General features: G+C 57.0%; 47 protein-coding genes and 2 pseudogenes (1 of these 49 running past the window's edge). 24 read left to right on the top strand and 25 right to left on the bottom strand.

From position 1 onward, the window contains the following. The 4 genes from K7A42_RS04245 to K7A42_RS04230 all read right to left on the bottom strand — a co-directional run. Positions 1-204 carry the 5' end (the start) of a TonB-dependent siderophore receptor gene (locus tag K7A42_RS04245; protein WP_174151546.1) on the bottom strand. It extends 2,226 nt beyond the left edge of the window, so only the first 204 of its 2,430 coding nucleotides appear in the window; its start codon is at positions 202-204; its stop codon lies off the left edge, out of view. Between the two features lie 109 nt (positions 205-313). Continuing rightward, the gene (locus K7A42_RS04240; RefSeq protein ID WP_045534443.1) at positions 314-1,282 is read right to left on the bottom strand and encodes a FecR family protein; all 969 of its coding nucleotides are present in this window, start codon (positions 1,280-1,282) and stop codon (positions 314-316) included. 84 nt (positions 1,283-1,366) lie between these two features. Beyond that, complete coding sequence (locus K7A42_RS04235; RefSeq protein WP_006697272.1) at positions 1,367-1,873, bottom strand: sigma-70 family RNA polymerase sigma factor; 507 nt, start codon at positions 1,871-1,873, stop codon at positions 1,367-1,369. Between the two features lie 194 nt (positions 1,874-2,067). Continuing rightward, positions 2,068-3,216, bottom strand: coding sequence for an ROK family transcriptional regulator (locus K7A42_RS04230; RefSeq protein WP_174151633.1), 1,149 nt, complete (start codon positions 3,214-3,216; stop codon positions 2,068-2,070). A gap of 211 nt (positions 3,217-3,427) precedes the next feature. On the opposite strand from K7A42_RS04230, the gene K7A42_RS04225 reads away from it, so the two are divergent. After that, positions 3,428-4,324 (top strand): glycerophosphodiester phosphodiesterase family protein, encoded by an 897-nt coding sequence (locus tag K7A42_RS04225; RefSeq protein WP_174151545.1) that lies wholly within the window; start codon positions 3,428-3,430, stop codon positions 4,322-4,324. 133 nt (positions 4,325-4,457) lie between these two features. Here K7A42_RS04225 and K7A42_RS04220 read toward each other — a convergent pair whose 3' ends face one another. Continuing rightward, complete coding sequence (locus K7A42_RS04220; protein ID WP_174151544.1) at positions 4,458-5,207, bottom strand: SDR family oxidoreductase; 750 nt, start codon at positions 5,205-5,207, stop codon at positions 4,458-4,460. A 95-nt stretch (positions 5,208-5,302) separates the two neighbouring features. On the opposite strand from K7A42_RS04220, the gene K7A42_RS04215 reads away from it, so the two are divergent. Then, complete coding sequence (locus tag K7A42_RS04215) at positions 5,303-6,253, top strand: AraC family transcriptional regulator (protein ID WP_174151543.1); 951 nt, start codon at positions 5,303-5,305, stop codon at positions 6,251-6,253. 113 nt (positions 6,254-6,366) lie between these two features. Here K7A42_RS04215 and K7A42_RS04210 read toward each other — a convergent pair whose 3' ends face one another. Then, positions 6,367-7,500 (bottom strand): ROK family transcriptional regulator, encoded by a 1,134-nt coding sequence (locus K7A42_RS04210; protein WP_108081245.1) that lies wholly within the window; start codon positions 7,498-7,500, stop codon positions 6,367-6,369. 288 nt (positions 7,501-7,788) lie between these two features. Here K7A42_RS04210 and K7A42_RS04205 point away from each other — a divergent pair, with 288 nt between their 5' ends. The 4 genes from K7A42_RS04205 to K7A42_RS04190 all read left to right on the top strand — a co-directional run bounded on the left by K7A42_RS04205 (position 7,789) and on the right by K7A42_RS04190 (position 12,694). Then, a complete protein-coding gene (locus K7A42_RS04205) occupies positions 7,789-8,781 on the top strand; it encodes an ABC transporter substrate-binding protein (RefSeq protein WP_174151542.1) in 993 nt (330 codons plus the stop codon). A 109-nt stretch (positions 8,782-8,890) separates the two neighbouring features. Next, complete coding sequence (locus tag K7A42_RS04200) at positions 8,891-9,976, top strand: ABC transporter ATP-binding protein (protein WP_174151541.1); 1,086 nt, start codon at positions 8,891-8,893, stop codon at positions 9,974-9,976. Next, the gene (locus tag K7A42_RS04195) at positions 9,973-11,658 is read left to right on the top strand and encodes an ABC transporter permease (RefSeq protein ID WP_006697278.1); all 1,686 of its coding nucleotides are present in this window, start codon (positions 9,973-9,975) and stop codon (positions 11,656-11,658) included. Before K7A42_RS04200 ends, K7A42_RS04195 begins: the two co-directional genes overlap by 4 nt. A gap of 79 nt (positions 11,659-11,737) precedes the next feature. Further along, positions 11,738-12,694 (top strand): hypothetical protein, encoded by a 957-nt coding sequence (locus K7A42_RS04190; protein WP_004438967.1) that lies wholly within the window; start codon positions 11,738-11,740, stop codon positions 12,692-12,694. Between the two features lie 154 nt (positions 12,695-12,848). Here K7A42_RS04190 and K7A42_RS04185 read toward each other — a convergent pair whose 3' ends face one another. The 5 genes from K7A42_RS04185 to K7A42_RS04165 form a co-directional block, all read right to left on the bottom strand. Next, positions 12,849-13,412, bottom strand: coding sequence for a flavin reductase family protein (locus K7A42_RS04185; RefSeq protein ID WP_174151540.1), 564 nt, complete (start codon positions 13,410-13,412; stop codon positions 12,849-12,851). A gap of 11 nt (positions 13,413-13,423) precedes the next feature. Beyond that, positions 13,424-13,759: a ferredoxin FdxA gene (gene fdxA, locus K7A42_RS04180; protein ID WP_004438973.1), complete on the bottom strand. Its 336-nt coding sequence runs from the start codon at positions 13,757-13,759 to the stop codon at positions 13,424-13,426. A 103-nt stretch (positions 13,760-13,862) separates the two neighbouring features. Continuing rightward, the gene (locus K7A42_RS04175; protein ID WP_004438975.1) at positions 13,863-14,462 is read right to left on the bottom strand and encodes a superoxide dismutase; all 600 of its coding nucleotides are present in this window, start codon (positions 14,460-14,462) and stop codon (positions 13,863-13,865) included. A 190-nt stretch (positions 14,463-14,652) separates the two neighbouring features. Next, on the bottom strand, positions 14,653-19,140 hold the full coding sequence (locus K7A42_RS04170; RefSeq protein WP_282454889.1) for a putative Ig domain-containing protein: 4,488 nt from the start codon (positions 19,138-19,140) through the stop codon (positions 14,653-14,655). 172 nt (positions 19,141-19,312) lie between these two features. Next, a complete protein-coding gene (locus tag K7A42_RS04165) occupies positions 19,313-19,882 on the bottom strand; it encodes a TetR/AcrR family transcriptional regulator (RefSeq protein ID WP_174151538.1) in 570 nt (189 codons plus the stop codon). 47 nt (positions 19,883-19,929) lie between these two features. On the opposite strand from K7A42_RS04165, the gene K7A42_RS04160 reads away from it, so the two are divergent. Beyond that, complete coding sequence (locus K7A42_RS04160) at positions 19,930-20,457, top strand: dihydrofolate reductase family protein (RefSeq protein ID WP_112416264.1); 528 nt, start codon at positions 19,930-19,932, stop codon at positions 20,455-20,457. A 40-nt stretch (positions 20,458-20,497) separates the two neighbouring features. Here K7A42_RS04160 and K7A42_RS04155 read toward each other — a convergent pair whose 3' ends face one another. Then, on the bottom strand, positions 20,498-21,565 hold the full coding sequence (locus K7A42_RS04155; RefSeq protein ID WP_174151537.1) for a linear amide C-N hydrolase: 1,068 nt from the start codon (positions 21,563-21,565) through the stop codon (positions 20,498-20,500). Positions 21,566-21,675: 110 nt separating this feature from the next. Here K7A42_RS04155 and K7A42_RS04150 point away from each other — a divergent pair, with 110 nt between their 5' ends. The 4 genes from K7A42_RS04150 to K7A42_RS04135 all read left to right on the top strand — a co-directional run bounded on the left by K7A42_RS04150 (position 21,676) and on the right by K7A42_RS04135 (position 31,815). Beyond that, positions 21,676-22,506, top strand: a complete 831-nt coding sequence (locus tag K7A42_RS04150; protein WP_282454919.1) for a hypothetical protein — start codon at positions 21,676-21,678, stop codon at positions 22,504-22,506. A gap of 378 nt (positions 22,507-22,884) precedes the next feature. Next, positions 22,885-24,795 carry a ShlB/FhaC/HecB family hemolysin secretion/activation protein gene (locus tag K7A42_RS04145; RefSeq protein ID WP_174151536.1) on the top strand — a complete coding sequence of 637 codons (1,911 nt, stop codon included), beginning with the start codon at positions 22,885-22,887 and terminating at the stop codon, positions 24,793-24,795. A gap of 18 nt (positions 24,796-24,813) precedes the next feature. Next, entirely contained in the window at positions 24,814-25,266 is a 453-nt protein-coding gene (locus K7A42_RS04140) for a hypothetical protein (RefSeq protein ID WP_044459930.1), read from the top strand. Positions 25,267-25,302: 36 nt separating this feature from the next. Then, positions 25,303-31,815 (top strand): hemagglutinin repeat-containing protein, encoded by a 6,513-nt coding sequence (locus tag K7A42_RS04135; protein ID WP_234899239.1) that lies wholly within the window; start codon positions 25,303-25,305, stop codon positions 31,813-31,815. Positions 31,816-32,681: 866 nt separating this feature from the next. Here K7A42_RS04135 and K7A42_RS26030 read toward each other — a convergent pair. Next, positions 32,682-32,849, bottom strand: a pseudogene (locus K7A42_RS26030) (IS5/IS1182 family transposase); the annotation flags it as partial. A gap of 210 nt (positions 32,850-33,059) precedes the next feature. Between K7A42_RS26030 and K7A42_RS04130 the strand changes: the two are divergent. The 5 genes from K7A42_RS04130 (at position 33,060) to K7A42_RS04110 (ending at position 34,404) form a co-directional block, all read left to right on the top strand. Further along, a complete protein-coding gene (locus K7A42_RS04130) occupies positions 33,060-33,338 on the top strand; it encodes a hypothetical protein (RefSeq protein WP_223216037.1) in 279 nt (92 codons plus the stop codon). Positions 33,339-33,535: 197 nt separating this feature from the next. Next, positions 33,536-33,700: a transposase gene (locus tag K7A42_RS04125; RefSeq protein WP_234899238.1), complete on the top strand. Its 165-nt coding sequence runs from the start codon at positions 33,536-33,538 to the stop codon at positions 33,698-33,700. 16 nt (positions 33,701-33,716) lie between these two features. Continuing rightward, positions 33,717-34,034 carry a hypothetical protein gene (locus tag K7A42_RS04120; RefSeq protein ID WP_174151535.1) on the top strand — a complete coding sequence of 106 codons (318 nt, stop codon included), beginning with the start codon at positions 33,717-33,719 and terminating at the stop codon, positions 34,032-34,034. Positions 34,035-34,078: 44 nt separating this feature from the next. Further along, positions 34,079-34,204 carry a toxin C-terminal domain-containing protein gene (locus tag K7A42_RS26090; RefSeq protein WP_174151631.1) on the top strand — a complete coding sequence of 42 codons (126 nt, stop codon included), beginning with the start codon at positions 34,079-34,081 and terminating at the stop codon, positions 34,202-34,204. A gap of 2 nt (positions 34,205-34,206) precedes the next feature. Further along, entirely contained in the window at positions 34,207-34,404 is a 198-nt protein-coding gene (locus K7A42_RS04110; RefSeq protein WP_044459931.1) for a hypothetical protein, read from the top strand. Positions 34,405-34,578: 174 nt separating this feature from the next. On the opposite strand, the gene traA is transcribed toward K7A42_RS04110, so the two are convergent. Next, positions 34,579-38,274, bottom strand: a complete 3,696-nt coding sequence (traA, locus tag K7A42_RS04105; protein WP_282454888.1) for a Ti-type conjugative transfer relaxase TraA — start codon at positions 38,272-38,274, stop codon at positions 34,579-34,581. A gap of 345 nt (positions 38,275-38,619) precedes the next feature. Here traA and K7A42_RS04100 point away from each other — a divergent pair, with 345 nt between their 5' ends. From K7A42_RS04100 to K7A42_RS04085, 4 genes are all read left to right on the top strand, one after another. Then, the gene (locus K7A42_RS04100) at positions 38,620-39,534 is read left to right on the top strand and encodes a nucleotidyltransferase and HEPN domain-containing protein (RefSeq protein ID WP_174150533.1); all 915 of its coding nucleotides are present in this window, start codon (positions 38,620-38,622) and stop codon (positions 39,532-39,534) included. A 131-nt stretch (positions 39,535-39,665) separates the two neighbouring features. Continuing rightward, positions 39,666-39,974 (top strand): mobilization protein, encoded by a 309-nt coding sequence (locus K7A42_RS04095; protein ID WP_129565173.1) that lies wholly within the window; start codon positions 39,666-39,668, stop codon positions 39,972-39,974. Continuing rightward, complete coding sequence (locus K7A42_RS04090; RefSeq protein ID WP_174150532.1) at positions 39,971-41,635, top strand: type IV secretory system conjugative DNA transfer family protein; 1,665 nt, start codon at positions 39,971-39,973, stop codon at positions 41,633-41,635. Before K7A42_RS04095 ends, K7A42_RS04090 begins: the two co-directional genes overlap by 4 nt. A 244-nt stretch (positions 41,636-41,879) precedes the next feature. Continuing rightward, positions 41,880-42,830: a bile acid:sodium symporter family protein gene (locus K7A42_RS04085; protein ID WP_174150531.1), complete on the top strand. Its 951-nt coding sequence runs from the start codon at positions 41,880-41,882 to the stop codon at positions 42,828-42,830. Positions 42,831-42,879: 49 nt separating this feature from the next. Here the strand turns inward: K7A42_RS04085 and K7A42_RS04080 are convergent, their stop codons facing one another. Further along, positions 42,880-43,935, bottom strand: coding sequence for an aldo/keto reductase (locus K7A42_RS04080; protein WP_174150530.1), 1,056 nt, complete (start codon positions 43,933-43,935; stop codon positions 42,880-42,882). A gap of 160 nt (positions 43,936-44,095) precedes the next feature. Between K7A42_RS04080 and K7A42_RS04075 the strand changes: the two genes are divergently transcribed. Further along, positions 44,096-45,001, top strand: a complete 906-nt coding sequence (locus K7A42_RS04075; protein WP_174150529.1) for a LysR family transcriptional regulator — start codon at positions 44,096-44,098, stop codon at positions 44,999-45,001. 94 nt (positions 45,002-45,095) lie between these two features. Here the strand turns inward: K7A42_RS04075 and K7A42_RS04070 are convergent, their stop codons facing one another. Genes K7A42_RS04070 through K7A42_RS04045 form a run of 6 tightly spaced genes read right to left on the bottom strand, consistent with a single transcriptional unit; the run spans position 45,096 to position 50,093 of the window. Next, positions 45,096-45,881 (bottom strand): 2-keto-4-pentenoate hydratase, encoded by a 786-nt coding sequence (locus K7A42_RS04070; protein ID WP_174150528.1) that lies wholly within the window; start codon positions 45,879-45,881, stop codon positions 45,096-45,098. 14 nt (positions 45,882-45,895) lie between these two features. After that, positions 45,896-46,753 (bottom strand): fumarylacetoacetate hydrolase family protein, encoded by an 858-nt coding sequence (locus K7A42_RS04065; protein WP_174150527.1) that lies wholly within the window; start codon positions 46,751-46,753, stop codon positions 45,896-45,898. A gap of 9 nt (positions 46,754-46,762) precedes the next feature. Beyond that, positions 46,763-47,449 carry a DUF4286 family protein gene (locus K7A42_RS04060; protein ID WP_174150526.1) on the bottom strand — a complete coding sequence of 229 codons (687 nt, stop codon included), beginning with the start codon at positions 47,447-47,449 and terminating at the stop codon, positions 46,763-46,765. A gap of 8 nt (positions 47,450-47,457) precedes the next feature. Next, a complete protein-coding gene (locus tag K7A42_RS04055) occupies positions 47,458-48,207 on the bottom strand; it encodes an SDR family NAD(P)-dependent oxidoreductase (protein ID WP_174150525.1) in 750 nt (249 codons plus the stop codon). Positions 48,208-48,267: 60 nt separating this feature from the next. Further along, a complete protein-coding gene (locus K7A42_RS04050; protein WP_174150524.1) occupies positions 48,268-49,257 on the bottom strand; it encodes an ABC transporter substrate-binding protein in 990 nt (329 codons plus the stop codon). A gap of 32 nt (positions 49,258-49,289) precedes the next feature. Then, positions 49,290-50,093 carry an ABC transporter permease gene (locus tag K7A42_RS04045; RefSeq protein ID WP_174150523.1) on the bottom strand — a complete coding sequence of 268 codons (804 nt, stop codon included), beginning with the start codon at positions 50,091-50,093 and terminating at the stop codon, positions 49,290-49,292. A 130-nt stretch (positions 50,094-50,223) separates the two neighbouring features. Here K7A42_RS04045 and K7A42_RS04040 point away from each other — a divergent pair, with 130 nt between their 5' ends. Together K7A42_RS04040 and K7A42_RS04035 are read left to right on the top strand one after the other, a co-directional pair. Beyond that, positions 50,224-51,033 carry an ABC transporter ATP-binding protein gene (locus tag K7A42_RS04040; RefSeq protein WP_174150535.1) on the top strand — a complete coding sequence of 270 codons (810 nt, stop codon included), beginning with the start codon at positions 50,224-50,226 and terminating at the stop codon, positions 51,031-51,033. Between the two features lie 113 nt (positions 51,034-51,146). After that, a complete protein-coding gene (locus tag K7A42_RS04035) occupies positions 51,147-51,917 on the top strand; it encodes an IclR family transcriptional regulator (RefSeq protein ID WP_144576398.1) in 771 nt (256 codons plus the stop codon). A gap of 82 nt (positions 51,918-51,999) precedes the next feature. Here the strand turns inward: K7A42_RS04035 and K7A42_RS04030 are convergent, their stop codons facing one another. After that, a complete protein-coding gene (locus tag K7A42_RS04030; RefSeq protein ID WP_174150522.1) occupies positions 52,000-53,763 on the bottom strand; it encodes an ABC transporter ATP-binding protein in 1,764 nt (587 codons plus the stop codon). A 315-nt stretch (positions 53,764-54,078) separates the two neighbouring features. On the opposite strand from K7A42_RS04030, the gene K7A42_RS04025 reads away from it, so the two are divergent. Next, positions 54,079-54,510, top strand: coding sequence for a plasmid pRiA4b ORF-3 family protein (locus tag K7A42_RS04025; protein WP_174150534.1), 432 nt, complete (start codon positions 54,079-54,081; stop codon positions 54,508-54,510). A gap of 56 nt (positions 54,511-54,566) precedes the next feature. Here the strand turns inward: K7A42_RS04025 and K7A42_RS04020 are convergent, their stop codons facing one another. The 3 genes and pseudogenes from K7A42_RS04020 to K7A42_RS04010 all read right to left on the bottom strand — a co-directional run. Further along, the gene (locus tag K7A42_RS04020; protein ID WP_174150521.1) at positions 54,567-55,256 is read right to left on the bottom strand and encodes a cytidylyltransferase domain-containing protein; all 690 of its coding nucleotides are present in this window, start codon (positions 55,254-55,256) and stop codon (positions 54,567-54,569) included. Beyond that, a complete protein-coding gene (locus K7A42_RS04015; protein ID WP_282454887.1) occupies positions 55,246-56,751 on the bottom strand; it encodes a hypothetical protein in 1,506 nt (501 codons plus the stop codon). Before K7A42_RS04015 ends, K7A42_RS04020 begins: the two co-directional genes overlap by 11 nt. 784 nt (positions 56,752-57,535) lie before the next feature. After that, positions 57,536-57,671: pseudogene (locus tag K7A42_RS04010) on the bottom strand (GNAT family N-acetyltransferase); the annotation flags it as partial.

Raw genomic sequence — 57,671 nt, 5'->3', positions numbered from 1 at the left:
ATTGGCCTGGCGGCCGAAGCTGAGAATGGCGTTTTCCAGCGGCCCTGCGGGAATGGAGACGGTGACGGTGGCGGGTGCGCCGCTTGCGGCGGGCGGTGTCTGCGCGCTGGCGGTCGTGGCGCCCGGACCAGCCGAGACGATGCCCCCGATAATCGCCGTCGTCGTCAGCCAGAACCAGCCGCGTGCCTGCTTACCCAAATTCATGTCATTCCCTCTCACTCGTGATCTCATGCCCCCCGCTGAAACGGGTCCTGATTGCATAGAGTGAAAAGGCGGACCGACTCCTGACGTCGGATCTGCGAAAAAAGCTATTTTATCGCGAGCGGACGAAAACCAGCATTCCGGAAAGCCGCGATACCGAAACGGGAAGGCTCTCTTCGAGAATGGTGAGGGCCTGATCTGTGTCCTTGAGATCGAAGATGCCGGAGACGTGCTGCCTCGCCGCCGCCTCATCGAGGATGACGATGCGGCCCCGGCGATATTGCGAGAGAATATCGAGAACCTCGCGTAGCGGCTGGCCGGAGAAGACGAGCTTGCCTTCGCGCCAGGCCATGCTTTTGGCGACATCCTTGCGGGCGCGCATCAGCCGGCCGTCGCCGCCAAGGGTCACGGCCTCTCCGGGCGTGAGTACGGCGATCTCGGCGCCTGTGGTCACCTCCACCCGGCCTTCCTCCACCTGCACCTCCTGCGGCAGCGCGCCATTGCCGGTGCGCACCGAATAATGGGTGCCGAGCGCTTTTGCCGTCAGCGCTCCATCCTCGACGATGAAGGGCCGCTCCGGGTTTTTGGCGACATCGAAATAGGCTTCGCCGCGAAGAAGGGTGATGCGCCGTTCCTTTTGCGAATAATGAACCGAAATCGCGGTATCGGTGTTCAGGCTGATGCGGCTGCCGTCTTCGAGCGAAAGCAGGCGTGTTTCGCCGATTTCGGTGTAAAAATCCGCCTGCCAGCGGTCCTTCAATCCGCTTTTCTCCGCAACCAGCGCTGCAAGCCCGATGAGGCAGAGACCGGCAACACCCGCCAGCATTGCCCGGCGAGGTCCGCGCCGTTTTCGCTGTTCAACCGGCGCAAGCTCTATATCGCCAAGCTCGCCCCAGAGGCTCTGCATGTCCTCATAGGCGCTGGCATGGGCGGCGTCGGCCCGCAGCCAGACATGAAACGCCTCGCGCTCCGCCTCCGTCGCATCTGCCGATTGCATGCGCGCCACCCAAAGCGCGGCCTCTTCGGCCAGACCGTCATCGGTCAAGCCTTTATCCTTCAGACCGTCCGGGCGCTTGTTCATGTCCTGATCTGCCGTTCGTTGCGTGCTGAGATGTGTCCCCTCTCCCGTATAGAGTGAAAAAGGATGCGAACACCTGATGACGGTCTACATTTTTATTTGCGCGCGGACCTGACGGCAGTGCAGCAGCGCCTTGATGATGTGTTTTTCCACCATATTGCGGGAAATGCCGAGACGGGCGGCGATTTCGCCGTTGGAGTGGCCATGCAGGCGGCTGAGCACGAAGACCTGCTGGCAACGCTTGGGCAGGGCCTCGATGGCCCGTGCCATTAAAATAAGGTGCTGCCGCCCGGCGACGATCCGCTCCTGCCCCGGCTCTTCGCAGGCAACGGCAAAACCCGCTTCGTAGGGTGCGAATAATGGCCGCTCTCGCGACTGGCGAATGGCTGTCAGGCGGGCGACGGACCGGGCGATCTGGAAGAGATAGGCCTGTGGATTGTCGATCAGCGTGGCATGAGAAACCTCCAGCGCCCGCAGCACGGTTTCCTGCATGGCGTCGGCAGCGTCTTCCCGGTTCTGCAGGCGCCGGCGGAAAAACCGCATCAGGCGGCTTTCCTCGTCGGCATCGAGAACCTGTAACAGAGCTTTGCTCATCAATCGACCCGGTGGCGTACTGGCTTGACGCATGAAGCAACAGGATATGCTGCGTCATGTCATAAACATGATAGTTGCAATCATATTTATCGCCCTTGGATGCAAGCTGCCAACCAGTAAAAAACCGGGGGCGAAATCAGGCTCACGTTTCCGTTATGATTGTTGCGGGATTACATCAGGCCGCTTGGGCTGAGTTACAGGAAATAGCGCACCCCGAGCGGCAGCAGCGCCGCACCTATGGCGGATGGATCGCCCTTTGTTTCGCTGAGAACCAGCTTGGCCTCCTTCGGTCCGACGCCATAACGGTGTTCGCGCTGGGAAGGCATGTGCGTGCGCTCGATCATCATCTGGCCAAGTGCGCGCGGCAATTGTCCACCGAAGACGATGGCCTGCGGATCGAGAACCGCGATCAGGCTCGCTACTAGCCTGTCCACCTGCGGCATGGTCTCGTTCAGCCATTCCTCAACGCCCGGCCATGTGGGGTCGAACTGCTGATACAGCGGTTCGATCGAGTGAATGTCGACACCGTTTTTCTGCAGGGTGGCGATCAGATATTGCAGGGCCGGCCGTTTGGGCGATTCATCCGGGCTGTATATGCCGCTGAATTCGCCGGCATTGCCATGGAAGCCGTGGAACGGTTGCCCGCCGAGGATCAAGCCGCCGCCGAAGCCGTAATTGAAGGACAGATAGGCGAAGGTCTGACACCAGGAGCCGACACCTCGAAGGCTTTCGCCGATCGCGCCCGTGGTGGCGTTGTTCTCCAGCCAGACAGGCAGTTGGAACCGTTTCTCAAGGATAGGCTTCAGGTCCATCAGCGACCAGTCGCGAAGAGGTTCAGGCGCGTTGAAGGCGCGGTCCTCCGACACGAAAAAGCCGGACATGGAAAAACCGAGACCAAGCAGTCGCTCGCGCGGAATGCCATGTTCCGCCAGCAGCCGTTCGAGCGCCAACGACAAGGCCGCGAGCGTCTCTTCCCGGTCCTCCGGAAGCATCTTCAGCTTTTCCTCGACAATGACATCGCAACGGAAATCGGCGATGCAGATCACCAGGGAGTCGGTGTTGATGGAAATGCCAAGAGAGTAAGCCGCTTCCGGCACGAGTTCGATGGTCGGGCTCGGCTGGCCGCGTGTGCCCTTGATCGGTGCGCCGGTACGCAGAAGCCCACGCTCCAGCAGGCCCTCGATCAGGCGGTGCACGGATTGCTGGGTCAGGTTCGTGTGGCCGGTGATCGACGCGCGGGCAATGGGCCCCTGGCGGCGCACGATATCCAGAATGAGACGCTCGTTTTCGCTGGCAAGCGGCTGGCGGTCGAAACTCTGGGGCTGGGTCTGATCCATGGTCATCGCTCTGGATAATGGCTGTGCGGGGCGGCTGCAATGCGGACCACCGTGGCTGACATAACTTTTCATGGATCCTGTTATAAATAATACACTATGAGTGTATTAAATCCAGACGCTCAACAACCGGTTCGCAGGAGCCGCCTCGGCCGCGGCACTGGGAAAGTCTGACACCGGCAACCAGCGCCGGTAAACACAACGTCTGAAAGTGAAAATCATGCATCAAACCCTTGCCGCCTCTCGAAATACCTCCAGCCCCTGCAATGTCCTTGCGCTCTGCTCGCGCGACAATCCGGCCATTCTGACCATTGCCCATCGCGGTTTCTGGACCGCCACCGCCGAAAATTCGCTGGCTTCCGTCCGTGCCGCGGTTGCAGCGGGGGTAGAGATGATCGAGATCGACACGCAGGCGACGGCCGATGGCCAGCTGGTCGTGATTCACGACGGGACAATCGACCGCACGACGACGGGGAAGGGCGTCGTGAATGCGCTGCCCTTCGAGGTGGTCCGCGCTGCAAGACTGAAGGCCGGTGCGGGTGGCGATGCGGCCGAGGTGACCGATGAATGCGTGCCGACGCTGGAAGAATTGCTGGAAGAGGCGCGCGGCCGGATCGCCGTCAATATCGACACCAAATTCGCCCGCGATCTGCCACTGGTCATGGAAACCGTGCTGCGGCTCGGCATTCAGGATCAGGTGCTAGTGAAGACCGATGTCGACCCGGAAGCCGCCCGTTTCGAGGTGCTGGATGCGCACTGGTTCGGCAAGATCCCACACATGCCGATGTTCCCGGTGCGGAAGGGCAAGTTTGCGGAGGATTTGCGTCGTATCGAGGCGTTGTGTGCGCCGATGATCGAAGTGAAATTCACCGATATAGCCGATCTCGCTGAAGGTCGTGCCGAGATGGAGCGCCAGAACATCCGTCTCTGGATCAACACGCTCGACGTCGCCCATTGCCTTGATTTCAACGACACGCGCGCGCTGGCGGACCCTGAAGCCGTGTGGGGCGCTCTCGCCGGGGCCGGCGTCGGAGCGATCCAGACGGATGAGGTCGAAGCTTTCACCGGCTGGCTAAAGACGGCCCCCGCCGCGACCGGTAGAGCATGGGCAAGATGAGCAAGCGTCTCGAAGCGCCGTCGCCATCGTCCTGGTAAAGTCGATGGCAGATGTGTTGAAACATCTGCCATCTGCATATCAGCCGGCTGAAACGCCGCAACCGAGCAATGTCCGGTCGGGCCGCTATCGGTCGTCAGTTCGCCCGGGACAGCGCAATTGCATCAGGACCTGCGGGAAAACGAAGCTGGCCGGATAGGTCATGGACGGCGCTCCAGATCGCGTCGGCAACATCGCCTTCGCTGGTCGTCATGGCCGGTTTGGCGAAGCCTTCAAGGATTGGTCCTGCAAAATCCATGTAGTCTTTCGGCAGCAGTTGCTCCAGCGGAAGGATGGCGTTTGTCGTGAAGCGGGTGGTCGGGGCATAGCCCGGTTCCACCAGCTTTACCCTGATATTGAAATGACCCAGTTCATGCGCGAGCGAGCCGGAGAAGCCCTGGATTGCCTGCTTGCTGGCAGTGTAGGCGGCGGCGAGCGGGAAAGAGGCGAGCGTGGCGCTGGATGTTACGTTGATGATGGTGCCGGATCTGCGCTTTCGCATCTGCGGGATTATGGCCTGCGTCATCGCCATCACACCGAAACTGTTGGTCTCGAAGATCGTGCGGATTGCCGATATGGGTGTCGCTTCGAAAGCGCCGACCATACCGATGCCGGCATTGTTCACCAGCACATCGACCGGACCTGCCGCATCGATCAGCGCCGCGATGCTTTGTTCGTCCGTCACATCCAGCGGCAGGACGCGCAACCGCGCAGTATCGCCAACGAAGCGGTCGGGATCCGGATGCCGCATGGTGGCAACGACATTCCAGCCACGCGAAAGAAAGAGCTCTGCGGTTGCCTTGCCATAGCCCGATGAGGTGCCGGTGATGAGGATCGTTCTGGTCATCATAATCTCCTTTGTTTGATATGGCCGGAGATAGACGATGTGCTCTGGATGATATATGCTCGTAACACCACAATTTATTATTGATCGTCCAGATAATGGATCCTCTCAGCGATATTATCGATCTTTTGCGGCCGAGCGCGGCCGTTTCGAAGCCGATTTCCGGACGAGGCCGATGGGGCGTGCGTTATCGCGCCTATGACGCCCCGGGCTTTGCCGTCGTGCTGGTCGGTGCGGCATGGCTTATGATCGATGGCCGGGAACCTCTGCGGCTGGCGCGTGGCGATTTCCTGCTTTTGCCGTCAACGCCCGCCTTCTCGCTTTGCAGCGACGGCGACGTCGACTGCATTCCGGTCGAGCCGCAAGATCAGGCGGTGCGGCATGGGCAACAGCATGGGGAACCCGATTTTGTTGCGCTGGGAGGAAGTTTCACGTTCGAGCGGATCAACGCGGCGCTGCTGCTTTCGTTGATGCCCGAGTTGATCCATGTGCCTGCGGGAGAGGGTGGAGCATCCAGGCTGGCGCGTCTGATCGAGTTGCTGGCGGAGGAGTGCGCGCGCGAGGATGTGGGCAAGGATTTGATCATACGGCGCATGCTGGAGGTTTTGCTGGTTGAAGTGCTACGTCGGCCGAACGCCGGTAACGAGGCCATTCCTGCAGGACTGGTGAAGGGAATGCGCTTGCCGGGGCTTGCCCGCGCATTGTCCGCCATGCACGCCGATAGACGTGTGAATTGGACCGTGGCCGAACTGGCTCGCATCGCCGGCATGTCGCGTTCGGCCTTCGCAGCACGATTTAATGAAATGCTAGGCTGCGCGCCGATTGAGTATCTGGCTCGCTGGCGGATGGCGCTGGCCAGGGACGCGCTGATACGCGGGGTGAAGTCCCTCGATGATATCGCGGAGGAGATCGGCTATGAATCCGTCAGTGCATTCAGCACCGCTTTCCGCAGAAGAAGCGGTGTCGCTCCTGGCGTCTTTGCCCGCGCAAATGGCGACAGACGCCGACAGCAGGCAGGATTTTTCCAGCCGTTGCCGGTCATGCGGTAAGGGCCGTCCCGGCTTACCGCGAGGGAGGGGCGGAATAGGCGGGTTCGCTCCACAGTAGGCGCCGCGGATCTTCGGCGGCTCTTATTGGGCAGACGGCTACCGGCTAACAGCGGCTAAGCCCATCCCTTCAGCGCTCTACCTGAATAATAGCTGGGCGTCGTGGCACGGTAGATCGGTATGCTGGCTGCACCGAGATGCGGCAAGTCACTCATCATCGATTTGCGTATTTCGGGGGGCTCCACGAAGAAATCCTCGCCAAGCATTTCCAGCGACCCGATGCGCTCCACGATATGGTCGAGAATCCAATCGGGCAGTGATCCGCCAAAAATGATGGCGCCGGGATCCATCGTGCGGGCGACGGTCAGAGCCAACACCCGCAGCTGGTCCGTTGCCCTTTCAAGCCAGGTAACCACCGCCGGATGGTCGCGATAGCTTTCATCAATATCCCTTAAGCGCCGGACACCCACCCCGTGGGCGGCGAGCGTGTCGCAAAGATCCTGTCCGGAGGGACGAGGATGTGATTTGGGAAACAGGCCACCAAACTCGCCAGCATTTCCGTTCGTGCCGCGATAAAGATGACGCTGCACCACGACGGCGCCGCCGATACCATATGTCAACCAGATCATCGCAAAGTTACGGATACTGCGGCCCGCACCGTAATAAAGCTCTGAGAGAATGACGGTGTTGCCGTCGTTTTCATGAAAGACCGGGAAATCGAAATAGGGTTGGAAGTCCTTTTCGACGTCTATATCGCGCCAGTTCTCGAACTGCCTGATGCGAAACACATGGCCTCGATCGCGCTTGAAGTGGCCCGGAAAGCTGATGCCGCAACCCAGGACATCCTTCTTTCTTATTTTAGCCTTTTCCAGCACTTGGCGGGAAGCCCTTTCAGCCATTTCCATGATGTGTTCGAAACTGTGCCCTTCGAGTTCGGACCGAATTTCCTGCCTGATCGTGCCGTTCAGATCGGCGATACAAACACGCAGATCGTCTGGATTGAAATAGACCCCCAGAGTGAATAGTCCATTCGGGTTTATTTCAATTGCCGTGGAGGGTTTGCCGCGCTTGCCGCCACTGCGAGCTTCCTCCGCCTCGAGGATCAGGCCGGATTCGAGAAGATTTGCGGTCAGGCGTGTTAGGGTCGGTGCAGAAACATCCATCTCGCGTGCCAGCTCGATACGCGACATGCCTCCCTTTCCGCGCAAGATTTCAAGCAGTCGCCGCTCATTGTAGCCGAGGTCGATCAAACCATTCTCCTGCGAGACGTTACGCCGGATGAATAGCGCAAACCAAGCGGTTGTACAGCAAATTTCGATGAGTCAGAGGCATATCGAGCCAGTATGAGGCGAATTGAGTTTCCTTAATTCCCCGTTTTATCAATGAACTAGGGCCTTTAGGAATTTTAGAACCGATCGCCGCTTGACTTATTAATTTACGTAAAGAAAATAAATATCAGACAACGAGCAACGACACCAAAAATAGCAAGAACCTGTCGCAAGTCCTCGTCTGTCAGGGAACAAAAAACGGAGATCCTCATGCGTCAATCATGCACTATTTTCGCGCGCCTTTTTACTGGCGCAGCATTCCTAGCAAGCGCCGCACTCGCCCACGCACAAGGCACTGTCGTGGTGTATTCGGCAGCGCCGCAGCAGCTCATGGACGAGTTGTTGCCAATGTTTGAAAAGAAGACCGGCACCAAGGTGGAGCTTGTTAAAGCTGGATCCGGCGAGCTGATGAACCGCATTAAGGCAGAAAGCGGCAAGGCGGGGGGCGACGTGATCTGGAGCGTTGACGGCACCGTCATCGACTTCTCCGCTGATCTTTTCGAGCCTTACAAGCCTGTCGAAGCGGCCGCGATCAACACAGCTTTTTCGCCGAGTGCGAACTGGGTGCCTTTCACAGCTGTCGTGACAGCCTTCATTGTCAACAAAGAGGCTTTGAAAGGCGCGCCGGTTCCGACGTCCTGGGCCGATCTCGCCAAGCCTGAATATAAGGGCCTGATCTCCTCGGCCCGCGCTGATCAATCTGGTTCAGCATACATCCAGATGGCAACTGTCTTGCAGGACTTCGACAGTGAGGAGAAGGGCTGGGAGATCTATACCGGTATCCTTGGTAACTCTGTCCTATCCACCTCTTCCGGCGCCGTTCCACGTTTTGTCAATGATGGCGAGCAGGCCGTAGGCATTACGCTCGAAGATGCCGCTCTGCGTTACAAGCTAGGCAGCGCTCCGGTCGAGATTGTCTACCCACAAGAAGGCACGGCAATAGCGCCCGATGGTATGGCGCTCGTCAAGGGTGCGCCGAACGCCGAGAACGGCAAGGCTTTCATCGATTTCATCGTGTCCAAGGAAGCGCAGGAAGTCGTGGTGAAAGCCGGCCGTCGGTCGGTACGAACCGATGTTCCGGCAAACGCGGCACTTGTTCCGCTCTCGGATGTTCCTGATGCGAAATACGATTTCAAGTGGGCTGCCGACAACCGATCGCGCCTGATGGAAAAATGGAACGAGATACTTCTCGACGTCCAGTAAGAGCATAGGGCGGCGCATCACGCGCCGTCCCCCTCTACTCGTTCACATCCACATTTTCATTCCGTCCACCGTGGTCGCGCGCCGCGCAGGATATATCTTGGAGCAGCACATGGCCGCCGTTGAGATTAACAGCATCAAGAAAAGCTATCGTAATGTCGTTGCACTTTCCGACATCAGCATCTCAATTCCTTCGGGATCATTTTTCACGCTGCTTGGCCCGAGCGGTTGTGGAAAGACCACCCTTTTGCGCACGATCGCCGGGTTTCACCAACAGGACAGTGGCAGCATCAGCATCGAAAGACAGGCGATTGAGCATGTGCCCGCCCATAAGCGTGATGTCGGGATGGTGTTTCAGGATTATGCAGTTTTTCCGCATATTTCGGTGTTCGATAATATTGCCTTCGGTCTGAAGCAACGTAAGGCATCGTCCGCCGAGATCCGCGAACGAGTCGCCAAGATCCTCGATATCGTGCAGCTTGCTCCGTATGCCAAGCGCATGCCGCACGAGCTTTCCGGCGGCCAGCAGCAGCGTGTGGGCCTCGCGCGCGCACTGGTCATTAATCCCAAAGTGCTTTTGATGGACGAGCCGCTATCCAACCTCGACGCCAAACTGCGCGTGGACCTGCGGCGGGAACTGCGTGAAATCCAGCAGGCCATGAACATCACGACGGTCTATGTTACCCATGATCAGGAAGAGGCGCTCGCCATGTCCGATCTGGTTTGCGTCATGTATGGGGGAGTAATTCAGCAGGCTGCGCCACCCTGGGAAGTCTACAATAATCCCTCTAACCGTTTCGTCGCGTCTTTCGTTGGAGCCAATAACTTCCTGACGCTTGATCGCACGGGCGGGCAGATATTCCTGTCAGGCCACAAGGTTGCACTGCCGCAAGCGGATGCGATTTCACGGGAACGGAAGGTCGTCGCAGCGATCCGCCCCGAGGCGATTTCAGTGGGTCTTTCCGCGATCTCTGCTCAAGACCGCATCGACCTGCCCGTGACCATCCGTCAGGTCAGTTTCACCGGACGTGAAATGAACGTAGCGGCCTTACTCTCCTCGGGTGAAGAGATCGAGGCAATCACCAAGCCGTCACCAGAGATCATCGCCCTTGAGCCGAACCAGAAGACAACCTTTTCCTGGCGGGCGGCCGATACTCAGCTTTTCGGTGAAGGTGTGACGGGGGAGCGCTTGTCATGACGGATATGACCGCCACTTCAACGCCTGGAGGTTTTCGCCTGCGGCTGCCGGGTTTCTGGACAAGTGTCACGGCGCTTGCCGTGATCTTGCTGGCAATTTTCCTGATCCTTCCGATATTCAGTGTGTTTTTCATCAGCTTTTTTGATGCGAAGACCGGTGCGTTCGGGCTCAGCAACTACGCGGAGGTGTTCACGCGCCGGTTTTACACCGTGGCCCTCTGGAACACATTGCTGATCGGCGTCCTGGGCATGCTCGGTGCCTGTCTTCTTGGGATCCCGCTTGCATTTTGCACGTCGCGTTATCGCATCAAGGGACGCACATTCATCGCGACCTTTGCAGTTCTTGTTCTCTGCGCACCGCCTTTCATCGGTGCTTATGCCTGGATCATGCTGTTCGGTGCCAACGGTGCGGTCACCAACCTTTTGTCTTTTGCCGGCATCTCATTGCCAACGATTTATGGAATACCCGGCATCGTCATGGTCTTCAGCCTGAAGTTCTTCCCCTATATCTTCCTGATGACGGAAAATGCCCTGAACACCATCAACAAGTCTTATGAGGATGCGGCGGAAAACCTCGGCTGCACGGCGTTTGAGCGTTTCCGCAAAATCACCTTGCCCCTTGTTTTTCCAGCAGTCAGCACAGGTGCGATCATCTGCTTCGTGCTTTCCATCGCCGACTTCGGAACACCCGCCATTCTCGGCAAGGGCATCAGGACGCTGTCGACGATTGCTTATGCGCAATATACCTCCGAAATGGCGGGCACGCCGACCATGGCCGTCACGATTTCAATGGTAATGATCGGGATTTCCATGGCAGCGCTTCTTCTCCAACGGCACATTCTCGCCAAGCGCCGTTACGCCAGCTCCCTGACCAACCGACCCGTTAAGCAGTCGATGCGCCCGCTGAAGTCATTCATCGTTCACGGTTTCTGCTATCTGGTAGTGTTCATTGCCATGCTACCTTCTCTAACGGTCATCTATACATCTTTCCTGGCGACGAACGGCCCCGTCTTTTCCGGTGGCTTCGGGTTTGACAGCTATGCTCGCATCTTGAGGGATTCCCCTCAGGCCATCGCCAACAGCTTTACCTTCGCACTGGCCGCAGTGGTGCTTATCGCGGTCGTCTCCGGACTCCTGTCCTTTATCGTCGTTAGGCGCGATAATGCCGTTTCCGGCTCGCTCGATCTGTTGTTGATGGTGCCGTATCTCATTCCGGGCGTCGTTATGGCGATCGGTTACGTCACGACGTTCCGATATCCTCCTTTCGATATCACTGGGACGGCGCTCATCATCATTCTTCTGGTGTTCATACGCCGGCTGCCCTATGGCGTCCGATCCACAACATCGATCCTCAGGCAGATCAAGCCATCGATCGAGGAGGCGGCGGTTAATCTTGGAGCTTCACCCGCAAAGACATTTCTGTCGGTGACGGTGCCATTGATGTTGCCAGGCCTCATCATCGGTTCGCTGATGAGCTTCATCACCGCCATCAACGAACTTTCCTCGACGCTGATCCTTTATACGGCGCGCACGATTACCATGCCGGTCCTGATCTACATCCAGGTAATCGACGGTGAATTCGGGACTGCGGCCGCGCTTTCGACCGTACTATTGGTTAGCACCGGGATCTGTGTCTTCGTCGTCTTTCGCCTTTCGGAAGACAAGGAAGCTTCCTTCGTCTGACCTCTTACACCCCAGTAAAGATAATAGCTGCGGTGACCGACGTGTCCCGTCCGCTCCCCTCTGCAAGGAAATCAACAAAATGAATATCGCGAGCTTTTCGCAATCGAAATACAAGAACGCCGCAACGCCGGGGGACGACGTGGCAGTTCTTCTTCCCGGCCGGGTTCTGGCTGTTTTCGACGGTGCGACCGATCCGACCGGAGCAAGTTACGACGGGCTGAGTTCCGGCCGTATCGCCGCACTTGCCGCAGCAAACGCGGTCGCCGAGATGAGCATAAAGGGCACCTTGCAAAGCTGTGAGGCGGCAGCTCTGTTTCAAAGTATCAGCGACCTCCTGAAATGCGAGGCGAAGCGCATCAATGCAAGCCATCCACCATCCACAACGCTCGCGATTGTCGCAGATCTGGGTGACAGTTTTCGCCTGCTTCTGGCCGGCGATTCTGGTGTGCGTATCAACGGTACCCGCCTGCTGCAGCACGCCAAGCTGATAGACAAGGTCAGCACGTCGGCGCGAATTCATGTTTTCAAAGGGCTCCTGGCGACACATGGGGACGGCGATGCTGCTGAGGCAAAAACCCGCGCCACCATATTTTCCGGCCTTCACGCTGCTGTTAAAGCTGGCATCATGACGATGCCGGAAGCCGAAAAAGTCGTCGCCGCCGCGGCTGTCGCAAGCGGCCTTCAAAACGATATGGAAGCGGTCGAAGAGTTTCTGATGGGCGGCATTCGTGTCCAGCCACATTATGCAAACAGGCAGGGCCATGTTCTCGGTTACGCGTCGATCAACGGTGGGCAGGTGATAGGGGAGGGCTTGGTCGATCTAACCCTTGCCAAGGACACGGTCACAAGCCTCGAAATTTTCTCTGATGGTTATCTGTCATTGCCAAGCGGCATCGATGTCGCAGACTGGGAAGCGGAATTTGCCCGCGTCGAGGCAGCAGATTTTCACAAGCTCAGCGACTACCCGTCGGTGAAGGGATCCACAACGGGCGAATTCAGTGACGACAGGACGGTGATATGCCTAAAGGCTCGGTAATAAATCTGCTGCGGCAGGTATGGGGTCGCTGGCTGTGTTCTACCAGGCCGCAAAATCCCATAATTGACTGCCAGGCTCTCGCCACTTTGTGGGAGTGTTAAAGCCGTCTGAAAGACGCTGTGCATCTGAGGTCGTCGGGAGGAACCCTGGATCGCTAGCCCCTCGTCTCTCTGCCGGTATAGGAGCGATCGCTCCAGAGCAGGGCTTTGCGTGAGGGATCCGGGATCGATTCGGTGATGGCGCCAACGAACAGGATGTGGTCGGCGGCATCAACGGAGCCGACGAGCTCGCAATCAAGGGAGAGTAGCGCCCCGGCAAGCCGAGGGCTTCCTGAAGGCCAGGAATCCCACTGGCCGATCGAAAACCGATCCGGCAGGTTTCCCTTCCCCGCGAAAACGTCGGCGATCTCTTCCTGGCCCCTGGACAGCGCGGCGACAGAAAACCGCCGGCTTGCGGCTATGAGGTCGACCATACGGCTGCTGGCGTCGATGGAGATCATCAGAAGCGGTGGCTCCGCGCTGAGCGGCATGAAGGAGGTGATCGTGCGTCCGATCCGCTCATCCCCATGGGCGGATGAGGCCACCGCGACGATGAAGGCGAGGGCGCTCATCGCGTCCTTGAACTCACGTGGTGAGACGGCCGGCCTAGCGGAGGCTCTAAGCGGAAAATGCGCGTGATTGACCGCACCGCCATCGATAAGCTTGAGATTATGAGACATGCGACGCCGGGCTAACCGCCCGCTCCCGGATTTTTCGAAAAAATGGAAAACTTGGCCGCCGCGCCATTCATGATATCGGCATTGTCTGGCGGCGCTCTCTTTTGATGCACGCGCGGCCAGATGCCGGAATAGTGGCGGTTAAGGTCGAGCCAGACGTGCAGTCCCGGCTCCGTATCTGGCCTGATCGCTGCGGCGGGGCACTCTCGCTCGCAAATGCCACAGTCGATACATTGATCGGGATGGATGACGAGCATGTTCTCGCCTTCATAAAAACATTCGACCGGGCAGACGTCCACACAGTCCATATATTTGCAGGCGATGCAGTTTTCGGTGACGACATAGGGCATCTGGGTGCTCGAACGGAATGGCAGCCGGACGGCGGCTGTCCGGCTGCGCCTGAGCCGACAGGCCGCACGAGGTAGCGGCGCCGGCCAGATTGGTTCAATCAGGTCAGAGACGACCGGCGACCGCCTGCCAGTTCACCAGATTATCGAGGAAGTTCTCGATATAGGCCGGGCGCTTGTTGCGGAAATCGATGTAATAGCTGTGTTCCCACACATCGCAGCCAAGAAGCGCCTTCTGTCCGGAGCACAGCGGATTGACCCCGTTTTCAGTGCGGGTAATTTGCAGAGAACCATCGGTATCAACCACCAGCCACGCCCAGCCGGAGCCGAACTGGGAAGCGCCGGCAAGGGCGAAATTCTGCTTGAACAATGCTACCGAGCCGAAGGACTGTGTCAGCGCCTCTTCCAGCACCTTGGGCATCGCATGATGCTCAGGCCCCATGATTTCCCAGAAGAGAGTGTGGTTCCAGTGCTGGGAGGCGTTGTTGAATATGCCGGATTGTGCCACCGCACCCTTTTCATAGGTGCCTCGGACGATCTCTTCGAGGTTCCTGTTTTCCCACTCGGTCCCTGATATCGCCTTGTTGAGATTGTCGACATAGGCTTTGTGATGAAGATCATGATGGAACTTCAGCGTCTCCTCGGACATCCCCGAGGGGGCGAGCGCATCATGGGCATAGGGCAGGTCGGGAAGCTGGAAAGCCATGGGGTATTCCTTTGTCAACTGTTCGCTCAAGAGCGTGAAAGAGCCTTGCGAAATCAAGGTGACAGTACTTCTAGGACCTCTATCGCGGTTGAGGTCAAGTGGTTTTTTGATGTCATGCCAACGGCGTGCCGCCGCGGTGGTGAGGCAGGCCAGCCAACGGGACGGCGCTTCGGTTTACTTGCCTTTGCGCCTAGAATTTCTTGCTGACGCCGAGTTTCGCGCCTGCCGAGGTTTCCCCATCGCCCTCGATGTTGAAAAGGAGTGCTGCATCAAGCGACCAGTTTTCCGCCGTCTCCATGGAAACACCCGTCGCGAGGGAGCCAAATGCGCCAGATCCGTCAAGACTTGAGACGCCGACAGTACCCCCGAATCTCGGTGTGACGATCGAGCCGTTCTCAAGCGCAATCTGACGGGCCACCTCCGCGCCGAGGCTAACGCGGAGCTGTTCTTCGCGGAAACCTTCCAAGTCTATCCTGTCGCCGGCATCATTCCCCACGGCGTAATCGTCAACTGTCTCGGAAAAATAGACGCCACGAAGTTTCGGCGTGAAAGTCGTAACGTCATCAATATCCCATCGACCGGAAATCGACGTGTCGAACAGCCAGCGTGTGGTATCGAACGACCCGTCCCAGAAGGGCGTATCGATGTCATTTGCGGACCCTCCATAAAGAAGGCTACTGCTCCAGAAAATTCCCTTAGCGATTTCGAGCGATGCGTTCGGGCCTAGGAGCCAGCCGTTGCCGGTCAGTTCATTGTCACCGTCGGTGGGGTCGGTCATCCGGTCGAAGTGAAACGAGAAGCCCAGCAGAGCTTTGTCGGAAAGCAGATAGTCCACGCCGGCCGAGACCATGGCGAAACTGCCCCATTTGCTACCCGATTCATCACGATTGTGAACGAGAAACGTACCGTCCAGCCAGATGTTGAAGGCTGGCAGTTCGCTCTCCGTCACTCCATCGGACCTTTCGCGGGCAGCTTCAATCTGGGCGAGGCTGGTGGAAAAGCCGAGGACCATCCCTTCACCGGACGGTGTTGCGCGGGAGGTCACGGCCTCCGTTGCACTGGCCATCTGCCGGCGTTCCAGAAGGCCCGGAACCTTGATGGTTGAAGCAAGAAGATTCTGTCTTGCGCTGACGAAACCGTGCACGAGGCGGTCTATCTCTCGTTCGACCGCATCCTCGTTATATGTCTTGATATCGTACGTGATTGTCGCCTCGTTTGACACTCCTGTTGCGGTTTTCAAACGGAAGCCGACCCTCGCGGCGCCCTTAAACGCAGGGTTCGGTACGAATTTCAGGTATAACCCCGTCGACTGGACCGGGCCAGCCTGCGCGAACTCGCCATATACGATAGACGCCTGCCCGGCACCTTGTGGAGTCACGTACGTCAGATCGGCGCCCGTGAATGGGCCTCCCGTGGCTTTTGCGGTGAGATTGACATTTTTCGGTGCCCCGTCTTTCACCTCGATCAGCTGATCTTCGACACTCACTTCACGTGGGGTCACCTTCAGCGTATAGCCAACAGAAAGCGTGCTTCCGCGCGCATCCCGCACCTGGATGGTAAAGGTGTAATCCCCTTCTGTCTCGGTTTCGAGCGGCCCGGTCAGTTCGCCTGTCGACACGTTGAGCACCATTCCACGTGGCAACGTTCCGCCTGTGAGACCGTAGATGAGCGGCGCGGTGCCGCCAGAGCCAGTTATGGTCTGGCTGTAGGCTTCACCCGCCATCGCATCTTTCAGTGCACCGCCGGCGGGCGAGAGTGAAAGCGCGCCGGGAGGTGGCGTTACCGTCAAGGTAATGGTGGCGGTGGAACTGCCCGACGAATTGCTGACGGTATAGGTGATGCTGTCGGTACCGGAGTAGCCGCTTGCGGGACTGTAGGTGACACTGGTTCCGGCCACCGTTGCCGTGCCGTGTGACGGGCCAGCGACGAGGACCAGCGTGTCGACCCGGCCTCCGGAAAGGTTTAGCGGGACAGAGTTACCGGTACTGTCAGCAGCCACGGTCACTGCGCTGTCGGTTGCGACCGGGGCCTGCGCCAGCACGGCGATGTTGTAAATCGCCGACGCTACTACATCATCTGCGTCTCGCACCGTGACACTGAAGCTTGCGACGCCCTCCGCCGTCGGCACGCCAGCGATTTCGCCCGTTGCTGCATTCAAGCTCAAGCCGCTCGGAAGCGTGCCGCCGACTGCGTACTGATAGGGTGCACGTCCACCTGAAACCGAGATGATGGCACTGTAAGGTACTGCAGTAAAAGCATCGGCCAGTCGTCCGGGAGCGGGCGAGAAAACCAGCGTCGTTGCAGTCACATTGATGTTGACCGTCGCCGGTGCCGACGGACCGCTGACATTGGTCGCAGTGTAGGTAAAGCTGTCGTGGCCGGTATAGCCCGGCGCCGGCGTGTAGCTGATCGTGGTTCCAGTTGCGGTCGCCGTTCCATGCGCCGGTGCAGTCGCAACATTAACCGTGGTCGCTGCGCCGCCCGTTATGTCAAGGGGAAGAACGTTGTTCGACGAATCCGGCAGGATCGTGACCGAAACATCGTTTGCAATGGGCGCCGCTGGGTTGACCGTGAAACTACGCGTGACCTGCGTTGCGGCGAGGTAATCGTCGTTACCTGGCTGATCCGCGTTGATCGTGCACGTGCCGGTCGATACAAATGCCAAGATGCCGGTCGTTGTAACCGTGCAGACGGCTGTGGTGCTGGATGTGAAGACAGGCGTCAGGCCGGAATCGCTTGTCGCTGTCAGAGTGGGCGTTGTACCGAATGTCTGCGTGCCGGGATTGGTGAACGTTATTGTCTGGGCTGCACGCGGCGTAACGCTGTTTGATGACGCCGAGGGAGAGCCGGCCCCCACACTGTTTTCGGCTGTCACCGTAAACGTGTAGCTTTGGCCGTTTGTCAGGCCGTTAACAATGATTGGACTGCTCTGTCCCGTTACGGGCATGACGTCCGCCGGGCTTGCGGTGACTATGTAGGACGAAATAGAGGTGCCGCCGGTTTTCTGCGGAGGCTGAAACGATACCGATGCCTGCGTATCGCCAGCGGTCGCAGAGATGCCTGTCGGGGCATCGGGAACGGTGGGGGCGACGTTGATGGAATAGGCCCGGCTACCTGTTTCGCCATTTGCATCCGTTGCGGTAATGGTGAAGGCCGTATTCTCTGCTGCTAACGGCGTACCGGAGAGCACGCCAGCGGACGACAGTGTCAAGCCATACGGGAGAGTCCCCGTGGTTACTGAAAGGACTAGGGGGAGAGCGCCACCCGAGGCCGTCAGTGTCTGGCTGTAGGCGGTATCGTAGGTTGCCGCGGGAAGACTGGTCGGATTGATTTCGATGACGGGAGCGGCGATCGCCAGCGTATAGGATTGCGAGCCTGTACCGCCCGTGGAATCCGTTGCGGTCACCGTAAATGGGAAATTGCCGCTTCGGGTAGGGGTGCCGCTGAGTTCCCCGTTGGTTGTAAGCGAGAGACCGGGCGGAAGCGAACCAGCCGATACCGCAAAAGTGTGTGGCGCGGTGCCACCACCCGCGGAGAGGGTAATCGGCCCATAGGACTGCTGATAAACAGGGTTTGAAATCGTGACCGGCGTAATTCTTACCGGGTCATAGGTCACACTGTTGTCTGAACTTGTGGACGCTTCGTTTGGAAGCCCCGCCGGCGTCATCACGCTTCCGGCCGGAATGGCTGCAGTGACGGTTCCGACGCGGCTCATTCCGGTTACCGCAACCCGGTAACTTGGGCCCGAGCCCGTGATCGCGACATTGGTCGCTCCTGCGGTGCCGGAAAGCTGAATGTCGGCTGCGGAAAAACCGACGATCGGCTTGTCAAAAACAACATCAAACAGGATTGGAGAGCGAGAGGTCGGATCTGCCTGAGTGGCGGCCTGATTGATCGTCACCGTTGGATTAGTGTCCACCGTATGGCTTGAGCCGGAACCTGTACCCGTGCTGCAACCGCCGCCGCCTGAATAGGATGCGTTTACCTGATAGGTGCCGGACGCAAGGGTCGTCGTACGAAATGTGGCGGACGACGCCGGGCTGACTGGCCCTGTCGGCGACAGGCCGAGATTTGCAGATTGCGAACCGATGGAAATGTTGACGCTGCCTGAAGGTGATTGGCCGGCGTTGCAACCCATCGAGGAGACCGTCGCGGTCACGGCGACTTCTTGTCCGGGTATTGAAGGATTTGGCGACGATGTCACCGAAATGACAACGGGTCCGCCATCAACTGCTCGAACGACAGTCGGATTACTTTGGAACGACACAGGGATGCCGCCAAGTCTGAGGCCGGTGAATGAGGCTAGTTCCGTGAACTGGCCGGACATGACATCCATAGCATCCACTTGATAAGTAGCCGTGCAGAAAAGCTGCGCTCCGGTTCCTGTTGGGCTGTTGAATGGGTTACAGGAGATGTCCCTTTCCTTGATGGACGTCTTAGCGGGATCTAGCGTTGTTAAACTGTATGAGCCGGTGTCAATGACGAAGTCAAAGCGGACGGTGTCGCCGACCCGAGTGAACGTGTCGGGAGTGGCCGTCATCGAAACAGATTGAGCGAGGCTGGCCGTTACCGAAACGGTAACGAGCGCCAGGGCAAGCGAAGCCGCCGTCAGTATCCCGTAAAAACTCGACGCCGCACCACGGGCAACGTCACTCCACCAACTACGCCCGCTGCCCATATGCCCCCCAGCATTAGAATGTGCGAATATGCGAGACTTTGCTAGAGATGATTGGAGGTGGGAGTCAACCTCTGCTTGAATAAATCACAGGTGCTTCTTGTTATTTGCGGACAGCGTGTCGTTTTTGCCCCATCTGAAGGCGAAAAGTCGGTGCAACGATGAGGATTTCTGTTCACCGCCCGGCCCGTTCCACCATATCCACCCAATCCTGAAGCGCTCTTCGAATTGCCGAATCCGCGTCTTCACCGCGGGTGAACGCCCACCACGTGTGCGCGCCCTGCCAGACGGCCGCCATCTGCCAGCCGAGGCTCGCTGCGGCTTTTTCATCTTTCGAGACCCGACGCCCCAGCGATTGTGCGAGAATCTTGCCCCAGAGGGCACCTTTCGCCCTGAGTTTCGGATTGCGGATATCTTCTCTAAGCAGCAGTAGCCCGTCACAGGCGTTCTGTTCTGCAGCGTCACCCGGCATAAGCCGCATCAGCAGGGATATCGCGCCCTGCGGCGTCAACGGCTCCTCGTCGTCCGCTGTCCGCGTCTGCGCCAGCAGGTTGTCCCATGCGCGCATCAGCACAGACTCCACTAGGTCTTCGCGGTTGCCGTAGCGCTGTACCAGCGTAGCGGCAGAGAGGCCACTGGCTTTGGCGGCGGCAGCAAAGGTCAGGCCGTCAGGCCCTGTCTGCAACATCAGCGGCAGCAGGGCGTCAAGCACCTCTTCATCGGAAACAAGCTTGTGTCTTGGCATGAGGATATTTATAAACGTATATTCATTTATAAATCAAGGAGGATGAAATGGCGGTCATTCGCGGATATATTGCTACCAGTCTGGACGGCTTGATCGTAGCGGGAGACGGGTCTCTTGACTGGCTCTACAAGTATGACGACATGAACCTCGGCGAGCATGATTATCGCCTGTTCCTGAAGGGGATAAGGACCGTGGTCATGGGGCGGGCGACCTATGATTTCATTGCCGGGGAGCAGAGCCCCTGGGCCTATGACGGCCACCGTGTCATCGTCGTCACGTCGCGGCCGATCGAGCAGCCGAAAGGCGCGCTGGAAGTGCGCGCCGACCTGGATTCGCTGATCGAGGAACTGCGTGCTCTCGATGACGGCGATGTCTGGATGCTCGGCGGGGGCCGGCTGCAGATGGCCTTCATGGAGCGCGGCGCGCTGGATGAGATCGAAATATATGTGATCCCGGAAATGCTCGGCTCCGGCCAGCCGCTCTTTCCTCTGACCGGTTATCGGGCAAGCCCGACGCTGATAAGTGCAACGGCAATCGACAAGGGCTGTGTGAGATTGCATTACCGCTTTTCATGACGCTCCGGCGACCATGGAACCGCAGCGGCCAGGATGAGACTCAAAGCCCCAGAAATTTGAAAGGTTGAGTCTCCTTCAGGCTGTCATTCGCCATGCCGGAATAGATATGGATCTGATTGGGGCCGAGGTCGAGTTTCTTCACTGTACCCGTCTCTTTGGAAAGATCGAGCTTCGTCAGGTCAATCCAGAAAATATTCGGTGTCAGCGCGGATTCGAAGAAATACAGCTTGCGCTTGTGATCGATCACCGTGCGCCAGCGGGTGGAGGATATGTTGGGCTGGTCCGGGGTCGTGATGCCGTAAGGAACGGAGACGTTGCGGATGACACTGAACACGCTTGCGATGGCTTCGACCGGGTTTTCGCTTTTGGGTATTGCGTTTGCGTAAAAGGATGCGCGGGCGAAACGGTCGGACGCGCGGTTCGTGCCCGGCAGCATGACGGTGCCGCCAATCTGCTTCCAGTATTCGTTCAATGCCAACTGATGGTCGAAAGTCGGCGAATTGGTCATCACCTGATACTGGCGGCCGTGATGGATGACCTGCTTGCCATCGATATATTCAACGATCGCACTGTCGCCACTCCCATCGGAGAGCGATAGATGCAGTGTCGCCAGACGCTCTTCGCCGGGGACATTATCAGTCACGATCGTGAACGGGTTTTTCTCGAGCGCACGCACCGCTTCCTCCACGGTCGCGAAATTGTCGAGCACATATTGCGCCCATGCTGCGATGGACAAGCCCGGAGATTTACCGTCATAGACGGGATAACTCGACTCAACGAGCCAGAGAACGTTGGCCGCCAGGCCTGCCTCGTTCACGCCGTCCGTCGTGGAAATGTCGTAACCCGATGCAATGACGCTGCCATATTTCGAGGTCCATTTTATGGAGTTCGGACCGGCCTCACCGGAACGTTCCATGCCGCGGGGGAAAACCCAGATATTTGTCCCCACATCGGTTTTCCAGTCCATCGAACGGGCCGTCATTACCTGATTATTCTCGCCCAAATAAACGAAACGCGTGCAGGCCTCCGCACCTGACGTGGTGAGCGTGGCGATGGACACCATGGCGGCGGTGAAGGCAGAGAAAAGCGGCAGGGTCTTCGGGCGCATTTAAACGTCTCCGGTGCTTTCGGTACAAGATACAGCGTATGATAGAAGATCGGACTTGTTGGCGGGAGTCAAATAGGTTTAGCTACGGGCGATTAGTTGGGGAGAAGGCATTGCTAAAATTATCGGTTTTTTCGGTCTTTACGGCCTTTTCCGCAACTGCGGCCTCAGGCGCGGATGAGGTTCGTGCCGCGCCCGCAACGGTTGATGGAGCCGATTGGGCGTTTCAGGCCACGGGTTATCTATGGGCCACTGGTTTGAACGGCAACATCTCGCCGTTCCGGCGGGCGCCGAGGCTTCATGTCGAAAAATCCTTCTCCGATGTGATGGATGATCTCAACTTCGGCGGGTTTCTTAACGTCTGGGGCCGTTATGACCGCTTCGTCCTCTCCGGCGACATCATGTATGTCGATACTACGGACAGCAAGGCGGCCGGGCCGCTGCCGGCACTGCAAATTCCCGGTTTGCCGATCTTGCCGGCCGGCGCTGCGATCGATGCAGATGTCGATACGCAAGAATTCATGGCGACGCTGCAGGCCGGATACCGCATCATTGATGCAGATGGATTTTCGCTGGACGCGCTTGCCGGGGCTCGCTTCTGGCATATTTCTAATGAGGTGGCGGTGACCGCAAGCCATCCCCTGATCGGCAGCGTATCAGCTACGCATCAGGAGAGTTTCGGGTGGGTTGATCCCGTGATCGGCGCGCGCGCCTTTTTCAACCTCACGGATAAACTCTCCGTGCAGGGACAGTTCGATATCGGCGGCTTTGGAGCGGGGTCGGATTTCACTTGGTCCGCACTGGCGACGGTGAACTACATTTTTACCGACACCCTGTCCGTCTCGGCAGGCTACAAGGTGCTCGACGTGGATTATTCAGACGACGGTTATGTTTTTGATTCGAGGCTGAGCGGGCCGGTGGTCGGTCTGAACTATCGGTTCTAGCCATTGAATTGCGTTGTCTCGCCACCGTTCATATCCCATCTGAGAAACAATTTTAGTTTCCCCTTAACTTTGGTTTCTATGCGGTCTTGCAGACCAACGCTTGTTGCAATAACTTCTGGTTGTTGTTTGACTCGAGAAAACGCACGAATGGAGATTGGCGGATCGTGCTTAAAATTCACGGATGAAAAATAATATCCATGCCATGGTGTTGGCAAGATTGATTATTACGTGAATTTTCAGCGTGCGCGGTTCCTTGGGCAAATGACTTGCGACTATCGTTTCGCAAAGAAAGTTACTACTTTAACGCTTCTTGGATCAGATGAACTGATCTATGCACCCGGTAGGGGATCGACAGCAAGGATAGCTGCAGAGTGAAGCATGGGCGGCATTGCCGCGACAAACTTCATTTCAAATGCAGGCCTCCCAAATATGCTACTTGCTGCTTTCATTCCGGGTTTCCGATGGCTACTCCCTCCTGATTTTTATCTCGCAGTTGCGCCGGCCAATCAAATCTTCGCAACATCCGCGGTCGCCGTGCGGGCAGAGCGGAATGCCTCCGTTAAGTCGACGGACGCTTTCAAGCGGACCTTTGCCATTTCGCTTTTTGCGAGCCTGATCGCGTCAGGGCAGGCAAGTGCACAGTCGCCCGCCGATGATTTTTCCCGGCGGCAAGAACAACAAGAACAGTTGCAGCGGCTGGAAAACCTGAAGCAGGTCACGCCTGGTGGCGTCACTAGCCGTGTGGACAGGGCACCAGGAGGCGAGGCGAAGTCCAATGGCCCATGCTTCAATATCTCGCGCGTGGAGATCGAAGGTGCGACACGGCTGTCCGCCGCTGAATTCAGAAAAATTACGCAGGGTTACGACAATCGCTGCATCGGTGTTGCGGATATCACCACTCTGCTCAAGGCCATCACCGACCTCTATCTCGACAAGGGATTCGTGACGTCTCGCGCCTATGTTCCTCCACAGGATATTGCCGGAACAGAACTGCTGCGATTGGTGGTCGTCGAAGGCACGATCTTGAATATCTACCTTAACGGCCACCCTGTTGCGAGAAACGGTTCATTCGCGACGGCTTTTCCCGGCGTGAAGGGTGAGGTGGCCAATATTCGCGATATTGAACAGGGGCTGGACCAGATCAATCGCCTGTCATCGAACGACGCAAAAACCTCGATGTTGCCGGGCAAGGAAGATGGAACGTCTATCCTCAATGTCGAGAACAAGCCGCGCAAGCGCTGGTATGCGAGCATTTCCAACAACAATCTCGGTCAAGAGAGTACCGGTTACTCCCAGACCAATGTTTCCGTCGGCTTAGACGACCTGTTGGGCATCAATGATCAGTTGGGGTTCTCCTATGGGCGTAGCGGCCCGGACTACCCTTGGGACGACGATAGCCGCGGGCACAGCAACAGCTATTCGGTCAATACAAGTGTACCTTATGGCTACTGGACTTTTTCAACAAATGGGTCCTGGTACGAATATGAGAGCACCATCCCCGGCAATTTTGGACCGATCGAAACATCGGGCAATTCCGGTCAGGTTGGATTTGGCATAGACCGCGTCATTCTGCGCGACAAGGATTCCATCACGACCCTCAGAGGCGGTCTCACCTACAAGCAGACGGACAACTTTCTTCTCGGCAATCGAATTGAGGTGGGAAGCCGTAGATACACGATTGGCAGTCTGGGCTTGTCGCGTTCACAGAGAATTCTGGGTGGCGTCATCGCCCTCGATTTCTCCCTTGATAAGGGCCTCGATCTCTTCGACGCCGTGGAGGCCGGCGAGCCCGGAGCCGGCACGGCCGATCCTCGGTTTCTGAAATTTACCACAACTGTCACCGCAACGCGGCCGTTCGAGGCCGCTGGCCAGCGGTTCGAGTTAACGACGCTCCTCAATGCCCAATATTCGCCCGATAACATGTTTGGCGCAGAACAGATCGGACTTGGTGGCTACAGCAACGTACGCGGCCTGAGGGAAAGCGTCATATTCGGTAACAACGGATTTTTCAGCCGCAACGAACTGGTTTGGCGGACAATGCCATGGGAGGGCACAAGTCTGGCGCCCGTTCTGGGCGAATTACGCCCCTACCTGGGCCTCGATTATGGCCGCGTGTTCTTGCAGCATCGCTTCGATATTCCCGAAGGCTATCTCGCGAGTTGGACCGTTGGTGCGAAACTCGTGGGCGGAAACATCAGTGCCGATTTCGGCTACTCCCAGGCATTTTCCAGCAGCGTGAGTGGCGGACGCGGAAATCTCATTTTCGCCAGCGTAACGGCACGCTGGTAGGCTTCAAAAGAGAATATTATGATCAGATCTTCGTTTAACACCTCCAAATTACCTTTCGTATCCGCGCTGGTGGCAACGGCCATTGTCGTTTCCGGTTGCGGTGGTCGGGCGGCGAATCCGGTCTCCTCGACCAACCCGGCCGACAGCGCTTTCGATTGCGCCGGCATAAAGCGCGAATTCGAGGCCAATGAGCGCCAGGTGCTCTCGACGGTGAAAGAACGATCCGATGCGCAGGGTAAGAACGTGGTCCTTGGCGCGACCGGTGTTCTTCTGTTTTGGCCCGCCCTTTTCTTCATGGACCCGAAATCGCCGGAAAAACTGGAGATCGACGCCTTACGTAACCGCAATCAGGTCCTTGCCGAGATCGCCAAAAGCAAAAAATGCCCAGCTCCGCAATCGAAGCTGGCAGATGTCTACAAGAAACTCGACAGCAAGCCATCTCCGGCCGACACGAGCAGAAAAGACCGCTAAGCCCCAAATTCCGTCTGCCACGAGAGGCGAGCAACAATGACATCACAGTTTAAGCGTCTTCCACGCAAGACAATCGACCTCGCGTTGTTCGCTGGTGCCGGGACGCTGGCTCAAAAAATCATTGCCACCGTTGTCAGTTTTACGCTCCTGCTTCAGCCAGCGCTTCTTCACGCACAGGACATATCGACGGAAGTTGGAGGATCTTTTGCAAATCGCCCCGGGATAGGGGCTGCTCCGAACGGAGTGCCGCTCATTGATATCGTCGGACCCAACAGCCAAGGTCTGTCGCACAACAAATACAACAATTTCAACGTCGGCACACCGGGGGTCATTCTCAACAACTTCAATGGTGAGGTGGGCACCTCGAAACTGGGTGGCGTGACACCCGGCAATTCAAATCTGCAAGGTAAAGGCCCTGCGTCCGTCATCCTCAATGAGGTCACGTCGCAAAACCGCAGTTCGCTTCTCGGTCCGACCGAAGTGTTCGGTGGCAGGGCCGATGTCATCATTGCCAATCCGAACGGGATCACCTGCGACGGCTGCGGTTTCATCAACACGCCACGAGCCACGCTGACGACAGGTGTGCCTGACATCGGCAGCGATGGACGTCTCAATGGATTCACGGTCAACGCAGGGGATGTCACTTTCGGCCCTGGGGGTGGGAATTTTGCGCTTGGTGATGGTGCAGTCAGTCTGTTCGATGTCGTGTCCCGTACCATCCAGATCGACGGAACGATCTACGGTGAGGATTTGCGTCTGACCGCCGGCAAGAGCAAGTTCGATTATGCCACCGGGGAGGCAACAGCCCTCGATGCCACCTCCGGAACACCTGAATACGCAATCGATGGTTCAGCGCTCGGGGCCATGCAGGCCGGCCGCATCAAGATGGTTGTCACGGAAAAAGGTGCCGGCGTTCGCATGCGCGGCGACATGGCGGCCAATGCCGGGGAGCTTTCGCTGTCGGCAGACGGTAAAATTTCGATCGGCAATACCTCTGGCAATAACGGCGTCAGCATCTCTTCGAAGGCGAGTGTTTCGGCCGGTCGTCTGACCTCGAAAAAATCAGTGTCGGTCAAGGCGGGGAAGGACGCCAGGGTCGCTTCTATCGGTGCAGAAGAGGATATCCTGATCAATGTTGGAGCAGGCTTCATCGATGTCGCCGGTACTCTCGGGGCGAGTGGCGCACTCAACCTTCTGGCAGACGGACGTATTGCCTTGGCCGACGCGTCGGCTGCCGGACCTGTTTCGCTATGGTCGGGGGCTGGCTCCATTGCCATCAGCGGCACGGCCCAGTCTGGCGCGGCGATGTCACTTACGGCGGCCTCAGGAGCAATCACAGCGGGCTCGCTGCTTTCGAAAGGCGATTTGGCTCTGCTCTCCGGCCTTGATCTGGGGATTTCCGGGCTCGTGCTTGCAGAAGGGAATTTGCAGGCTTCGGCTGGCAGTGACATCCGCTATGACAGTCTGGAGGCAAACGGAGACGTTTTGCTGTCTTCGACAGGTGGTGTCATCAGCTTCGATAAACGCACGGCAGCAGGGGGCGACATCAGGATCAGGCAGCAAAATGCCGATCTTTCAAATAATAGGAGCAGACTTGCCACATCCGGCACGCTCTACATCAATGCCAATAATATCAATCTCACCAACAGCACGCTGACGTCAGGTGGCATTGATCTCACCTCATCTGGAACGACAGATCTGACCGGTGCGCGGCTCAATGCTGTCACCGCGAGCAGCACAGCTCGTTCCGTTCAGGGGTCAGGTGACATCGCGATCCAAGCGGGTAGCCTCACTGCGAATGACGCCACCAATATTCTTGCGGCCCATGATCTGACGCTGTCGCTTTCGCAACTTGCCAACTCCGGTCAGCTGGCTGCTGGCAATGATCTTACCCTCAATATCGCCGGCAACCTGACCAACACCGCCACGGGGCTCATCTATGCCGGTAACGACGCGGCACTTTTCGTGGGCGGCGCGCTGGCTAATGATCAGGGGGCGATTGTCGCAGGTCGTGACCTCACAATTGCTGGAAGTGCTTCTGGCGCGCGCAATGCTGCTACGGTCAACAGTTCAGGTATAATTTCCGCTAGTCACAATATCTCGATCCTGACGGCAAATCTGCGTAACGAGAAAAGCGTGGCTCCGACCTATACGAGCCAGCAAATCTCAAACGCACTCGTGTCGGCTTATGACACCTATTATGCACGCGAATGTGGAGATTGTTCATCTCCCGTCTCTTTTGCTGGCAAGCAGTTCGTCATTGGTGCGCCCATTCGCCATGTCTATCGTGATGTGATTGAAGACCGTCTCACATCGGCTGGTAGCCCCGCAGCGACAATCAGGGCGGGCAATACGCTTTTTGTCGATACCGTCGATCTTACCAATGCCTATAGCAACATTGAAGCCGGCTCCGGCATGACACTTGTTGGCTCCGGCACTCTTAACAATCTCGGTTTGCAATTGCAGCGTACCACTTCGCTCAATTGCAACCAACAAGGTGGCTGCCAATATTATCCTGACGTCATCTATGAGTGGCGGGAATCGAAAACAAGCGGCGATACAGGTGGTTGGGAAGGTTCATGGCAGGTCGCCATGCCTGGTCCCAGTCCCTTTGGCACGCGCGATGCGTCAAAGGATATCGGGCCAGGACGGAGTGTAGAAAGCGTCGAGGCGATCGGCGGTGTTCCCGCGGCGATCCGCTCTGGCGGAGCGCTGGGTATTACCGGTTTTGGTACCGTTAACAATACCGCCGCAGCAGGTACGATCGCAGATTATGTCAGCGTAGTAGCGCCTGCGCCGTCGAGCGATCCGACCGGATTGCTCGCTGGCATGACCGCAAGCGGTGCGCTGTTCACTATTGGCTCCGTTGCAGGCCCGCAGTCCGGCGGCTTTGGCGGCACCATTCCCGGTCAGACGTTCCTCTATGAAACGCGTGCCGCCTTCCTCGATGTCTCGAAATTCTACGGATCGAGCTATTTCCTTGGCCGCATCGGCTACCAGCCGGACCGGCAGATCCAGTTCCTTGGAGACGCCTATTTCGAGAACCAATATATTGAGCAGCAGCTCAAACTGGCGACGGGTTCCGGCTTCACCGGGCAGGATTCGATCGCTCAGATAAAGCAATTGCTCGACAACGGAGCCGCCTATCTGGGAGCGCAGCAGCGCCCGCTCGGCGAACCGCTTACGGCCGAGGAGATCGCCAGCCTCACCGAATCCGTCGTCGTATATGAGTGGCAGACGGTGAACGGTACGACCGTTCTTGCGCCGGTACTACATCTCGCCGCCAATGACAGGGAAAGATTGAATTCTGCGGGCGCGCTGATCGCGGGCAATCAGGTGACGATCGATACCGGCCTGCTTGCAACATCAGGGATGGTGGCATCGACCGGCGATCTTAGCGTTTCTGGTTCGTCGATCGCGGCAATCGGCGGCACCTTCACGGCGGGTGGCAATGCCTCGCTGAAGGGTAACGAGAACATTCTGCTCGCCAATGCGAAGGTGACGGCCGGCGGCAATCTCGGCCTGACGTCGAATGGAGACATCAATATCTCCGTCACCGAACGGTCGACGACCAGCACTTTGCGCGACAAGCGGAGTTTTACGACGGTTGTGAGAACCGCCAGCCAGGGTTCCGAGATCACCGCGGGCGGGTCGGTCTCAGCCAATGCAGGTGGCAACCTCAACGTCATCGGCAGCAACATTGCTGCCGATGGAACGGTCGGTCTGAAAGCGACCGTCGATGTGACAATCGCTGAGGCCATCGACACCACCACGATAGATTACACCTATAGGAAAAAGGGCGGTCTGTTCGGCGGAAGCAAACAGACGACGAGCCACACGGAAACGCAGACCGTCGTCGGATCATCGGTTAGCAGTGGGAAGGGCGTGTCCATCATCTCAGGTGGAGATACCGTCGTCTCCGCCTCGAAGGTGACTGCCGGCGACGAGACCGACAAAGCCGATATCAATGTCAGCGCGGGCGGCGATCTGCTGATCGCGTCGGGCAGGAATACGGCGGAGTTCGAGCAGAGCTCCTCATCCAGGGGCTTTCTCTCGAAAAAGAGCTCGACGCAGTACAACTACGACGAAGCCACAGTCAGCTCCGAGCTTTCCGCATCCGGCAACATCAAGCTAAATGCTGGCGGCAACGCTGTCATCGCCGGCTCGAACATAACGGCAGGCGATGCGATCAGCGTCGCGGGTGACAGCGTCGCCATCATCGGAGCCGAGGAGCAGCATGCGCTGGAAAGCAGCAGCAAGAAATCCGGCCTGTTCGCCGGTTCCGGCGGCGGCTTCCTCTCGCTCTGGGGCAAGGAACAGAAAGAAAAGAGCCAATCGTCTACCCTTAATGTCGGCTCCGCGCTGACTGCCGGGACCGATGTTACTCTCACGGCGCGCGAAAACGACGTCAATGTTATCGGTTCTTCTATCATGGCCGGCCGTGACATCGCGCTGGAGGCAGCCCGCGACGTCAATATCACTCCCGGGGCTGAAAGTGCCTCATCGCAGGAGAAGGAAAAACGCTCGGGCTTCGGCATTCAGGTGAAATCTGGCAACGGCAGCGCATCGATCGGTATCGGCTACGGCAAGTCGGTCGATCGGACCAGTCAGTCATCAGAGACTAACGCCAGATCCATCCTGTTTGCCGGTCGTGACCTAATCATATCCGCTGGCCGAGACGCCAACCTGCAGGCCGCTCAGCTATCGGCAGACCGCGATGTCGCCATCCTTGCGGAGCGCAACGTCAATCTGCTTTCCGCGCAGGACAAGTCCAACTACGAAAGCCTGCATGAGGAGTTTTTCGCGGGCGTAAGTCTGTCGGTGGCGACCTCGGTGGTGAACGCGGCTACCAGCGTAAGCGGCGCAGCACAGAAGCTTACGACCATCAATGATGGCTATTCTGCCGCCAATGCTGCCTTTGCCTCGCTGAAAGCCTATGATGCGCTTGATAAGATTGCCAAGGGCGGCAACCTTGTCTCGGCGTCGCTGACCGTGGGATTCAGCTACCAGAAAGAAAGGGAAACCGCGCAATCCTCTGTCCCGGTTCCGACCGAGATACGCGCAGCGCAGTCGGTAACGATTGAGGCCGTCTCCGGGGATTTGACGAGCCATGGCGCACAAATCGCTGCAGGTTACGGTTCAGAAGGACAGATCGTGGTCTCCGACAATGAAAAAGCCGGTGATATTACGCTCAAGGCCGGCAAGGATATCATTCTCGAAAGCGCCCAGGCGACCAACAGCTCATCGACGAGCAGCATGTCAGGCGGTGCAAACTTCGGTGTTTCCGCTGGCGTCGGCATCAACGGTGTCAGCGCCGGATTGACGGGCGGGGCCAATGCGTCCGTCGGCAACTCCAACGCCGATGGGACAAATCAGGTCAATAGTCATGTCAGCGGAACCGGTGACATAACTCTAAAGTCAGGAAACGATACGCGTCTCGCGGGTGCGGTGGTCTCCGGGGACACGGTCACTGCCGATGTCGGTGGTGATCTCACGATCCTGTCCGTGCCAGATACCGGTACAAACTCCAACCACTCCGCCTCGGCCGGCTTCAGCCTCGGCGGAGGCCAGCTTCTGTCCGGCGTGCAAGTTGGCGGTGGCAGCGGTTCTGGAGAAACGAACTGGATCACTGAGCAGTCCGGCCTCGTTTCCAATGGAGCGATGCACGTCACCGTCGGCGGCAATACCCATCTGGGTGCCGGAAAGATCATCTCTGCAACCGGTGACCTCATACTCGATACGGGCACATTGACCCACGACAACTTTGAAGGCCAGAAGGGTTACGAAGGTTTCAGTGTTGATCTTGGTATCGATCTTTCCAGTGGAAAGGACGCAGCCGGTAACGCCACCACCAACCATACGCTGGAAGGTTCCTACCGGCTCGACGACACTCGCCAGACGGTACGCGCCACTGTCGGGCCAGGCGATATTGTCATTCGTGACCAGGAGCAGCAAGCGGTGCTGGAAAAGGACGGTGCTTCTACCATCCCGCTCGACGAACTCAACCGCGATCCAAACAAGGCTTATGAAGTCACCAAAGACAAGCACGTCGATCTCGAGGTCTATATCTCCACCAACAGCTTGAATGCAGCAATTGAGGCAGGCAAGACGGTCACCGAAGTTATCGGCAGTGTCTTTGCAAAGATGGCTTCCGACGGCAATTTGTCATCCACAGATGCCCAATCGGCGACTGCAATCGCCTCTTATCGGGATGATCCTCAGGTTCTGGCTCAGTTGGAACAATGTGGAATACACGGGGGAACATGTCAGATTGAAATAGGTGGCGCAGGCACGTATTTCTTTTCGACATCTGGTGCTTCGATTTCTCTTGAAACATATAAGGCTATAGCCAAAGCTGAGTTACATTTCGTTGGCAAAGGGGGGACACCTGGAAACAATCAGGCCCAAAACAAGCAGGTAGACGATATAGTGCGAATGCTAGGACTAAGCCCAAACCAGCGCAGAAGGCTGCACGACGAGATTACGGGACAAGGCTATTCGTTTCACGAGATAAAGCAAATTGCAGTCGACATGTTTGACTTGAATTAGAGGTATTGCGACTTTGAATGGCGAACTTCTCAGAAATATCTTCCAACCCATAATAGGTGAGCCAGCTTGGCTGGTGCGATTGGGGCACGGAAGCTTCCTAACTTTCGAGTTTGGAAGGGCAGGTATACGGCGTATAGAGCCCACCACGAGGAAAAAGCGGCGAAGTATATCAGTTCACGGGGAATGGCATCTGTGGATTTATTGTTGTCGCTGGCACGTTTTAGATAATGCTGCTCTATTGGCGAGTAGCAATTCAGACCAGTCTCAGATGTCGAGAGCCGCGCATTTTCTCGACGGCCAAATTTTACGTTCGGTCTCTTACATACCAGATACTATGCGATGCCGGTTCGAGTTTGATTTAGGTGGGGTCTTAGAGACGTGGCTCAATACTGATGACCCTGCTGAACAGTGGTTACTTTACCACAATCAAGATGACGTATGGATCCTCAATGCTGCAAATGAACTCGAGGCCGCGCCGTATGATGAGAAGACGAACTAGGTCTTGTTGACAAACTTATCAGTGATAATGCGATAAGATCGCTCCTAACGGAGGATTCGATGTCCGGACCTGATCGAGAAATACGACTTCGACTTAGTGTGCAACGCGCCTTACTCGGGGCCGTATCATCGACACTCGCCGCCGTTACGTGCGGCTGGAGCGGCAACAAGATTGTGCTGGAATTCTTGATCGATCACGATTTCAGCGATGATGACCGACAACGCATGGAGGTGGTCGCATCGGAGGTCATCTCGGATTTTTGTTATGAAACAATAATGACTGTCTTCACGTCTCCACCATCGGATGGACCGCAGGTTCCGGTTGATAGGCGATGGTGGACTTACAAGCGATTTGAGCCATTGCTGGGCTAAAGGCGTTGTGTGAAGTGCGGCAGCCAGATTTTTGCGGCGGCCAGCGAAAGGAACGCTTCGAAGGAAGTTCGGGTCTTGTCGTAACGGGGGGCAATCCGTCGGAACTGTCTGAGCCTGTTGAACATTCGTTCGATGCGGTTGTGGTCTTTATGTACCTTGAAGTCGCAGGGAGGCGGCTCTATCCATAGAGCATGATTCAAGACTGCCTTTTAGGAAGCGATTTTGCCTCGCGGCGACCTGACGGATTTGGAATGGCGGATTGTTGGAGGACTACTGCCCACTGAGCGCGGGAGGAAATCTCGCCCTTCTCACGATAATCGGCAGTATCTCAACGGAATGTTGCATGTTCGCGTGTCGGGTGCCCTTGGCGCGACATGCATGAGCGGTATGGCAAGTGGAATTCCGTCTACGTGCGCTTCCGCCGTTGGGCAGAACAAGGCGTATGGGATGTCCTGCTGGAGACGCTTGTCGAACTGGGCTTGACCGATGACTGGCAGCATATGATTGACAGCACCACGGTTCGCGGCCATTCTCAGGCTGCGGGCGCAAAAGAGGGACTTATAAGGAGGCTTTTGGTCGATCACGCGGCGGCTTTTCGACAAAAATCCACGCCCGTGCGGACTGTCAGGGACGCCCTCTCGGCTTCATCCTGACAAGGCGGTGAAGCTTCGGATTACAATACCGTTCCCGATCTGTTAGCCATGCCGGTTGCCAAGCCGAGGCTGTTTCTCGCTAACAAGGGCTATGACAGCGACGCTCTGCGCGAAGAGTTGCTGATCCACGGGGTCAGGCCCGTTATTCCTCCGAGGGCCAACGGCAAAGACCAACCGCCTGTGACTTCACAGTCTACATGGACCGAAATCGTATCGAGCGGCTGTTCAACCGGCTGAAGCAATTTCGTCGTGTCGCCACCCGATACGATAAAACCCAAAAATCCTTCGCCGCCTTTCTCGTGTTGGCCGCCGCAAAAATATGGTTGCCACACTTGCTCTGGTTCATGAGTTGTGCACCTTAGTTAAGACGGTAACACGTTGCAAAAAAGGAGAAAATTCTTTTATGACTTCAATCATTTAGACCGAATAGCGAAAGACCTGATCGCAACTGGGAAGGCAGCGGACGCGATCAAGATTTATCTTTTCATGGCAGATGGCGACCAGTCGTTGGATGCCGGATATCTCGGGGAGCGGTTGGGAGAGTGTTATGAGAAGATTGGTGACCTGCATGCCGCAAAATATTGGTATGGAAGAGCGGTGGAGGAAAATCCCGACGTCAGGCTGATTTCTGTAGCAGCGCATAAAAGCCTCCACGAAGTCAGCATCGAAGCTTTTTTGGGCGACGCAGAAAAGTAGTTCTTAACGAGCACCTCAAGCTACTTTGTCAACAGAACCTATTCATAACAAGGGATTTGGATGGTCATAATGGAGGCGCTTGGAAGATGGCCGCTTCCGTTAAGGACCTCGGAGGTAAGGGGACGCGCCTCGGAACTTATGACTCAAATCTGAATCGTATAGGGGATTGATAATGAACGTTAAAGACACAGATCATAAGGATTGGGCTAATAGAGGGAAAACCATTGAAGAGTTGATAAAGGAACTTCAGTCCTTTGAAAACCAAGGCTTGCCGGTAGAGATATCCATCGATGGAGGTGATGATGTCCGACCGATCAGTCTTGTAGGAAAAAAGGACGGGAAATGCTTGCTTATCTATCTGAATAAATAGTTTATCAACTCCAACTCGTCCACTACACCCGCACCGGATCAGGACCGATTGCCGAGGAAGACCACAGCCACAACCGGTGAAACATGGCGCGGAATCGGCGAAAAGCTGGCTCGCTTCATGTTCTGGTAATTTGGGGATTATCAAAGCTGACGCCAGTGTTGTTGCCAGCGCACACTATCGGCTCAGCCCAAGCCCCTGAGACCGGGCCAGTTGCTGTTTCAGCGCGTGGTCATGGCTGAGTTCTGCATGGCGTGCACGATGCACCAGGCCGGCGATTGCCTTGATCTGCTCGGCCTGCTTTGCGAGCTCCGGGCGTGTCTCGAGCTCTTCGGCGAACCTGCGAGGATCGGAGCTTCCGAACCGCCGCGTGAGCGCTTCGGCCACCAGCTTGGCCTCATCAAGCGCGGTCAGGCCCTCAGGTAGCGATCGCAGCTCTTTGATGAACTTGCTTCGCCTATCGATCGGCATTTTCTCCACCTGGCTAATGATTTCGGCGCTGCGCGAGGTGAGGCCGGGCACTTCGATCACGTCACGCTGTTCACGCTGCCATTGTTCGCTCTGACGTTCTTCGCCGAGCCGTCGCTCCCATGCCTCGGAGACATAGCCGATATGGGCAGAGAGTGACCTTGCATATTGCAACGCCTCCTTCCGTTCCTTGCTGTTGCCGAACAGACCCGATTTGCCGCGCAGCTCCCCGAAGCGCTCTGGCTGCCCGACCATGGCCTTCGCCATGATCTTGCCATTGCCCTCTTTCTCGATCATCGCGGCGCGCAATCTTGCTGCGACCTCGGCCGGATCACGGAACACGTGCCGCACGAGAGAGTCGACTACATCGAATTGCTGATCGATAACGGACATAGCCCTCATCTGCGCCACCTCTTCGATGCTGCGTTGGTATCGGGTGATGGCTGGCACAAGCGGAGCTGGCTTACCGGGTTCCAGCGACGATTGCTGGCCGACAGCTTCTGTGGGGGCAGGGACGGCGCCGTCTCGCGTCATGAGGTCGGACCACCGGATCCGGCGATATCCTTTATTGTCCTCTGTCCCGTGCGGATCTTCGCGGCGAACAGGGCCGGCCAGATCGCCGGCAGGTTCCTCGTAAACCCGCTGACGTTCCGATGGCCGGCCCTGCTGTTCCCGTTGCAGATGGGCCGCGCGGGACAGGACCTCTTGACGCTCATTCCGGTCGGAAGCAAGTTCAATCTCGCTTCTGAGCCCGAGCTGCTCCGCGATGCCCCGCCGCTCGGCAAAGTCCCTGACATAGTCCAGCGTGGTTTCCTTCGCGCCGGAACGCGACAGGCGGCTTGTCAGCTTCTGATAGGCCAGTTCATCACCCTTGACGACGCGCCATGCATTGCGCTCGGCCTTTGTGCCGTCCGGAAGCGAGACAGGCGTGGCGCCTTCATGCTGGAGGAAAATCCTGTCTCCGATTTTTGGCGAGGCCTCTCGCATGGCCCGCTTGAGATCGACGCCCCACACCGTGCGCTGATCGCCCTTGTCATTCTTCAGCGTCACAAAATAGCTTTCTCGCGCCTGGCGATTATGCTCGTAGGGCGCAACGCCGTGATCAACGAGCCGGCCCGCATTTGTGAACTCCTTGATGTCGGCATAGAGCTGCACGCTGTCGCGATGCCTTGTCATGGCGACATAGGTCAGATGCCGGTCCATGGTGCCGGACGCCAGCACGAAGGCGCGATCGACCGTCGCGCCCTGGTTTTTATGGATCGTCGTCGCATAACCGTGGTCGATCGCCTGATAGCTGTCGGTCAGAATGCTGACGCTGTCGCCGTCTCGGCCATCGAGCCGAGCAACGATCCGACCCTTCTCGACACGCTCGACGGTGCCAAGCATGCCGTTTTTCACAGCGAGGTCGCGGTTGTTTTCGAGGAAGATGATCCTGTCGCCGGCGGCGAAGGCGCGTTTGCCGTTACTGGTCTGGAAGTTGAGTTCTCCAAGATCCCCGACACCCCCACGGTCCGCACCGGCGTTCTGCCCGTGGCTGCGCTCCAGGCTTTGCCGGTTCTGAAGCTCTGCTCGGATAGCAACATTGAGCGCGCGCACATCGGCACGGCGGTGCGCCATGGCAACCCGGGTGCCATCCGGATGCTCAGCACTGTCGGCGACATAATCACGCACGATCTGCGCCATCGCTTTGTCGCGGCTTTCTGCAAAGTGGATATCGCCGTGCTCGCGGTAGGCGGCAAGGCCGTCGGCCGTTTTGTGGGTCGCAAAGGCAACCGATGCTTGCCTCTGCCAATCATGACGCTGGCGGCGAATGCCGCAAAGCTCGACATGGCCGATCTGTTCGGCAATCGCCCTGAAGGGAGCACCGGCGCCGATTGCCTGCAGTTGCTCATGGTCACCGACAAGCACGATCTTTGCGCCGCGCTCCTCCGCCTCGCCGATGAACCGGGCAAGCTGACGGCTGCCGACCATGCCGGCCTCATCGATGACGAACACGTCACGTCGGCCGATCAGATCCCGACCATGATCCCAGCTGTAAGTCCATGACGCCAGAGTGCGGCTCTCGATACCGGAACTTTCCTCAAGCCCCTCGGCTGCCTTTCCGGCTAATGCCGCACCATGGACCTGATAGCCTTGAGCCTCCCACGCCTCGCGAGAGGCTGCCAACATGGTGGACTTTCCGGCGCCGGCAAACCCGACCACGGCCGCAATGCGTTCTCGCCCGGTAATATGCTCGATCGCCTGACGCTGTTCGTGCGACAATCCTGCTGACGGATCACTCGCAGCCGACGGTCCGCCAGAGCTTGTCCGAAGAGCATGATCCTGCCTTTCCATTGCACGCTCGACATGGCGCGGATCGACACCGTGGGACTGCGCCTGATGCAGCCGCTCCGCCGATCGCGCCATTGCGAGTTCCAGATTTATCATGTCCCGCGTCGAATAGCGCGCATTGGAGACGTCGCCCGTCTCAGGATCGATGTGCTCAGCCTGAAGTTCGACAAGCGCTGACGACGCCATGACAGCGGCAAAGGCGTTCCGGAACGTTGGGGCGTCATCGTTGATATAGCGATGCAGGGTTTTGGCAATATCGTGCCGATCGAACACGCTCTTCTCATGGCTGATCAGCGTCAGAACCTGCTCCGGTTTTTGGCGGATCAGCGCGGCGTTCTGCCGTGCCGCCTCGTCATCCAGCCTGCCGCGCTCGACCGTCAATCCTTGCTGCTGCATCTGCGAGGCATGCACGCCCATGTGCTCGGTCGGCGACAACTCAAGACCGCGCTCCACATGTGATCGATGGTCGATGCGAACGTCCAGACCTTCGCGCTGAAGCTGACGGTTGGCGATGCCTTCCCATGCCTGCCGGATATCGCGAAGCTGCATGTCGGTTGTCGCCATGCCATTTGCCAGCAGCCGTGCGTTCTTGTGCTCGAGATAAGTCTTTTCGCCAAGGCGGGTTCTGCCAAGCTGTCGCGTCGTCATCAGCACATGCGCGTGGTAGTTCCTAATATCACCATGCTCGCTTGGCGAATGGATTGCAAAATCCACGGCCGCGCCATAGCGGTTTGCCAGATCCTGGGCGAAGGCGCGTGCAGCTTTCAGTCTCCCTTCTGGCGACAGCTCATGCGGAAGCGCGATTTCGAATTCGCGGGCGACGCGGGCATCCCTGCGCTTTTCTGCAAACTCGGCAGCATTCCACAAGGCAGAACGATCCAGAACCCAATCGGCAGAAAGACCGTCCGGCAGCACGATCTCTTTATGCTCCACTCCTTCTTTCCGGGTAAAATCATGCACGAGGCCATCGCGATGATTGGTAAGAAGTACCGCACAACGGTAGGCGGCGGATGCCACAGCGCTTCGGCCGGATGAGCGCGAGACAGGTTTGGTGCTGAGATGATAAATCGCCAACCGAAATCTCCGATACGCAAACGGGGAAATTCAGCGCTCAACTGCGGTGCAAGTCGTAAGTGCGCCCTTGTCTGTTTACCGGTGGCGAGGCTAGCAACAACGAACGGCGATTTCGACTACTAAAAGTAGTAGTCGCCAAGTGGCAATTGCTCGTGTTTGAATAGGGACACAAACGCACCAATCAGGGGATGGCGACGGTCGCCGGTTGATCGCACGAAGGACAAGGGGCAATGCGCATGTGGATAGTCCGGTAAGACATGCACTCGATTGGCGGCTGCCAAAAATCGGAGTTTCAAAGAAGTTTACAATGGACCATACAGGATACCGTCCAGAAACGGAGCAGACATGAAGACCAGCCTTGAACATTTGCCGGAACGAAAGCAACGCGAGCTCGCGCGCGTCGTCGGGATTATCCAGGAAGAGTTTGCTGATCTGGTCGAGCGCTCGAAGTCTGACGCCAAGAAAGACGGACGCATTTTCAAAATCATTCTGTTCGGTTCTTACGCGCGTGGCACCTGGGTGGATGAACCGCACACGTCGAAAGGCTACCGCTCGGATTTCGACATTCTCGTCATCGTCAGCAACAAGGAACTGGCCGATCCCAAATACTGGGACAAGGCGACAGACAGGCTGATGTGGGACAAGGAGATCGAGACGCCGGTGGGACTCATCATGCACGGCGCTCGCGAGATCAGTAATTTCCTAAATGACGGCCAGCCATTTTTTGTTGATCTCGCCCGTGAAGGCATTGTCCTCTACGAATTCGACGATAGACCGCTGGCTGACCCGAAACCGCTCAGGCCTGCTGATGCACTAAGGGTTGCAGAGGAGCATTTTGAAAAGCAGTTCAAAAATGCAACGGGATTCCTCGAAGGTGTCGGTTTTTACCTGAAGTCAGGGTACCTCAATCTAGCAGCCTTTACACTCCATCAAGCGGTGGAGACCGCTTACAATTGCTACCTCCTGACACTGACAAATTATTCGCCTGCTTCGCACAACCTCAAATTCCTGCGAGGGCTTTCGGAAGGTCGTGATCACCGTTTGATCGACATCTGGCCGCGCGACCGTCAGCGATTTACCACATGGTACAACATCCTGAATGAGGCCTACGTCAAGGCTCGCTATTCGAAGCGTTTCGAGGTTTCCGAAGAGGCGCTGACCTGGCTTCAGGAGCGGACGGCGGAACTTCATAAGCTGGTTGAGACGCTCTGCCGCGAGCACATCGAAAAGCTCAAACAGGCCGCGAACGCCAGCGGCTGATCTGACCACAGGGCTCAAACTCCTCTCACAATCGCTATGTCGATCTCCTCATAGAACTGGTCTGTCTTCCAGGAGCAAAGCCGTGGTCAACAGCGGCAGTTCCGGTGCGACCGCAATCGAAAGGAACAATCGTGGCAAGGAAAACAATCGAACAGCGCCTGGCTGAACTGGAGGCGCAGCGGTCTGCGCTGAAGGCCCGGCTTTCCAAAACCGAGCGCAACAATGACATGCGCCGCAAGGTCCTGATCGGCTCGCTCGTTCTGCATCACCTGGAGACTTCGGATGATCAGGAATTCAGCAAACAACTCGGTGCATGGCTGCGCCGCGAACTGCCGGGCTTTCTGACACGCGACAATGACAAGGCGCTCTTTGTCGATCTGATCGGACAAGGACTGCCGGGCACGGGAGAGGGTGGCGACAGCGGGCAGGGTGCTTCATGAACCGGTTGCGACTATCTCGGGACGCATTCAGGAACATGTTGCGAGCCGCCGCGCGTGATCCGCTTTGGGCATTCCTGGCTTTGATCACCATGCCCTTCCGGATCTGGAAACGGCTTCTTGGATTTATGGTCATCCTGTTCAACGTCACCTTTGTGATCGGCATGGGGGGCGGTCATTTCCTCGAACAAATGGGTTTCGAGCGGGGCTCGCTTGTCCACATCATCCCAGGTCTCTTAACCCTGCTGGCGCTTGCCGTTATCACCTTCTGGTTCATTACCACTCCACTGATTTTGCATTTCGGGGATGATGACGATGAGACCCATGGCTCTGCCCGCTTTGCGACAAACAAGGAGATAGCCGCTCTCACCTCATCCGGCTCAGGCCTCCTGATCGGTCGTGATATGAAAACGGCCAAGCCTCTGCGCTATGATGGCTCGGCCCATCTCCTCACCATGGCACCGACCCGTACCGGCAAGGGTGTGGGCACGATCATCCCAAACCTGCTGACCGCCGACCGTTCCGTGATCTGTGTTGATCCAAAAGGCGAGAATGCGAGGATCACCGGCCGTGCTCGTCATAAATTCGGGCCGGTTCATGTGCTCGATCCTTTCGGGGTCACCCGCAGACTCTCGGGAGCTTTCAATCCCCTGGCCCTGCTTGATCCCCAAAACCTCGATGTCGCCGAAGACGCCAGTGCGCTTGCCGATGCTCTCGTGTTCGATGAACCGGGAATGGCGGGAGAGGCGCATTGGAACGAGGAGGCAAAAGCGCTGATTGCCGGATTGCTGCTTGAGATCGTTGCAGCGGAGCCTTTGCGACGCCGGCACCTTGCAACACTTCGCGAGTATCTGACCCTTGCTCCTGAACAGTTCGCGGCACTGCTCAAGCGTATGCAGGAGAGCGATGCTGCGGGAGGTCTTGTTGCGCGTGCCGCAAACCGCCACCTCGGAAAATCCGATCGCGAAGCCGCAGGCGTGCTGTCGGCCGCCCAGCGCCATACGCATTTTCTTGATTCACCGCGCATGACGGCCGTGCTCAGCCGCTCGGATTTCCGGTTTGCCGATCTCAAGCGCAGCAACATGACGGTGTTCCTCGTGCTTCCGCCCGACCGCCTCTCGACCTATTCGCGCTGGCTGCGTCTGCTTGTCTCACAAAGCCTGCTCGAGATGGCCCGCGATCCGGCAAAGCCGGCGACACCGGTTCTTTATCTGCTCGATGAGTTCGCATCGCTCGGGCATCTGGCCCCAGTCGAACGTGCGATGGGTCTGATGGCGGGTTACGGTGTCCAGCTTTGGCCCATCCTTCAAGACATCCATCAGCTGCGCGCCACATACGGTCACCGTGCCGGAACTTTTTTGTCAAACGCCGGCGTGCTCCAGGTTTTTGGCGTCAACGATCATGACAGCGCCCGCCTCATCTCTGATTTGCTCGGACAGGAGACGGTCGTGTTCCAGACGATGGCGAGAGCGCTCGATTCCGATAAAACCGGGATTTCCTATAGCCAACAGCATACCGGCCGGCCGCTCCTTACCCCTGATGAGGTGCGCAATCTGCCGGAGAAAGGACAATTGCTGTTCCTGGCCGGACAGCGGCCAATTTTCACTGAGAAGCTTGTCTATTTTGCCGATCCGGAGTTCAGGGATATGTTCGACACAGTCTAACGGGAAGCGTGACAGACAGGCAATCTGGCTTCCGCATCGGGCCTTGTGTGTGCGGCCTTTAGGGTCTCTTCGGCGCAACGGAAAGCGGATAGATGAGCCTTCGTCCAAATTGCAGCCCTGCGGCGACGGTGGCATCACGGCCGAGGGATCGTTTTCGACCGCGAGGTCTAGCAACGGCGTAATGACCTTGACAGGGCACCATAGGAGTCTAGACGGGGTTCATGATCATCTTGGGAGTATGGAAATGAAAACGCTGGCAGCCGTTTCGGCTTTCGTGGGCAAGACTTTTGCCATCTGGGTTATCCTGTTCGCCGTACTCGGCTTTTTCTTTCCTGACACTTTCAAGCAAATCGCGCCCTGGATCGTCACGCTTCTGTCAATCATCATGTTCGGCATGGGCCTCACCCTTTCGGTCGATGATTTCAGGGAGGTCGTGAAAAGGCCATTCGATGTGACGATCGGTGTGCTCGGCCAGTTTCTCATCATGCCGCTTCTGGCGGTGCTGCTCACCCGCATTATTCCCATGCCGCCGGAAGTCGCTGCCGGCGTCATTCTGGTCGGCTGCTGCCCTGGTGGCACCTCTTCCAATGTCATGACCTATCTCTCCAAGGGCGATGTCGCCTTGTCCGTTGCCTGCACCTCGGTCACCACGCTTGCCGCGCCGCTGGTGACGCCGTTCCTCGTCTGGCTGTTTGCGAGCCAGTTCCTGCCGGTTGACGGCTGGGCCATGTTCCTCAGCATCGTCAAGGTCGTTCTGGTTCCGCTGGCGCTGGGTGCCGCCTTGCAAAAGCTGCTGCCCGGTCTCGTCAAGACCGCCGTTCCGGCATTGCCGCTGGTAAGCGTCATCGGTATCGTACTCATTGTTTCGGCAGTGGTCGGAGGATCGAAGGCGTCCATCGCACAGTCCGGCCTGATGATTTTTGCCGTCGTCGTTCTGCACAATGGCCTTGGCTATCTGCTCGGTTATCTCGCGGCAAAGGCAACGGGCTTGTCGCTTGCCAAGCGCAAGGCCATTGCGATTGAGGTCGGCATGCAGAATTCGGGCCTTGGCGCAGCCCTCGCCACGGCCTATTTTTCCCCTCTTGCTGCCGTTCCGAGTGCCATTTTCAGCGTCTGGCACAATATTTCCGGTGCAGTCCTGGCAAACTGGTTTTCGGGCCGGGTGGACGCAAGCTCCGCTAACAAAACCGCCTGAAGCTCACCATCTGTCAGGCCGCCCGTCGTTCAGGCGGCCTGACCCTGCCTTAGAGCGGCATGGTTTGACGTGTTACGGCCGGTGGATTAAGCCGGGCAAACCCCTCCTGGCGCTGATACGGGAAATGTGGATAGGGAGCAGTCGTCTCGCTAGCCGCGTCCAGCGTCGCTACCTGTGCGGACGTCAGTTCCCATCCCACGGCATCGAGGTTCTGGCGAAGCTGTTCCTCATTGCGCGCGCCGATGATGACCGTGGAAACAGTGGGGCGTCTGAGCAGCCAGTTGAGGGCGACCTGCGGCACCGTCCTGCCGGTTTCTTGCGCAACAGCGTCGAGCGCATCGATCACGCGGTAGAGACGGTCTTCATCCACGGGTGGGCCGAAACTCGCGGTCTCGTGCAGGCGGCTGCCTTCGGGCAGCGGCGTGCCGCGGCGGATTTTTCCGGTTAACCGCCCCCAGCCAAGCGGGCTCCAGACCATCGCGCCAAGACCCTGATCCGCGCCGAGCGGCATTAGATCCCATTCGTAGTCGCGGCCAACAAGCGAGTAATAGACCTGGTTGACCACATAACGCGGCCAGCCATATCTGTCCGCGACATCAAGCGATTTCATGATCTGCCAGCCTGAAAAATTCGAAACGCCAGTATAGCGGACCTTGCCGGACCGGACGAGCGTATCGAGCGTCGACAGCACTTCCTCGACCGGCGTGAATGCATCGAAGCCGTGGAGCTGAAGGACATCGATATAGTCGGTCTGGAGACGGCGCAAGGCATCATCCACCGCACGCAGCAGCCTGAAGCGGGAGGAGCCGGCCTCGTTTGGCCCATCACCCATTGGCAGGCTTGTCTTGGTTGAAATAAGAGCGCTATCGCGCCTGCCTTTGAGAGCCTCGCCGAGCACCTCTTCCGATGCCCCATTAGAATAGACATCAGCCGTATCGAACAGGTTGACGCCCGCCTCGAGGCAGATGTCGACAAGGCGACGGGCCTCCGTGGCATCAGAGGTGCCCCAGTTGCTGAAGAGCGGACCGGAGCCGCCGAAGGTTCCGGTGCCGAAACTCAGGACGGGCACTTTCAGTCCGGATTTGCCGAGATAGCGATATTCCATTGGGGTATTGCTTTCTTGCTTCGGGATGGTGGCGAGCGAGGCATGTTGCCGCGTCGAGCTTATCCATTCCGTGGTGGGTTGCTACGCCCCAGAAGATAGACGCTTACTCTTCAATGAAATAGAATGCCGAAAATACTATCACTTGTGAGGTGAAGTCATCATGGCGCGACTGGAGATTAACCGGGCAGGGGAGATGGAAATCTTCGTACGGGTTGTTGAACTCGGCGGCTTTTCCCGCGCGGCTGCGGCTGCGAACATGACGCCTTCGGCGGTGAGCAAGCTCATCGCTCGGTTGGAAAGTCGGCTGGGCGCGCGTCTGCTCATCCGGTCCACCCGGCAGCTTCAGATAACGCCGGAGGGCTGCGCTTTCTATGAAAGGGCCACTCGCATCCTCGCCGATCTCGAAGAGGCCGAACGCGCCGCCGGCTTGGGCGAGCAGCCTGTCGGCCGCGTTCGAATCAACACCAGCGCATCCTATGCAACGCATATTCTTGCGCCCATCCTGCCACGCTTTCTCGCGCTTTATCCCAATATCACGCTCGATATCGTCCAGACGGATCTCGTGGTCGATCTTCTTGCGGAGCGTATGGATGTCGCGGTGAGGGCGGGGCCGCTGAAAAGCTCCAGCCTCGTTGCCCGCAAACTCGGCGAGACAAGGATGATCATCGCCGCCGCCCCTGACTATCTGGAGCGCTGCGGTGTGCCGCAAACAATCACCGATCTGGAAGATCACAATCGTCTAGGGTTTGGTTATGCCCGGACAGTCGACGGATGGCCGTTGCGGGCCGACGGCAAGACCGTCGTGTTCCCGGCAACGGGACGCGTGCAGGTAAGCGATGGCGAGGGTCTTCGCCGTCTTGCTCTTGCCGGTGTCGGGCTGGTTCGTCTTGCCTCTTTCACCGTGAGAGACGATATCGCCGCCGGCCGGCTGGTCCCGGTGCTCGATCATCTCGATACGGGCGAAACGGAGATGTTTCATGCCGTCTATGTCGGCCAACGCGGGCCGCTTCCCTCACGCATCCGGGCGCTGCTCGATTTTCTGGGTGAATACGGGCGGGTGAAATAAAACGACGCAAACAGATAACGGTTGGAAACGGCGCCTGTTTGCTTCTCATGCCTGGGGATCGGGCGCGTGTAATTGTATCCGTTAGGCTGGCGGCTTAATCTTTCGGACCTGACAATGTGAAAGCACCAACTGATTCCAGAATAATGCCGGTCTCGCCAGAAAGTGCACTCGGCAACGCACCGCAGAGGCTACCCGTCGTCACCACTTGGCCTGCTCTCAGCATATGTCCTGTGTTGAGTGCGGCGTTGGCGAAGGCGAGAAGCGGCGCCAACGGATCAATATTCGGGTGTTTTACCTTGGCATTGAATATCTGCACTGGACCTTCGGTGACGATGAGCAGCGGCAGGTCATCGCTATTAGCCGCAAAAACATCCACGATGCGCTTGTCCACTTCCGGCCCGAGGGCGAAACCGTGGTTGGCGAGGCGATCTGCCAGAAAGAGCGGAAACGGAACCTGATTTTTCTCTTCCAGCCTGTATCGGAGAAGCTCGACACCAAGATGCACCTTGTCGATATACTGCATCATATCCGCCTTGGTGAGCTGCCTTTCAGCGGCGGCGGGAATATCGGCAGCGAGCGTAAAGCATATCTCGACTTCAATTCCCTCCGTTCCATCTAACGGGAAGGAAGCGAGATTGGCATCGTTCACCCGGCAGCAATCGAACATGGGAGCCGCGACCGCCTCGCCATCCGGGCGGATCGCCAGCTTCCAGCCGCCGATCGGTTTTCCCAAATATCCTGCTAAGTCTCGCTGAACCGCCATCGCCTCTGCAAGCGTGCCCGGAACGAGGCCCTCCGCCTCCAGCTCCGCTAAAACAATTCTATCACCCTCCCGGCTTGCCTTTGCAAAACGCTCCGCCAGTTTTTCGATCGCCGTCATTCCGCTCATGTCTCCTAATGATCTCGTGCGCCGAACGCTGTCACGATTTGGCGCTGTCTGCCAAGGCCATCAATGCCGAGTTCGACCACGTCGCCGGCTTTAAGGAAGGCGGGCGGTTTCATTCCGAGGCCCACACCGGGCGGCGTGCCGGTGGTGATCACATCGCCTGGCATCAGACGCATGAAGCGGCTGATATAGGAAACCAGCGTTGCGATCGGGAAAATCATCTTGGACGTCGAGCCTGTCTGCATGCGCTGGCCGTTAACGTCCAGCCATAGGTCGAGATTTTGCACGTCGCCGATTTCATCCGGCGTCACCAGCCATGGTCCGAGAGGACCGAATGTCGGTCCGCTTTTGCCTTTCGTCCATTGGCCGCCGCGTTCGATCTGGAAGGCGCGTTCGGAGACATCATGGCAGACGCAGAAACCCGCAATGACGGAGAGTGCATCCTCTTCCCGCACATGATAGGCCGGCTCACCGATAACGAAGGCGATCTCGACTTCCCAATCGGTTTTTTCCGAATCCTTCAGAAGACAGATCGGATCATTCGGGCCGGAAATGCATGACGTGTGTTTGTTGAAAAGCACAGGCTCTTCAGGGATCGGCGTATTCGTTTCCAGCGCATGGTCGATGTAATTGAGGCCAACCGCCACAAAATTGCCGACAGAACCGACGCAGGGACCGATCCGCACATCAGATGGTACAGCCGGGAGCGAAGAAAGATCGATTTTTGTCAGTTTTTCAAGGGAATTGCGCGAGAGGGTTGTCCCGGCTATGTCGGTGACGATCGAAGAAAGATCGCGGATAATGCCCTCGGCGTCGAGCGCTGCCGGCTTTTCTAGGCCGATGGGACCGTAACGAAGAAGTTTCATTCTGTTTTCCTATGCGGCTGATTGCTGAAGAGCATTTTCGCCAAGAGCAAATTCAAGGCGATAAAGTCCGACCTCCACGGGTCCGACAAGGTCGGCGCTTGAGAGTTTTCGTGCCAGGTCGTCTGCGGCATCGGACACGGAGTAGGCCGAGCCGCCTTCGATCATGATGATCCAGTTGGGCACGCCAACCTGACGGCCCCTGCGTTCGGCGGTTTCGAGGCTGCTTGCGCCACTGTCTGCAATGCACAGATGGGCGCCGCTGATGCCGTTCAACTTGCCGATTTCGCAGAGAGCGTCAGTCAGCATGGATCGGATTGCCGCCCTGTCTGTCTCGGCCGCATCAAAACGAAAGGTGGCGATGAAGCCGCCGTCGCCGCACCCATGGGAATAGTCGGTGTTGCAGACACCGCGTGTCGTGTTGCGAAAGTCTGCGGTGGAGCGCTTTGTCCAGGGGGTGGGATTGTTCAGCCGGTCGAGATAGGGCTGGCCGACCAGCACCTTTGCATCCGCTGCCTCATAGAGCGTGAAATACTCAGGTACTCCCTGCTCGGCGATATATCGGCGTCCGCGCAGGAAACCTGGTATCGATACCCGTTCGGGAATGTGTTCGCGATTGTGCCATTCGATGAAATTATCACGGCCTTCCGGCAAGATGTCGTTCCATATGGCGACGACGGCCTTTCCCAAGAGAGACATTGGTTACCTCAATATGTTGCGCGACCGCCGGACAGGTCGAAAACCGCGCCGGTCGAGAAGCTGCATTCGGAAGAAGAGAGCCAGGCCACCATATTGGCGACTTCGGCGGGGTCGAGAAAACGCCGCATGGGAATGCGGGAGAGAATATCGTCCAGTCGTTCCCTCGGGGCATCGATACTCATTGCCGTCATGGAGGCCGCGGGCGTAATGGCGTTAACGAGAATATCCGCCGTTGCCAGTTCCTTGCCGAGGCTTTTGGTCATCGCCACCAGCCCCGCCTTGGCGGCGCTGTAGGCGGCTGCCTGATGCATGCCTTCCTTGGCCTGGATTGAGGCGACGTTGACGATGCGGCCGAAATGGCTTTCTTTCGCCGTTTCGACCATCAACGGCACCAACGCACGGCAGACAACAAACGACCCGAACAGATTGACGTCGATGATCCTGCGAAATTCCTCGACCGGAATTTCCCATAGGGGTGCGACATTGCCGACAATGCCGGCATTGTTGACGAGGATGTCGAGCCTGCCGAACCGCTGTTGCAGATCATTGGCGGCAGTTTCGATGCTTTGTGCGTCGGTGATATCGACTCCGGCATGCGGCAGGTTGGCAACGTAACCGCTTTTCACAGCTGTCGGCAGATCCCAGTGAACCACCGTGGCGCCGCAGTCCAGTAACCGCCGGCTGATGGCGGCGCCGAAGCCGCCGGCAGCACCCGTGACGACAGCCACCCGGCCTTCAAGATCATAGTGTGTGGACATGTTTGAAACCATTGTTCCGCATCGAGCCCGGCAGATCTGCCGGGCTCTCGGCGTCTGCAGTTATTTTGCGATGAGGCTGTTGGTGAAGAAGGCGTCTGCCGGCATATCGGTCTTGATGTCCTGATATTCCTTCATCAGATCGAGTGTCTGCTGCCAGTCTGCCGCAGCCATTTCGCCGAGCGGCGCAGATGGGGCAGATGGCGACGGCAGAAGTTTGAGCGAGACTTCCAGCTGCTCCTTCAGAAGCTTGGGATCGCCGGTCGGCTTTTCCTTCACGGCTGCAGCAACTGCTGCGTCAGGATCCGCCTTGGCTGCCTCTATGGATTTCAGCGACGCCGCCACGAAGCGCTTGACCAGATCCTGATTGCTGTCGATCAACTTTGTGTTGGTAACAATCGTCAGGCCCTGCGTGTTCACGCCCAGCTCCGCAAAAGAAAATACCTTCTGCTCCAGACCCTTTGAATTGAGCACCACGACCTGGTTTTCAAGCCCGCCGAGAATGCCCGCGGCGCGATCCTGCATGATGGCGATGATCTTGCCGGGTCCATCCACATTCAGAATATTGACCTTCGACGCATCAACGCCGTTCTTTTTCCAGATAGCGGGCAGGAGGGCGAGTGAAGCTTCGCCGGCGCTGGCTGCGACCGTCTTGCCCTCCACATCCTTGATGGATTTTACGCCGGAATCCGCGCGAAACGTCATGGCGTAGGGTGAGGTGTTAAGCAGACCGAGCACGGACTTGACCGGTGCGCCTTTCGAAGCGCCGGCAATGACGCTGCCGCCATCGGCGATGCCGAACATATCGCCACCAGTTGCGACCGACTGGACCGTGCGCGCCGAGCCCTGGCCTTCGCCGATCTGAAGATCGATGCCCGCCTCCTTGTAGAAACCCTTTTCTGCACCGTAATAAAAGATGGTGTGGACACCGCTCAAAAGGAAATTGAGGCGGAGCGTGACCTTGTCTTCAGCCGCAGCTGACTGAATTCCTGCCAGACCAACGGCAAGCGCAATCGCACCGCCCGCAAGCGTTTTTTTCATTATATTGAACATTTTATCCTCCCGTTTTTAATTGAAGTCCGAATTCAGGTCGCGCTTTTCCCGACAGTGAAGTCGTCACGGCGCTGCGAAACGTGCCAGGGGATCGCGAAGCGTTCGATCATTTCCACGATGCCGTAGAGAAGAAGGCCGAGAAGGCTGAGCACGATGATGACGGCGAAGGTCATGCTCGTATTCATGTTGCCGTTATAGTTCAGCAGCAGGTATCCAAGCCCGTTGTCGGAGGCAACGAATTCCGCCACCACGGCCGCCGTCGCAGACAGTGCCGCGGCCACCTTGAAGCCGGCAAAAAGCGAGGGCAGGGCGCCTGGCAGTTCCACCTTCCAGAAAATCTTCAGTCGTCCGGCGCGATAGCTCTTGGCGAGATCGTAGACGTCAGGTTCGATGGACTTAAACGCGACGATGGAATTGACCACGATCGGAAAAAAGGAAAGCAGGAAGACCAGCAGGATTTTCGACGGCAGGCCGAAGCCGACCCAGATGATGAAAAGCGGTGCGATGGCGATCTTGGGGATGATCTGCAGGATCACCAGCAGCGGATAGAAGATCGCCTCGAATGCACGTGAATAGACGACCAGCAGGGCAAGCAACGTTCCCATGACAACGGCCACGAGGAAGCCAAGCACCATGGGCTGCAGCGTGTAGAGCGATGCGGTGAAGACAATAAGCACATTGTTATAAAGGTCCGCAAAGACCTTGCTCGGTGCCGGCAGGATATATTCCGGGACATTGAGGAGACGCACCGCGACCTCCCAGACAATGCCTGCACCCACGAGGCTGCCTACTTTGTGTGCCTGTCCTTTGACGGCACCAATGACTTTCGAAAACATGCTTCCTCCCGAATTGCCCGCAAGCTGCCGGACAATTTTATATTGTTGGAACAATGTTCCATATGGACTGATGTTTCGTCAAGTGCTATTTCGGAGGCAGCAGGAGAATGGAATGCAGCGGGAGGAACGCATGTTGCAGAAGAATAACGACGGGACCGGTTATGAGCCCGGCGTCTTGCTAAAGGGCGTCAGCAAATATTTCGGGCATGCAGACGCGCCTGTCGTGGCATTGGAAAAACTCGACCTGACGATTGGTGACGGGGAGTTTGTCGCGATTGTCGGCCCATCCGGCTGCGGCAAATCGACGATGATGCGGCTGATCTCCCGGCTTTCTCACGCCAGCACGGGGGAGATCTCCGTTTTCGGCGACGTTTCCAAGGAACCGCCGCCCGGTATGAGCATCGTTTTTCAGAATCACGTACTTCTCGCTTGGCGAACGATAATCGACAATGTGCTGTTCCCAGCCGAAATGATCGGGCGGAACCGCGAAGAATTGCGGCCGCATGCACTTGCGCTTCTCGAATCCGTCGGTTTGAAGGATTTCGCCGATAGGTATCCGCATGAACTTTCCGGCGGAATGAAGCAGCGCGCATCGATCGCCCGCGCTTTGCTCCTGCAACCGCGTCTGTTGTTGATGGATGAGCCCTTCGGGGCATTGGATGCGCTGACACGCGAACAGATGCGTATCGATTTGGAAGCGCTCTGGCTTAAGAATCGAATGACGGTCGTCTTCATCACACACTCCATCGATGAAGCGGTTCTTCTTGCGGATCGCGTCATCGTCATGACCCCGAGACCTGGGAGAATAGAGAGAATATTGGATATCGACATGCCTCGGCCGCGTGGGCTGGCGGCGCGGCGGGAGCCGGAATTCATCGAGAAATCCGAGGAGATTACCGATATTTTCCTTTCGCGCGGCATTTTGCAACGCCATGCCTGAAACGAACGGACCTTTCACGTATCCAAAGAGGAAGACGCGAAAGGCATGCATCTTCCCGATGAAGCGTTGTCTTTTGATTGAAAATCGCGACGCATATGCGACCGGAGAATGAAATGGACAGGACGATCAATGTACCAAGCGGCGGCGTCGAGCGAACGATCGCCATGCTGGAGCTCCTCGCCTTGGCCGAGGAACCGCTCAAACTATCCGATGTCGCTCATCAACTCGATATTCCGAAGAGCGCATGTCATCGCATCCTCACGTCCCTGATCGAGAATGGCTGGGCTTGGCAGAGCCCCGAGAGCGATTGCTACGCGCTGACCATGCGTATGGCGCTGGTGGGCCAGAAACAACTGGCGCGGCTGCAGGTCTCGGATTTACGTCAGCCGATCCTGAATGCGCTCGCCGAACGGACCCGCGAACTCGTTCGTTTGACGGCTGTGCAGAATAATACGCTTGTCTGGGTCGGCTCCGCTCGCGGTCGCCGCTCAGGGCTGGTGTTTGAACCCGATATGAGCGCAGGCATCGTGCCCTATGCGACGGCGAACGGTAAAATATGGCTGGCGAGCCTGGAGCGGGAGAGGGCGCTGAGGATCGCCCTTGAAGCCGGGCTCGGCCAACCCGGCCAGCAGGCTGCCAACGCCATCAATACCATCGAAGCGCTGAACCAGGAACTCGATGCCGTTGCAGGTCTTGGTTACGGCCGAGCAGTTGGCGAAGCCGAAGAGGGAGTGGGGGCAATTGCTGTCGCCATTCGCCAGGGGAAAGAAGTCGTGGGAACCATGAGCGTGGCGGCGCCGCTGACTCGTCTTACGGATGAGCGTGTGGCGGAGATATTGCCGCTTCTGGCAAGGGCTGCGAGTGACATGGAAATCGCCTGGTAGCTAATTCGGCTCTTTTGGACCCAAGCTTAAGATAGCCGAAAAGCAAATTCGGGCGGCAGAGCCGCCCGATTTTATTTTGGTCTCAAGCAACGTCGGCGTCGAACTGGATGCTGTGGAGCCGCTTGTAAAGACCATCGTTCGCCAACAATTCACGCCGGCTGCCCTGTTCGGCCACTTCACCATTATCCATGACGACAATCTTGTCGGCCCGGTTGATGGTGGAAAGCCGGTGGGCGATGACGATGGATGTCTTGTTGAGCGTTAGCCGCTCTAGGGCATCACGCACGAGAGCCTCGGACTCGGAGTCCAGTGCACTTGTCGCTTCATCGAGAATCAGGATATCCGCGTCTCGGAGCATCGCGCGAGCAATCGCCAAACGCTGTCGCTGGCCGCCAGACAGGCCGGAGCCGTTTTCGCCCAGCCTGGTGTTGTATCCGTTCTGCATCTTCATGATGAAATCATGCGCATTGGCAGCCTTTGCTGCCGCTATGATCTCTTCCTCTGTCGCATTGTCGCGGCCGACAGAAATGTTGTGCTTGATCGTTCCGGAGAACAGGAATGTTTCCTGGCCGACGTAAGAAACATGTTCGCGCAGGCTGGCAAAGGTAACATCGCGCAGATCCATGCCGTTGATTTCAACGGAACCATTCTGTGGATCGTAAAGACGCATCATGAGGTTGATGATAGTCGACTTGCCACTACCGGAGGGGCCGACCAGCGCCGTCATCTTGCCGCCTTCGAAGAGGACGCTAACGTTGTTAAGAACAGGCTGGCCGGGCACATACTCGAAGCTGACGCTCTTAAGCTCGACATCGCCGCTTGCTTTCGGGAGCGCTACTGCGTCCTTCTTTTCGGTCAGCGTTAGCGGCGCGTCCAGCACCTGAAACATCATGCGCACGCCTATCATCCCGCCCTCGATCTGCACGCGCATCCGAGCAAGCCGTTTGGCAGGCTCGTAGGCAAGGAGAAGAGCCGTGATAAAGGCCATCAGATCGCCGGGGGAACCGCCTTTTTCGAGCACAGTATAGCCAGAGACGGCAATTACCACTGCAATGGCAAGGCCAGACAAGGTTTCCATGATTGGGCTGGTCGCGGCTTCCAGTCTGGCTATGCCATTGGCTCGCTGCTCGACATCGGAAACCGCTTTGTTCATGCGTTGCGCCATCAGCCTCTCTAAGGAAAAAGCCTTGATGACTCGTACGCCGATGCTGGTTTCCTGGACGACGTTTACGATTTCGCCCAACGAAGCGAGTTCTGCCTCCATAATCTTTCGGACGCGCCGCAGCACGAGACGAACACTGAAGATTGCCAAAGGACCGATAATCATGGAAATCGCGCTCAGAAGGAAATTCTGGGCGAACATCACGATGATCAAGCCGAGGAGGGAGAAGAGGTCGCGAACGAAGGATGTGACGATTGTGTCGATGACGCTGCGGGCAGCTTGGGCGTTGTAAGTAACGCGGACCAGAAGTTCCGAAGATGGCAAATTTTGGAAAAAAGATACGCCTTGCTTGAGGAGCCTATCGTAAATTTTGCGCTGCTGCTCGGCGACGATGCTATTTCCCGCTTTGCTGAGGTAGTAGCTCTGAACAAAGGTAGCAAGCCCCTTCACTATGAAGATGGCTGCGACTGCAAACGCAATCTCGAGGACGACATCGAAACCTTGCTTGAGGTAGACGCTGTTGACAATATCACGCATTATCCACGCGCTAAGAGATGTCATGCCAGCGACAACGAGCATCGCCGCGATTGCCGCAGAGTACCAGCCGACGTGTTTTTTGAAGTTTTCCTTAAATAGCCGCGTTAACAGCTTTTTGTCGTCTGGCGACAAAAATGATCCGATCACTGCAATATCCTTGCGAATTCAAGATAAATATTGTCCGAAGCAAGACCTGCTCACCATCCAATGGCAAAGGTAATTGTAGTGTCACCTAGTCAGCATGGCACTCGTATTCACCTTGTTGCATCGCACATCCGCGCTGCACGTAGATGTGCGGAAATCGGATCAAGCTAGTCTTGCAACGACTCGCGTTTGCGAGGACCATAGCCCTCATTCCAAGTGATGTGGGTCACATTAGTCGCTAGGAGATAGTCTTCCTCATTCCGTCTGTCAATATCGGCGCTTTAGCTTCGCTCGCGGGACGGCGGCTTTGATGACCCCATCGATGCTCGCAACGAAACGCTTCTTGCCGCCATTGAAGATATCGGCGCGAACTCAATCAAGCATCTCTATGACTTCGGTGACGGCTGGACGCACACGGTGAAAATCGAAAAGATCATCCCTGCTACCCCTGGCTTCGATGATCTTTTTCTCTTTGAGCATGTTGGAAGGTGCCCGCTAAATGATGTTGGCGGCCCTTGGGGCTATGAAGAATTCCGTGAGGCGCTTGCCAACGACAACCATGTGCGTCACAACGAACTTTTGGACGGGTGGGGCAACGCACATTGCGATCCGCGCGACGTCGACGCCACCAATCTCCGCAAAATCGTCGATGGTCTAGCCGCAAAATGCAAGCGAATACCTGACACTGCTGTCCTCGGCGAATGCTTACCTCCAATAAGCAGTCAGCAACCCCTCCGGCAGCTATTGTAGCACGGCCTGATTCTAACGCGCACAGGCGGACTAATGCCCGTGATTGTTTTTTAGGATTAAAAGCGCTCCTTTGCATCGAGCCATGGCGCCATTTCTCTTGCGATCTCTAAGTCGAATTCTGTGTTGATGTCATGAGTGAAGGGAAACTCAAGCTCAAGCAGTTGCGGCTTCGCACCAAAGAAATAAGAGTTTCTCACCATATTTTCGCGCGGCTGGATGAATATGCCGCCGTCTTGGAAAAATACGGGATCTATGTAGCGCGCTAACGTGTGCTTTTCAGCATACGGGTTATAATTCGCGGGTTTGCCGTTCTTGTCCCACATATGTGATTGAGTCTTTTGAACTGAAAGAAGAGAATCAAAGCCCTTCTCTTTCCCAGCCCAGAAACGCTCAATGGCTTCGTCATAGTGGCGGGCATAGATAAATGGATTAGTGCAATGGCTCCACACGATAATATCCGCGTCTACCCGCGAGGCTAAATCGTGGATCATTTCGTTTGCTGAAACTCGAGACTCGTCGCAATGGTACTCGTCGCGCTCTACCACCAAAACTTCGCTGCGTTGCCCTATCTCGATGCAATCAGGACAGTTTGTCCCGAGTACAATATTTGAAACATGTTTCGAAGATTTTAGCTGCTCGATTTTCCTCTCGACCAACGACAAAGCGCCGATTTTTTGCAGGTTTTTTGCTTTCACCCGAACGCTGCCTGCTCTTGCGGGAATTATCGCCGCGATCTTAAGGGGCATTAGTTGTCTCCCATCCGTGTGCACTCTTATAGAATAGCGCTTCCTGCGAATACCAATGCAGTTGTCGCTCAGTAAATGATCTGAACTTCTGAGGGTCACGCAACTTCAAGAGTTCATCGATTATGAAATCGGCCGATCCAACGGGGACAACTTCTGGATCTATGAACATGTAGTCTTCAACGCTTGTCTCGCGTGTGATCATGAAGGGAATGCCTCTTCCCAGACCCTCCATTAGAGCGGCTGACGCGAGAGTGACAGACATGAAGACCGAGTTCTCGAAATCGAGGTGGTTGGCGTGAAGAGACGTTTCCTCAAAATCTAGTGGGTCGCTTGAGAGGCTAGACAGCCATTCTGGAGACTCCCAATGCGCCTTTGGTTTGAATAGAACCCTGAAATCATCTGGATAATTAGCGAGCGCCCTAAGAAGCTTGATCCATGTATGTTCGTGGCGGCCCAAGTTCATCAATGGCATCCGAGCGACCGCATGCGATCCGCCGAATATAACAACAGACGTGGGGCGGCCATGAACAAATGGTCTCGAAGGACTTGGTGGCGAGAGCATAATTCGGGGGGCAGTAATTACCTTCGAAGCTGGGAAGTACTCGGCGCACTTCCCGGCGGATGTCGATGTTATTGAGCGGATCGTCGCAGGACAGTCAGATCTTGAATGCTGATGGATGAAGGTGTCATTGATCGAGTGCGGCCACAGGTGCACCCTTCCGCCGTTTTGCCTTACTGCATGAGCTAACAAAGCGGATTCAAAGAAGTAGCAGTCACATATATGGACGTCTTTAATATTGGATCCATGTACACTGGCAATCGCGGTTTCCAACGCGACCTCAGTCATTGGTAGCATTGATGCAATAAATTGATCTGAAAGGGCGCCGATCTCGTGCATCGGAGAGTAGAGCGCCATTTCTCCAGGAAAGTCTCTGACTAGTCGGAGAGAAACTGTGTGGACCGGGGGATTGTGCTCCTTGCCCCAAAGAATGATATCAGTTTGTTCCGACCCGCTATAGAGCCTCGATTTAACGGTCACTGCGTCAGGAACTTGCGATTTTGCGTATCCGAAATTGCGGATACCATCCTCTACGAGGAGGAGGGTTTTCTCTCCGTTGTAAGGGATCGGGTGGCCGGTTTCGTTCCACACTGCCCAAGGGCGCATTTCGAGCGAAATTTCCTTTCCGCTGTGGGTTCCAAGCGAAAAAACAGATTTTGAAGCAACAACGATGACGTCGAGGCCTAATCGGCGACATGCGGCCGCTAGCAGGAATGGCTCAATCTCGTCTTCTTGAACATCCCACCTGAAATAATTCAAATACGAGAAGACGTTTGTTGATATGGGGATTACAATAAGTTTTTCTGTATGGGTTCTCGCGATCTTTCTTGCGAGCGCCCTTACCGGCAATAGCGTCGCAAGTTCCCTCCATATCGGGAACAGCCATGCTTTTGAGAATGCTGACTGCTTTGCCCGGTCCGCGGGACAAGCCCTCATGGCAAGACGATTAGCGACCCTTTTAGCAGTGGACTGCGCAATTCGTCCGCCCTTGTGGGCCGGAAAGGGGCCAACCTGAGTAAGGTCACTGAATAGTTCGGAGAGGTTTGATCTGTTGAGTAGAAGCGAATTGGGAAAAACGTCTCCCCAGCACGTGTCGTCTGGCGCAACTAGAACATCAAATGGCGACCCAGTCGAATATCGATGGTTCGTTAGTTCCTCAAGGAGAGATCGGTCGGGTACTTGCTCGTCCCGCGGCCTTTTGCGAGGCAGACCGAGCAACTTCCGCAAAGCGGCGGACGGCGCAAATCCCATCAGTTATCTCTCTATTAGCTAAACGTAATTGAGCAATAGTAGAGACAATTGCAGACTTCAACGCCTTTTTGGATTCATTCATAAATTGTGCGGCGCGGTAGGCGAAATTCATTCGTAGGGGTGGACTTGAACATATCCCGCCGCCAGTCATGCTCGCAGCAATGCCAAGATGGACTTGTCTGCTTGCTTCGGCTTGTGCGGAAGCCGTCCCATTGCTTGCAGCCGGGATGTCCGCAGTCGCGCTCCTTAATCACACCGTCTCCGGCTTTTCTGTCTGATCGCCCATCAGAGGTGGCTCGGTTTGTCTGAACAGTTTCGGGAGTTTCGCTAAGTGGATTTCCGCCTCGATTATGCCGCCACCATCATTGGTGCCAGCGCGTTGAAGTAAGCCTGATCCGGCGTCTGCCGGTCAAGGGATGAATGTGGGCGTCGGCTATTGTAAAGTAAACGTCCGGTTCGACGGGTGTCGTCACTTCAACTCGATGAGTCCCGCCTCTGTCGGCCGGAATCCGCAGCTCCGGTAGAATGAAGTCAGATGCGTTTCGAAGTCGACATGCAACCACTTCGCTCCGCGCTCTCGGGCCACATTTGTGGCCTCAACGACC

It is taken from the genome of Agrobacterium sp. InxBP2 (genome assembly GCF_026191755.1).
Taxonomy (GTDB): Bacteria; Pseudomonadota; Alphaproteobacteria; order Rhizobiales; family Rhizobiaceae; genus Agrobacterium; species Agrobacterium pusense.
The sequence above is the reverse complement of the archived record's forward strand: the minus strand, read 5'-3'. Positions and strand labels throughout refer to the sequence as shown.

Coding starts and splice junctions, on each gene's coding strand:
- K7A42_RS04220 (WP_174151544.1), bottom strand. CDS start 5,207: ATGACCAGAACGATCCTCATCACCGGCACCTCATCGGGCTATGGCAAG.
- K7A42_RS04140 (WP_044459930.1), top strand. CDS start 24,814: ATGATCAGATCTTCGTTTAACACCTCCAAATTACCTTTCGTATCCGCG.
- K7A42_RS04130 (WP_223216037.1), top strand. CDS start 33,060: ATGCATGAGCGGTATGGCAAGTGGAATTCCGTCTACGTGCGCTTCCGC.
- K7A42_RS04100 (WP_174150533.1), top strand. CDS start 38,620: ATGAAGACCAGCCTTGAACATTTGCCGGAACGAAAGCAACGCGAGCTC.
- K7A42_RS04235 (WP_006697272.1), bottom strand. CDS start 1,873: ATGAGCAAAGCTCTGTTACAGGTTCTCGATGCCGACGAGGAAAGCCGC.
- K7A42_RS04020 (WP_174150521.1), bottom strand. CDS start 55,256: ATGCCCCTTAAGATCGCGGCGATAATTCCCGCAAGAGCAGGCAGCGTT.
- K7A42_RS04230 (WP_174151633.1), bottom strand. CDS start 3,216: ATGACCATGGATCAGACCCAGCCCCAGAGTTTCGACCGCCAGCCGCTT.
- K7A42_RS04185 (WP_174151540.1), bottom strand. CDS start 13,412: ATGTCTCATAATCTCAAGCTTATCGATGGCGGTGCGGTCAATCACGCG.
- K7A42_RS04090 (WP_174150532.1), top strand. CDS start 39,971: ATGAACCGGTTGCGACTATCTCGGGACGCATTCAGGAACATGTTGCGA.
- K7A42_RS04175 (WP_004438975.1), bottom strand. CDS start 14,462: ATGGCTTTCCAGCTTCCCGACCTGCCCTATGCCCATGATGCGCTCGCC.
- K7A42_RS04060 (WP_174150526.1), bottom strand. CDS start 47,449: ATGTCTCTCTTGGGAAAGGCCGTCGTCGCCATATGGAACGACATCTTG.
- K7A42_RS04070 (WP_174150528.1), bottom strand. CDS start 45,881: ATGACGGCGATCGAAAAACTGGCGGAGCGTTTTGCAAAGGCAAGCCGG.
- K7A42_RS04145 (WP_174151536.1), top strand. CDS start 22,885: ATGGGCGGCATTGCCGCGACAAACTTCATTTCAAATGCAGGCCTCCCA.
- K7A42_RS04055 (WP_174150525.1), bottom strand. CDS start 48,207: ATGTCCACACACTATGATCTTGAAGGCCGGGTGGCTGTCGTCACGGGT.
- K7A42_RS04075 (WP_174150529.1), top strand. CDS start 44,096: ATGGCGCGACTGGAGATTAACCGGGCAGGGGAGATGGAAATCTTCGTA.
- K7A42_RS04080 (WP_174150530.1), bottom strand. CDS start 43,935: ATGGAATATCGCTATCTCGGCAAATCCGGACTGAAAGTGCCCGTCCTG.
- K7A42_RS04045 (WP_174150523.1), bottom strand. CDS start 50,093: ATGTTTTCGAAAGTCATTGGTGCCGTCAAAGGACAGGCACACAAAGTA.
- K7A42_RS04215 (WP_174151543.1), top strand. CDS start 5,303: ATGGATCCTCTCAGCGATATTATCGATCTTTTGCGGCCGAGCGCGGCC.
- K7A42_RS04160 (WP_112416264.1), top strand. CDS start 19,930: ATGGCGGTCATTCGCGGATATATTGCTACCAGTCTGGACGGCTTGATC.
- K7A42_RS04050 (WP_174150524.1), bottom strand. CDS start 49,257: ATGTTCAATATAATGAAAAAAACGCTTGCGGGCGGTGCGATTGCGCTT.
- K7A42_RS04110 (WP_044459931.1), top strand. CDS start 34,207: ATGAACGTTAAAGACACAGATCATAAGGATTGGGCTAATAGAGGGAAA.
- K7A42_RS04065 (WP_174150527.1), bottom strand. CDS start 46,753: ATGAAACTTCTTCGTTACGGTCCCATCGGCCTAGAAAAGCCGGCAGCG.
- K7A42_RS04085 (WP_174150531.1), top strand. CDS start 41,880: ATGAAAACGCTGGCAGCCGTTTCGGCTTTCGTGGGCAAGACTTTTGCC.
- K7A42_RS04225 (WP_174151545.1), top strand. CDS start 3,428: ATGCATCAAACCCTTGCCGCCTCTCGAAATACCTCCAGCCCCTGCAAT.
- K7A42_RS04190 (WP_004438967.1), top strand. CDS start 11,738: ATGAATATCGCGAGCTTTTCGCAATCGAAATACAAGAACGCCGCAACG.
- K7A42_RS04015 (WP_282454887.1), bottom strand. CDS start 56,751: ATGAGGGCTTGTCCCGCGGACCGGGCAAAGCAGTCAGCATTCTCAAAA.
- K7A42_RS04205 (WP_174151542.1), top strand. CDS start 7,789: ATGCGTCAATCATGCACTATTTTCGCGCGCCTTTTTACTGGCGCAGCA.
- K7A42_RS04035 (WP_144576398.1), top strand. CDS start 51,147: ATGGACAGGACGATCAATGTACCAAGCGGCGGCGTCGAGCGAACGATC.
- K7A42_RS04170 (WP_282454889.1), bottom strand. CDS start 19,140: ATGGGCAGCGGGCGTAGTTGGTGGAGTGACGTTGCCCGTGGTGCGGCG.
- K7A42_RS04125 (WP_234899238.1), top strand. CDS start 33,536: ATGGACCGAAATCGTATCGAGCGGCTGTTCAACCGGCTGAAGCAATTT.
- K7A42_RS04195 (WP_006697278.1), top strand. CDS start 9,973: ATGACGGATATGACCGCCACTTCAACGCCTGGAGGTTTTCGCCTGCGG.
- K7A42_RS04240 (WP_045534443.1), bottom strand. CDS start 1,282: ATGAACAAGCGCCCGGACGGTCTGAAGGATAAAGGCTTGACCGATGAC.
- K7A42_RS04040 (WP_174150535.1), top strand. CDS start 50,224: ATGTTGCAGAAGAATAACGACGGGACCGGTTATGAGCCCGGCGTCTTG.
- K7A42_RS04155 (WP_174151537.1), bottom strand. CDS start 21,565: ATGCGCCCGAAGACCCTGCCGCTTTTCTCTGCCTTCACCGCCGCCATG.
- K7A42_RS04165 (WP_174151538.1), bottom strand. CDS start 19,882: ATGCCAAGACACAAGCTTGTTTCCGATGAAGAGGTGCTTGACGCCCTG.
- fdxA (WP_004438973.1), bottom strand. CDS start 13,759: ATGCCCTATGTCGTCACCGAAAACTGCATCGCCTGCAAATATATGGAC.
- K7A42_RS04135 (WP_234899239.1), top strand. CDS start 25,303: ATGACATCACAGTTTAAGCGTCTTCCACGCAAGACAATCGACCTCGCG.
- K7A42_RS04200 (WP_174151541.1), top strand. CDS start 8,891: ATGGCCGCCGTTGAGATTAACAGCATCAAGAAAAGCTATCGTAATGTC.